The organism is Kurthia huakuii LAM0618 (assembly GCF_000505545.1).
Taxonomy (GTDB): domain Bacteria; phylum Bacillota; class Bacilli; order Bacillales_A; family Planococcaceae; genus Kurthia; species Kurthia huakuii.
Map to the genome: position 1 here is coordinate 343,990 of NZ_AYTB01000008.1, position 57,671 is coordinate 401,660.

The 57,671-nt window shown below is 42.4% G+C and carries 55 protein-coding genes, 1 pseudogene and 2 riboswitches (2 of these 58 only partly in view); of the genes and pseudogenes, 10 read left to right on the forward strand and 46 right to left on the reverse strand.

The genetic code is table 11. The features are described from left to right. Positions 1-372 carry the 3' end of an enoyl-CoA hydratase/isomerase family protein gene (locus V514_RS0106090; protein WP_029498992.1) on the forward strand. 426 nt of this gene lie to the left of the window's left edge, so only the last 372 of its 798 coding nucleotides appear in the window; its start codon lies off the left edge, out of view; the stop codon is at positions 370-372. 163 nt (positions 373-535) lie between these two features. Here the strand turns inward: V514_RS0106090 and V514_RS0106095 are convergent, their stop codons facing one another. The 10 genes from V514_RS0106095 to V514_RS0106140 all read right to left on the reverse strand — a co-directional run bounded on the left by V514_RS0106095 (position 536) and on the right by V514_RS0106140 (position 9,528). Next, on the reverse strand, positions 536-775 hold the full coding sequence (locus V514_RS0106095) for a DUF896 domain-containing protein (protein WP_029498993.1): 240 nt from the start codon (positions 773-775) through the stop codon (positions 536-538). Positions 776-919: 144 nt separating this feature from the next. Then, positions 920-1,399, reverse strand: a complete 480-nt coding sequence (locus V514_RS0106100; protein ID WP_035944333.1) for a GNAT family N-acetyltransferase — start codon at positions 1,397-1,399, stop codon at positions 920-922. A gap of 5 nt (positions 1,400-1,404) precedes the next feature. Further along, the gene (locus V514_RS0106105) at positions 1,405-2,217 is read right to left on the reverse strand and encodes a hypothetical protein (RefSeq protein WP_029498996.1); all 813 of its coding nucleotides are present in this window, start codon (positions 2,215-2,217) and stop codon (positions 1,405-1,407) included. Further along, a complete protein-coding gene (locus V514_RS0106110; protein WP_029498997.1) occupies positions 2,214-3,044 on the reverse strand; it encodes a Cof-type HAD-IIB family hydrolase in 831 nt (276 codons plus the stop codon). Before V514_RS0106110 ends, V514_RS0106105 begins: the two co-directional genes overlap by 4 nt. Positions 3,045-3,131: 87 nt before the next feature. Next, positions 3,132-4,142 (reverse strand): YdcF family protein, encoded by a 1,011-nt coding sequence (locus V514_RS0106115; RefSeq protein WP_051392435.1) that lies wholly within the window; start codon positions 4,140-4,142, stop codon positions 3,132-3,134. Between the two features lie 14 nt (positions 4,143-4,156). Next, positions 4,157-4,387, reverse strand: a complete 231-nt coding sequence (locus tag V514_RS0106120) for a hypothetical protein (RefSeq protein WP_029498999.1) — start codon at positions 4,385-4,387, stop codon at positions 4,157-4,159. Positions 4,388-4,428: 41 nt separating this feature from the next. Continuing rightward, complete coding sequence (locus V514_RS0106125) at positions 4,429-4,830, reverse strand: hypothetical protein (protein ID WP_029499000.1); 402 nt, start codon at positions 4,828-4,830, stop codon at positions 4,429-4,431. Between the two features lie 98 nt (positions 4,831-4,928). Further along, the gene (locus tag V514_RS0106130) at positions 4,929-5,960 is read right to left on the reverse strand and encodes an LCP family protein (RefSeq protein WP_029499001.1); all 1,032 of its coding nucleotides are present in this window, start codon (positions 5,958-5,960) and stop codon (positions 4,929-4,931) included. Positions 5,961-6,146: 186 nt separating this feature from the next. Continuing rightward, positions 6,147-8,045 carry an LTA synthase family protein gene (locus V514_RS0106135; RefSeq protein WP_029499002.1) on the reverse strand — a complete coding sequence of 633 codons (1,899 nt, stop codon included), beginning with the start codon at positions 8,043-8,045 and terminating at the stop codon, positions 6,147-6,149. A gap of 115 nt (positions 8,046-8,160) precedes the next feature. Further along, entirely contained in the window at positions 8,161-9,528 is a 1,368-nt protein-coding gene (locus tag V514_RS0106140; RefSeq protein ID WP_029499003.1) for a dihydrolipoyl dehydrogenase family protein, read from the reverse strand. 813 nt (positions 9,529-10,341) lie between these two features. On the opposite strand from V514_RS0106140, the gene V514_RS0106145 reads away from it, so the two are divergent. After that, positions 10,342-10,743, forward strand: coding sequence for a hypothetical protein (locus V514_RS0106145; protein WP_029499004.1), 402 nt, complete (start codon positions 10,342-10,344; stop codon positions 10,741-10,743). Between the two features lie 51 nt (positions 10,744-10,794). On the opposite strand, the gene V514_RS0106150 is transcribed toward V514_RS0106145, so the two are convergent. From V514_RS0106150 to V514_RS0106185, 8 genes are all read right to left on the reverse strand, one after another. Further along, on the reverse strand, positions 10,795-11,319 hold the full coding sequence (locus V514_RS0106150; RefSeq protein ID WP_029499005.1) for a tubby C-terminal domain-like protein: 525 nt from the start codon (positions 11,317-11,319) through the stop codon (positions 10,795-10,797). A gap of 71 nt (positions 11,320-11,390) precedes the next feature. Beyond that, complete coding sequence (locus V514_RS0106155) at positions 11,391-11,831, reverse strand: CoxG family protein (protein ID WP_029499006.1); 441 nt, start codon at positions 11,829-11,831, stop codon at positions 11,391-11,393. A 65-nt stretch (positions 11,832-11,896) separates the two neighbouring features. Beyond that, positions 11,897-13,147: a glutamate-5-semialdehyde dehydrogenase gene (locus V514_RS0106160; protein WP_029499007.1), complete on the reverse strand. Its 1,251-nt coding sequence runs from the start codon at positions 13,145-13,147 to the stop codon at positions 11,897-11,899. Between the two features lies 1 nt (position 13,148). Beyond that, positions 13,149-14,249 carry a glutamate 5-kinase gene (proB, locus tag V514_RS0106165; protein ID WP_029499008.1) on the reverse strand — a complete coding sequence of 367 codons (1,101 nt, stop codon included), beginning with the start codon at positions 14,247-14,249 and terminating at the stop codon, positions 13,149-13,151. Between the two features lie 363 nt (positions 14,250-14,612). Next, positions 14,613-14,873: a hypothetical protein gene (locus tag V514_RS0106170; RefSeq protein ID WP_029499009.1), complete on the reverse strand. Its 261-nt coding sequence runs from the start codon at positions 14,871-14,873 to the stop codon at positions 14,613-14,615. 113 nt (positions 14,874-14,986) lie between these two features. Continuing rightward, positions 14,987-15,805, reverse strand: coding sequence for a hypothetical protein (locus tag V514_RS0106175; protein WP_029499010.1), 819 nt, complete (start codon positions 15,803-15,805; stop codon positions 14,987-14,989). 83 nt (positions 15,806-15,888) lie between these two features. Continuing rightward, on the reverse strand, positions 15,889-16,131 hold the full coding sequence (locus tag V514_RS20610) for a YitT family protein (RefSeq protein WP_235073201.1): 243 nt from the start codon (positions 16,129-16,131) through the stop codon (positions 15,889-15,891). A 228-nt stretch (positions 16,132-16,359) separates the two neighbouring features. After that, on the reverse strand, positions 16,360-17,520 hold the full coding sequence (locus V514_RS0106185) for an MFS transporter (protein ID WP_029499012.1): 1,161 nt from the start codon (positions 17,518-17,520) through the stop codon (positions 16,360-16,362). Positions 17,521-17,600: 80 nt separating this feature from the next. On the opposite strand from V514_RS0106185, the gene yeiL reads away from it, so the two are divergent. Next, positions 17,601-18,284: a transcriptional regulator YeiL gene (gene yeiL / locus V514_RS0106190; protein ID WP_029499014.1), complete on the forward strand. Its 684-nt coding sequence runs from the start codon at positions 17,601-17,603 to the stop codon at positions 18,282-18,284. A gap of 192 nt (positions 18,285-18,476) precedes the next feature. Then, positions 18,477-19,652 carry an aminotransferase-like domain-containing protein gene (locus V514_RS0106195; protein WP_029499015.1) on the forward strand — a complete coding sequence of 392 codons (1,176 nt, stop codon included), beginning with the start codon at positions 18,477-18,479 and terminating at the stop codon, positions 19,650-19,652. A gap of 215 nt (positions 19,653-19,867) precedes the next feature. On the opposite strand, the gene V514_RS18875 is transcribed toward V514_RS0106195, so the two are convergent. The 3 genes from V514_RS18875 to V514_RS20890 are packed head-to-tail and all read right to left on the reverse strand — an operon-like array spanning position 19,868 to position 23,662. After that, entirely contained in the window at positions 19,868-20,464 is a 597-nt protein-coding gene (locus tag V514_RS18875) for an NUDIX hydrolase (RefSeq protein ID WP_035944339.1), read from the reverse strand. 4 nt (positions 20,465-20,468) lie between these two features. Further along, a complete protein-coding gene (gene topB, locus V514_RS0106205; RefSeq protein ID WP_029499016.1) occupies positions 20,469-22,604 on the reverse strand; it encodes a type IA DNA topoisomerase in 2,136 nt (711 codons plus the stop codon). Continuing rightward, entirely contained in the window at positions 22,601-23,662 is a 1,062-nt protein-coding gene (locus V514_RS20890) for a Maf family nucleotide pyrophosphatase (protein WP_029499017.1), read from the reverse strand. Before V514_RS20890 ends, topB begins: the two co-directional genes overlap by 4 nt. 114 nt (positions 23,663-23,776) lie before the next feature. On the opposite strand from V514_RS20890, the gene cdd reads away from it, so the two are divergent. After that, positions 23,777-24,175, forward strand: a complete 399-nt coding sequence (gene cdd, locus V514_RS0106215; RefSeq protein ID WP_029499018.1) for a cytidine deaminase — start codon at positions 23,777-23,779, stop codon at positions 24,173-24,175. Between the two features lie 42 nt (positions 24,176-24,217). Here the strand turns inward: cdd and V514_RS20530 are convergent, their stop codons facing one another. The 9 genes from V514_RS20530 to V514_RS0106260 form a co-directional block, all read right to left on the reverse strand. Continuing rightward, positions 24,218-24,394 carry a hypothetical protein gene (locus V514_RS20530; protein WP_200864014.1) on the reverse strand — a complete coding sequence of 59 codons (177 nt, stop codon included), beginning with the start codon at positions 24,392-24,394 and terminating at the stop codon, positions 24,218-24,220. A 1-nt stretch (position 24,395) separates the two neighbouring features. Next, positions 24,396-24,932 (reverse strand): GNAT family N-acetyltransferase, encoded by a 537-nt coding sequence (locus V514_RS0106225; protein WP_029499019.1) that lies wholly within the window; start codon positions 24,930-24,932, stop codon positions 24,396-24,398. Positions 24,933-24,962: 30 nt separating this feature from the next. Continuing rightward, positions 24,963-26,396 (reverse strand): MFS transporter, encoded by a 1,434-nt coding sequence (locus V514_RS0106230; RefSeq protein ID WP_161630175.1) that lies wholly within the window; start codon positions 26,394-26,396, stop codon positions 24,963-24,965. 138 nt (positions 26,397-26,534) lie between these two features. Then, positions 26,535-27,014: an energy coupling factor transporter S component ThiW gene (gene thiW / locus V514_RS0106235; RefSeq protein ID WP_029499022.1), complete on the reverse strand. Its 480-nt coding sequence runs from the start codon at positions 27,012-27,014 to the stop codon at positions 26,535-26,537. Between the two features lie 65 nt (positions 27,015-27,079). After that, a riboswitch (TPP riboswitch) is annotated at positions 27,080-27,188 on the reverse strand. A 20-nt stretch (positions 27,189-27,208) separates the two neighbouring features. Continuing rightward, positions 27,209-28,918, reverse strand: a complete 1,710-nt coding sequence (gene cydC, locus V514_RS0106240; protein WP_029499023.1) for a thiol reductant ABC exporter subunit CydC — start codon at positions 28,916-28,918, stop codon at positions 27,209-27,211. Further along, on the reverse strand, positions 28,902-30,611 hold the full coding sequence (gene cydD / locus V514_RS0106245; RefSeq protein WP_152528955.1) for a thiol reductant ABC exporter subunit CydD: 1,710 nt from the start codon (positions 30,609-30,611) through the stop codon (positions 28,902-28,904). The genes cydC and cydD overlap by 17 nt, the downstream gene beginning before the upstream one ends. A gap of 15 nt (positions 30,612-30,626) precedes the next feature. Continuing rightward, positions 30,627-31,631, reverse strand: coding sequence for a cytochrome d ubiquinol oxidase subunit II (gene cydB / locus V514_RS0106250; RefSeq protein ID WP_029499025.1), 1,005 nt, complete (start codon positions 31,629-31,631; stop codon positions 30,627-30,629). Then, the gene (locus V514_RS0106255) at positions 31,631-33,034 is read right to left on the reverse strand and encodes a cytochrome ubiquinol oxidase subunit I (protein WP_029499026.1); all 1,404 of its coding nucleotides are present in this window, start codon (positions 33,032-33,034) and stop codon (positions 31,631-31,633) included. The genes cydB and V514_RS0106255 overlap by 1 nt, the downstream gene beginning before the upstream one ends. A gap of 272 nt (positions 33,035-33,306) precedes the next feature. Continuing rightward, the gene (locus V514_RS0106260) at positions 33,307-34,842 is read right to left on the reverse strand and encodes a bifunctional ADP-dependent NAD(P)H-hydrate dehydratase/NAD(P)H-hydrate epimerase (protein ID WP_029499027.1); all 1,536 of its coding nucleotides are present in this window, start codon (positions 34,840-34,842) and stop codon (positions 33,307-33,309) included. A gap of 85 nt (positions 34,843-34,927) precedes the next feature. Between V514_RS0106260 and V514_RS0106265 the strand changes: the two genes are divergently transcribed. Next, on the forward strand, positions 34,928-35,164 hold the full coding sequence (locus V514_RS0106265; protein WP_029499028.1) for a hypothetical protein: 237 nt from the start codon (positions 34,928-34,930) through the stop codon (positions 35,162-35,164). Positions 35,165-35,276: 112 nt separating this feature from the next. Further along, positions 35,277-36,707, forward strand: coding sequence for an alanine/glycine:cation symporter family protein (locus V514_RS0106270; protein ID WP_029499029.1), 1,431 nt, complete (start codon positions 35,277-35,279; stop codon positions 36,705-36,707). Between the two features lie 45 nt (positions 36,708-36,752). Here the strand turns inward: V514_RS0106270 and V514_RS0106275 are convergent, their stop codons facing one another. Then, positions 36,753-37,628: a C39 family peptidase gene (locus V514_RS0106275; RefSeq protein WP_029499030.1), complete on the reverse strand. Its 876-nt coding sequence runs from the start codon at positions 37,626-37,628 to the stop codon at positions 36,753-36,755. Between the two features lie 73 nt (positions 37,629-37,701). Next, positions 37,702-39,648, reverse strand: coding sequence for a GTP-binding protein (locus tag V514_RS0106280; protein ID WP_029499031.1), 1,947 nt, complete (start codon positions 39,646-39,648; stop codon positions 37,702-37,704). Between the two features lie 154 nt (positions 39,649-39,802). On the opposite strand from V514_RS0106280, the gene V514_RS0106285 reads away from it, so the two are divergent. Further along, the gene (locus V514_RS0106285; RefSeq protein ID WP_029499032.1) at positions 39,803-40,183 is read left to right on the forward strand and encodes a hotdog family protein; all 381 of its coding nucleotides are present in this window, start codon (positions 39,803-39,805) and stop codon (positions 40,181-40,183) included. 35 nt (positions 40,184-40,218) lie between these two features. Here the strand turns inward: V514_RS0106285 and V514_RS0106290 are convergent, their stop codons facing one another. From V514_RS0106290 to V514_RS0106310, 6 genes and pseudogenes are all read right to left on the reverse strand, one after another. After that, positions 40,219-41,067, reverse strand: coding sequence for a patatin-like phospholipase family protein (locus tag V514_RS0106290; protein WP_029499033.1), 849 nt, complete (start codon positions 41,065-41,067; stop codon positions 40,219-40,221). A gap of 106 nt (positions 41,068-41,173) precedes the next feature. Continuing rightward, positions 41,174-41,236: pseudogene (locus V514_RS20895) on the reverse strand (helix-turn-helix domain-containing protein); the annotation flags it as partial. 72 nt (positions 41,237-41,308) lie between these two features. Continuing rightward, entirely contained in the window at positions 41,309-42,256 is a 948-nt protein-coding gene (gene metA / locus V514_RS0106295; RefSeq protein WP_029499034.1) for a homoserine O-acetyltransferase MetA, read from the reverse strand. 68 nt (positions 42,257-42,324) lie between these two features. Then, positions 42,325-42,430: riboswitch (SAM riboswitch) on the reverse strand. A 65-nt stretch (positions 42,431-42,495) separates the two neighbouring features. Further along, entirely contained in the window at positions 42,496-44,115 is a 1,620-nt protein-coding gene (locus V514_RS0106300; RefSeq protein ID WP_029499035.1) for a sigma-54 interaction domain-containing protein, read from the reverse strand. Positions 44,116-44,222: 107 nt separating this feature from the next. Then, positions 44,223-45,620: an amino acid permease gene (locus V514_RS18885; RefSeq protein ID WP_035944343.1), complete on the reverse strand. Its 1,398-nt coding sequence runs from the start codon at positions 45,618-45,620 to the stop codon at positions 44,223-44,225. A gap of 308 nt (positions 45,621-45,928) precedes the next feature. Beyond that, positions 45,929-47,902, reverse strand: a complete 1,974-nt coding sequence (locus V514_RS0106310) for a methyl-accepting chemotaxis protein (RefSeq protein WP_029499036.1) — start codon at positions 47,900-47,902, stop codon at positions 45,929-45,931. A gap of 212 nt (positions 47,903-48,114) precedes the next feature. Between V514_RS0106310 and V514_RS0106315 the strand changes: the two genes are divergently transcribed. Continuing rightward, positions 48,115-49,284 carry an aminotransferase class I/II-fold pyridoxal phosphate-dependent enzyme gene (locus V514_RS0106315; protein ID WP_029499038.1) on the forward strand — a complete coding sequence of 390 codons (1,170 nt, stop codon included), beginning with the start codon at positions 48,115-48,117 and terminating at the stop codon, positions 49,282-49,284. A gap of 59 nt (positions 49,285-49,343) precedes the next feature. Here the strand turns inward: V514_RS0106315 and V514_RS0106320 are convergent, their stop codons facing one another. From V514_RS0106320 to V514_RS0106355, 8 genes are all read right to left on the reverse strand, one after another. Then, positions 49,344-49,733: a hypothetical protein gene (locus V514_RS0106320; protein ID WP_029499040.1), complete on the reverse strand. Its 390-nt coding sequence runs from the start codon at positions 49,731-49,733 to the stop codon at positions 49,344-49,346. Positions 49,734-49,940: 207 nt separating this feature from the next. Then, positions 49,941-51,068, reverse strand: coding sequence for an acetylornithine transaminase (locus tag V514_RS0106325; RefSeq protein WP_029499042.1), 1,128 nt, complete (start codon positions 51,066-51,068; stop codon positions 49,941-49,943). Further along, on the reverse strand, positions 51,065-51,844 hold the full coding sequence (gene argB / locus V514_RS0106330) for an acetylglutamate kinase (protein WP_029499044.1): 780 nt from the start codon (positions 51,842-51,844) through the stop codon (positions 51,065-51,067). The genes V514_RS0106325 and argB overlap by 4 nt, the downstream gene beginning before the upstream one ends. Beyond that, positions 51,807-53,027, reverse strand: coding sequence for a bifunctional glutamate N-acetyltransferase/amino-acid acetyltransferase ArgJ (gene argJ, locus V514_RS0106335; protein WP_029499045.1), 1,221 nt, complete (start codon positions 53,025-53,027; stop codon positions 51,807-51,809). The genes argB and argJ overlap by 38 nt, the downstream gene beginning before the upstream one ends. Positions 53,028-53,042: 15 nt before the next feature. After that, a complete protein-coding gene (gene argC, locus V514_RS0106340; protein ID WP_029499046.1) occupies positions 53,043-54,071 on the reverse strand; it encodes an N-acetyl-gamma-glutamyl-phosphate reductase in 1,029 nt (342 codons plus the stop codon). A gap of 245 nt (positions 54,072-54,316) precedes the next feature. Beyond that, on the reverse strand, positions 54,317-54,694 hold the full coding sequence (locus tag V514_RS0106345) for a sporulation protein (RefSeq protein WP_029499047.1): 378 nt from the start codon (positions 54,692-54,694) through the stop codon (positions 54,317-54,319). 109 nt (positions 54,695-54,803) lie between these two features. Further along, entirely contained in the window at positions 54,804-56,039 is a 1,236-nt protein-coding gene (locus V514_RS0106350; protein ID WP_029499048.1) for an AI-2E family transporter, read from the reverse strand. Positions 56,040-56,061: 22 nt separating this feature from the next. After that, positions 56,062-57,063, reverse strand: a complete 1,002-nt coding sequence (locus V514_RS0106355) for an LCP family protein (RefSeq protein WP_029499050.1) — start codon at positions 57,061-57,063, stop codon at positions 56,062-56,064. A gap of 163 nt (positions 57,064-57,226) precedes the next feature. Here V514_RS0106355 and msrA point away from each other — a divergent pair, with 163 nt between their 5' ends. Further along, positions 57,227-57,671 carry the 5' portion of a peptide-methionine (S)-S-oxide reductase MsrA gene (gene msrA / locus V514_RS0106360; protein WP_029499051.1) on the forward strand. The gene runs 86 nt beyond the window's last position, so 445 of the gene's 531 nt are visible here — the first part of the coding sequence; its start codon is at positions 57,227-57,229; its stop codon lies off the right edge, out of view.

A 57,671-nucleotide genomic window follows, 5' to 3' on the forward strand; every position in this document is an offset into this window, starting at 1 on the left:
GGAAAGTTAGGCATTACGTTAAACAATCAATTTGCACAGCGCTTAGTAAGTCTTGTTGGCCCAAGCATGACAAAAGATTTAGTATATACTGGGCGCATGTTAAAATCAGACGATGCTTACCGCGTTGGTATGCTAAACTATGTGACGACGAGCGATCAACTAGACCGCTATGCGATTCGCATGGGAAAATTAGTGGCGTCGATGTCACCTGCATCACTACTCGCAGTCAAAACATCGGTACAAGAGTGCATCGATTCTGTACCAAATTTATGGAATGGCTCAACGCCGTTTGTTGGCGACGATTTTGCAGAAGGCGTCAACGCATTTGCTGAAAAACGCCCAGCGCAATTTAAACGCATCGTTAATAAATAAATACTTACTTTTAACGTAAAAGAGGCTTTTACAAAACAGGTCATGTTCCTTTTTTAGCGTTCGCCACAAAAAACCGGAACCGCGCCACAGCGCGATTCCGGTTTTTCTTATGCTCATCTGAGAGAGTGTTGTTACACGTATGTCCCAGCCTCTTTATATTTAGTTAGTCATTAGTTTGATTGTCTAAACGTGCTTTTTTTGCATCGATTACTTTTTGTGGTGTTACATCATCACCATTTGGGTCAATTACTTTTACATTTGTAATGATGCCATGTGCTTGTGCACGGAACTGCTCTAAATATTGTTTACGAAGGACGATTTGCTCTGCTACTTCTGCAGCTGTTAATGTACCTTCTTTTTGTTTTTTTGCTAATTCATTAATGCGTGGTAAAATTTGAATCATATTGGCACCTCTTTCGATTAAATTGCCACCTTAATATCTCGAATAAAATTAGTTATAATTTAAGATATTTGATGTTAGTACAAATATACCCGATAATGTCGAAAAACACAACTGTTTTGTTTTTATGAAACAAACGACCACCGCTTATACGTTTTTCACTAAATTAAACCACTGTTCGCCGCCATGAGTAGATGTTGACAGCCCTTCATTGGCATAACCATTTTTTTCATAATACGCAATCAGACGTTCTAAACACGTCAGCGATACCGTTTCACGCGACGCCGCACGCGCTACTTGTTCAATATGACGCAGTAGCTCACCACCATAGCCGCGGCTGCGATAACGTGGGTCTACAGCAATACTTAAAATGCTTTGGTGACCGCCCGTTGCGGGGTTCGCCTCTAATGTTTCAAATTGGTCGTCGGTTATGTAACGCTTGTCCATGACATTGCCAACGACAAATGCGCGCACTTCACGTTGTTGTTCTACGACAAAAAAAGTGTCGCAAATTTTGTCAATGCGCTCGGCCATCGCCGCTTCCGTTGCCGCTTCTGCTGCCGAAAAGCCCGCGCGTTCGATTTCCATAATACGTGGTAAATCTGCGCTAGTTGCTTGTCTAATCATTATCTTCACTCCTCAAATTCTACCGCAACTACTTTTACGGTAATGATGTCAAACTGTAAATCATATACCGTACTAAACGTTTCAATAACACATTGCTGCGCTTGTTCAATCGCATTTGGGCTAGCTGTGTGCCCTAATTGAGCTTTCATCCTTAAGACGAGCTGCAACTCTAACGTTGGTAGTGGTACTAGCTTAAAGTTCATCTTTTTCACCGTAACGCGCCCCGATTCTTCAATCGCCACTTTAAACGTTTCCATCATATCTTTCGTTGAAATTTGTGTAAAGTCATCATGGAAGTCTGGATGGACAATCGTCGTTTCGCCAATTTTTTCACGTTTTGGTGAAAAGATTTCAACGCCGCGGCGCATTAAGCGTTTAAAAAAGTTTTGTTCAATTTGTTGCATCGGTAGCGGCATCGTATGCTGACCTTCGTTTTTACGCATAAAACGCGCGAGCTTAATTTCCGCCTCCGAATTAATATCTTCTATATAAATGCGCTGTGTAATCGGCAAGCCAAGACGCTCGGCAATTTTAGTTGTCATATTGTCCGATGTCCCAATAATCATCAATGAATCAAGTTGTGCCGCATCGATTGCCTCACGCACTTCATCGCGATGCGCATCATCTGAAAAAATCGCCCGGCGCACTGCCTTTAATGCACTCTTTTCAAATTTAGCCGATGTCCCAGCACGTTTTTTGCCATCGATAATGAGTAAACCATCATCAATCAATGCATCAATATGATGCGTATAAGCATACGATAGCGCGGCCGTACTTTTCCCGGTACCACTCGCACCACTTAACGAAATAATATTCATCGAGCACCGCCTAAAACGTAACGCTCAATCGCATGTGCCACACCATGCTCGGCATTCGATTTCGTAATATACACCGCAAGCTCTTTCACTTCTGATACGGCATTGCCCATCGCAACCGGCACACCTGCATACGTCAACATCGACACATCATTTAATTGGTCGCCTACTGCCATCACCGCACGATCCGTTATGTGTAATGCTTTCGCTAAATATTTTAATGCATGGCCTTTATTCGCCGTTTTCGAATTCACTTCCATGTTTTGTAAAAATGAACTCGTCACATTAAAACCTGCTTTAATACACGCATCCCACGCTTGCTGACGTTCATGTGCAGATTTGAAAAATAAATTAAATTTATCAACAGGTTGCTGTAAATGTTCCATAAATGCATAAATATCAGCTACAGCCGTACGCGTTTCTAAAATAAACTCTGGAAACTCAGTCGCACCGTACGCCACAATATCATCTAACACATGTTGGTCGACGAACACTTTCCCGTCATAATACACTTCAATGCGCATATCATATGGACGTAAAATTTCCATGACGTGCATGGCATCGTCATAACTGACCGTATCATCATACATTTTTATCCCGTCGTGCACAGACCACACTGCCGCACCATTACCTGTAATCACATAGGACAAAGCCGGCAATTCGCTGAGCTCCCATTTTAATTCATCTACTGTGCGCCCGGTACAAATCGCTACAGCTACTCCTTGATCGAGACACGCAGCAATGGCCTCTTTTGTTTCTTGTGCAATTGTTAAGTCTGGTAATAACGTTGTACCATCCATATCAAGCGCTACTAATTGAACGTTCTCCATGTAAATCCCTCTTTTCTCGTCTTCTATTCTATCAAATATCGACATCAAAAAACGACAATCGCACCTAGCAACGATTGTCGGTTCATATTAAACATAGGCGCGGAATAATATAGCCATTATGAAAGTCCACATGATTAAAAAAGCGATATGCACTTTTTTCGTCATCACAAGCAAACCGATAAATTCGCGCGTAAAGGCATTGGCTAAATAATACGTCGCCGTTTTTGAACCGACACCTTGGCCGTTTAACTTCATTTTTTTTGCATACAAGCTAGCGCGGAAGACGTGGAAATTATTCGTCACAAAAATAATACGATAGCGCGACTTCAATTTGTCCATTAAACGTTTTGAATATAAAAAATTTTCATACGTCGTCGTTGACTGATTTTCGCTCAAAATCATTTCCGGTGTTAAATCCGCATGATGCTCAAGCGCATAATCGCGCATCGCTTCAGCTTCAGATGTTAATTCATCCGCTCCTTGCCCACCAGACATAATAATGGTCGCCGCCGGGTATTTTCGCCATTCTGCAACTGCTTGATTAATACGACTCGCAAGAAGTGGCGGTACTTTTTTGCCAATTAATCCTGAGCCTAACACAATAATAAAATCCGGCGTATACCGTATCGGGCGGTAATGATACAAGATGGCATACAACGTCGTACTCGTAAATAAATACAAGCCATAACTGACAAGCCCTGCGACATATAAAAATAAAATTTCATCGGCATTAGATAAATCTTGAATAATCGAATTGTATAAAAACCAAATGACCATTACTAAAATAATGACTCCAATGGCGCTAAACAATAAATTGCGCGGGCGACGGCCTTCTTTTTCTAATAACACTTTGCCGTTAAAAAATGTCACTAAACTAATCGATAATAAAATAAACGGTAAAATAGCGAATAACAACACATAATAAAATTGAAAAATGATTGGTGACTCACTCATAATATCCGGCAATACCCACACAAGTAAAAGGAGTGAACACCAACCAAAGACGGCACCAAATATATAAACATTTAAAAAACGTCGTGGTTCAAGCCAATAAACGAGCACAAATAATGCTACTAATACAACGGTAATTGACAGCACTGGGATTCCTCCTCTTAATCAAACTCTTGACGTGCGATTTTTTCACGTAATGTTGTCGCGACATACGTCCGGCATGCTACCGATAGCGGGCTGCGTTTTTCATGAATGATATCGCCATATGGTGTGTCGTCAACAACGCGTACCATCCCTTGAAAAGACTCCTGTCGTTCGGCATCAAACGCTGTAAATTCAATAAATAGCGTTGTACCATGCCATGCAAAATCAATAATCGTTATAGAATGCATCGAATCCTCCTTTTAAAATAGGCAAAGTCATCTGACTCTGCCTATTTTGCTTGCTGCTTTTTTAATTGTTCTTCAATTTCTTTTTCACGTGCTACTTGTTGTTTCGCACGCTTATGTTGCATTGATAATTGGACGAAACTTAACACGACAATCATAAAGAAAATCGGTTGACGTACATCAAGGCCAATCTCTGAATGACCACCGGCAAGTGGCATCACAACGATAGCGACTAAAATTAATACAATAACGCGTAGTTGCATCCAAAAATTTTGCATAAGCGATACTTTTTTCGTTGGGTAAAAGAGCACGAGCAATAACACGATGACGACGATATAAAACGGCTTTATCGGCAAGCTTTCCCAAATGGCCCACTCGCTAAAACTATCGCGTAATAAAATCGCCAGTACGAGTATGTAAATGAAAAATTCTTTTATGTACGACATAGTACACCTCCACTATAAAGCATATCAAAGACGGCTTTTGATTGCCACTTCTCGATTAAAAAAAGAGGACTTACAGCGACTGTAAATCCTCTCGGCAGTTATGGTGTTTTATCGTTGCTGACGTGGTCAAGTAAATAACTATTGTCAGCATTAATTTCGGTATCTTCAGGCAATTCCAACTGCTGTTGTAGCTTTTGGCGCACCGCTAATACGCTGTCTTGGCGCAATTTATAATAATAAATGCCGGTCGACATATCATCGTACCCTTCTAATGATAAACTGTTGATTTCCGGTTGACCTGCTTGCATATAAGCAAACAATGACTTCATCGTGTCAAAGGACATATTCGTCGTCATATTATCGCCAAGCGCCGTCATTAAACTGCTATATTTCGTTACCGATGAGGTCGACATCGCCTTCGTAGCAATCGCCTCTAAAATCATTTGTTGACGTTTGCCTCGCTCGATATCGCTATCTTGGTGACGCGTACGCGCAAGCGCTAACGCTTCGCGGCCATCGACTTCTTGCACACCTGCCTTTAAATTGACGGTGCGTTTATCATGTTCGTCAAGCTCATGTAAATCATACGGCACATCAACGGTAATGCCATCAAGCGCATTCACGACATCGATAAACGCATTAAAATTGACTTCGACATAATAATCAACCGGCACATTCAATAAGTTCTGCACCGTTTCAATTGTACTATCAATGCCACCAAAAGCATGTGCATGATTGATTTTCGTTGCATAATTGACGCTTGGAATAAACGTGTACGAATCGCGCGGGATACTAATTAAATCAATTGTTTTATGTTTATTGTTTAACGTTGCAAGCATCAATGCATCTGAACGGGCATGATTCGACCCTTGCGCACGCTCGGTACTATCATCGATACCGACAATTAAAATCGATAAATTATCCTCTAGCGGTTCGACCTTTTCTTCGCGTAGTGACGACTTCACATCGCGGCTTGCATCGTATGATTTCGCAGCTGTTTTTTCGCCCTTTTCATATAAATAATACGCATAGCCACCAACTGTAAAAGCGGCAAACGTCAGTACAAACACAAGCGTATAAACAACTAAGCGCCCTATTCGTCGTTTTTTCTGTGGTTTCTTCTCATCCATGCAGTTAACTCCTTTATGCTGTTATCCGTCCTGTTGTCTAGCGTTATGACGCCACGCCGATATTAAAAGTTGCCTTCTTGTTTCCTTATTTTAATGAAAAAGTGCTGTAGCATGCTAATACCGTGTTGCTAAGCACAACCAAAAACGCAACAAAACCGCGTCATAGCGCGGTTTTGTCAGCCTTTATTATTCCTTAACGATACCTGTTTTTTCATCATAGAAGCGGAATAAGTCGCCATTAATGATTTTATCAGACAACGCTGTTTTGGCGTTTGCTCGTTCAATCAACGCCTTCAGTTCAGCGCTTTCTGGCAATACTTCCCCGGTTTTACGATCATAAAACGTTTCATTCGCATAAACGACATCATTCGTAATAAAACGTCCATCACGGAATGCGATGATATCCTCATGTTTTTTCGCTAATAAATCTGTACCAACTTGAATATCATTTGATGTATCCAAGCCTAGTAAATGCAATACGGTTGGGCGAATATCAACTTGGCCACCTACTTCATGCGCTTGGTTCCCTGCTTTTTCTTTAATGCCGGTATTTGGTGCATGAATAATAAATGGTACTTCTTGTAGCATCGCCGTATCATATGGCGTGATTTCTTCTTTATTTAAGAATTTGGCCATCGCCTTATTATGATTTTCTGAAATCCCGTAGTGGTCCCCATACATCACAACGATCGTATTATCATAAAGACCTTCTTTTTTCAGCTTTTTAAATAATACTTTCACTGCTTCATCCGTGTAACGCGTCGTTTGGAAGTAACGGTCCACTGTTTTATCGCCTGAATCATACGCGTCAATATACTGATCCTTTTTATCCGATGTGAACGGGAAGTGGTTTGTTAACGTCAGCATGCGCGTTGCAAATGGTTGTTCCATGTCTTTCATAATATCCACAGATTGTTTCATAAATGGAATATCTTTTAAACCCCAGTTAACAGAGTTTTGTTCGTTGACATCAAATGATTCAAGGTCATAGAATGTTTGAATATTCATTGCTTGATACATTAAGTCACGGTTCCAGAACGATTTATTATTAGCATGTAGCACGCTCGTTGCATACCCATTATCGCCTAGTTTTTCAGACATCGAGTTCAGTGAGTTGCCAGCATTCGTAAAGAATACCGCACCGCCACCAATACCGTATAATGAGTTTTCCATAATAAATTCACTATCCGATGTTTTCCCTAGACCTGTTTGATGATAGAAGTTATCAAAATACAGCGTATCCTTGCTTTTAATTAATTTGTTTAAAAATGGCGTAATTGTTTGCCCATTCATTTTTTCATTAATAACAAAGTTTTGTGTTGATTCTAATGAAATAAAGATGACGTTTTTTCCTTCGGCAATGCCATAGAAATCTTTATTTGGTTTGACTTCATTTGATTTAGCATCGTTGACAATCGTCGTTAATTCGCCGCCATCAGCAAATGCCTTTTGTGCATGTGTTTTTGATTGCACATAAATATCATATAAATGATAGTTGTATGTGCCGATATTTTTCACTAATAATTCGCGGTCAAAACTACGTGTTAACAGCTGCGGACGCTCTTTTTCAGCTAATCCTAAATTTAAAAATAATAGCGCAAATGTCAGCGCAAAATACGTGTTGCGTCGGTTGTTTGCCATGCGATTAAAGTCTTTTGCGGCTGGTAAAAACAGCACTGCTGCGATGACGATTAGTAAATCGGCAAAGTACAACATATCTGCCAAGCTAACAAGACCTGCAACAGAGCTACCTAAATCCCCAAAGTTATTCGTTTGGAATAATACCGGTAGCGTAATAAAGTCATTGTAAAAGCGATAAAACACGACATTGCCGTATAGCACAATTGTCAATATCACTTTTACAGTAATAATATACGCATTGCGACCTTTTGCACTTTTAAAGAATAGTGAAATACCGTACACACCAAGAAGGAAGGCAAGTGGGTTTATGAGTAAAATAAACTCCTGCATGCCATTTTCAATGTCTAAATCAAAGGCCGTACGATACGTGTAGTACGTTTGTAACCAAGTAGCAATCACTGCAATCAACAGCAATGTATGCCGCGGCCATTTATTATTTTTCATGTGTTTGAATTCCTGCTTTCTTCAATTTCAAAAGTTTTCCCTTTCTATCTTATCAGAAAAAAGCACGAATCGCTCTGTTAAACATCACATTTTTTTAACAATTTCTTTACAACAGCTATACATTTGACACCGAAACGTCATCATTAAAATATAGACCTTTGCCTTGCATCATGCGCGCGAGCTCTCCAAGTGCTTCTGATTTTGTTGGATGCGGGAAAATCAACGACGTCATGTCACTGACCGTCGTACCTTTTGCCATTAAGACGCTCATAATCGAAATAAGTTCGGTCGCTCCGTCACAAACAATGCACGCACCTAAAATTGTTTCGCGGTCCATGGCACAGATGAGTTTCATAAACCCTCGTTGATTGCTTTCCATATGAAATTTAGCATTCGCCAATAACGGAATCATAACGATCGTTGTTTGTTCCATTGCTTCGTGTTCTAAAATCCCAACACTCGCAATTTCCGGTGCTGTATACACGCAACGTGGAATCACGTGCGGCTTAATTGGCGCTGGACGATTGCCGACGATGGCTTCAATCGCCTGAATACCTTCCGCTGTCGCAACGTGTGCAAGTTGCATTCCACCGGCAACATCCCCTGCAGCGTAAACATGTGGCTGACTTGTCGCCATCGTTGACGTCACAGCTAGCGTTTTAGCCGTCGTCAATTGCAACTCTAACGCTTCCACGCATTGAATATTCGCCTTGCGCCCTGTCGCAAATAACACCTCGCTATATGGGAATGGCCCTTTTGTTGTATGCGCAATGCCGTCTTCAAAGCGTTCCACATCTACATTCATTACGATGTTAACACCCGCTTGCCGTAAACGTTGTTCAATTAATGGGCGTGCACTTGGCTCTTCGGTTTGTAAAATGTCGCGACCACGATTTAATAACGTCACATCAGTGCCAATGAGTGCGAGTGCATGCGCAAGTTCCGTTGCAATAATGCCAGCACCGATAATCACTAATTTTTCCGGTCGTGTTGACAGTTCAAAAAATGTATCGGTCGTATGTATTCCCGGACCATCTGCACCAGCGACTGGCGGCACAAACGGCGTGCTCCCTGTTGCAACAACGATATCCGTTGCGTTATACAACTCGGCTCCTGCTGCTACCGTTAAATTCGTATTCGCAAACGCTTCATGCGGCACGTATTCGATGTCGTTACGCATAATCGCCTCATGCAGCTCATCGATTAATGCAGCGCGCTCTTGGCGTACCGTATTCATGGCCGCCTCAAATGACAATGACGCCGGTCCAATATCATAACCCCACTGACGCAAACGCTCAAGCTGCAACATTCCTTTCGTCTTTTCAATCAAGATTTTTGATGGAACGGCACCTGAATCATAGCAAGCACCACCAAGTTGCTGCCGTTCAAATAACGCGACCGACAAACCATAATGCACCGCGCGCATCGCCGCTGCATAACCTGCGGGTCCACCGCCGATAATTGCTACATCTATTTTTTTCATTAAAATCTACTCCTCTTGTTCACGCAACGTTGTCAGCTACTCAATCTGTTGCTGTTTAACTGGCTGTCAGAAATCGCTCATGAGCTCAGATAGCGTGTTTCTGGTACGACATAGTTGAAAATAAGTGCCAATAAAGGGCTATCTGCGCACAGAAATAGCCCGCATTACTAAACATCATGCAAAAAGCTGTCAATGAAAATTTTTATTTATCATTTAAAAATAAATCATTATTATTTTTGCGAACTCCATCGGGCTTGTTTTTGCCCTAAATGGGTTAAAAACAATCGATTTTGCGTTTCTGACGGGTCATTTCCACACATAAAATTCGGCATTTGAACGAATGATGTCATTTATTCAAAAAACACAAAATGCGACACGTTACGCTAGCTCATTCAGCCATCGTGTGTTGAAATGTCCGTTAAACGCCAGAAAAATGCTTAAAATCGGTTCGTAACGGGCATTTTTTGTCCGTTTTCGAACCGCGTATGTTACTAAAAAATCATAATTATCGCCAATCCTATCATAAAAATTTGTTATTTATAACGTTTTAAATAAATAATTATCATCTAACTAGGCTCATTCGCTTAACGCTGTCGCATAGTTAAATATATGTTGTATCAAAAACACGCTTTTCGAGCTCATAGCCAGATAGCCATACGCGATTTCTGAGCGCTCCTATGCTGACAACCTGTTTATTTTCTTTATGCTACTGCACATACGCTTCATCTTATCACATAATATATTGATTAAATATGTAAAACTTCCATGTCTTTTGACCGATACAATATGTAGAACGACTAAAGGAGGATGTTTATGCATTTATTTAAAATGAAACACGCAGATGGTATACATATTATTGATGATGTGAAAAAACACAAAAACAATTTACAGCTTCAAACGATTACAGGTGAAGAATTATTTATTATTGCCGTAACAGATGACAGCTATACGGTGTATGATGACCGCTTTGCTGGTGCATCCAAGCAATTAAATTCTATCGAAGCTTTTGACATTAATGGGAGCTTCCGCAGCCTAGACTTTGATAATATGCGTGCACTCTTTACAAAAGCATTTGATCATTTACTTGAACATATCGCGACCTTAATTACAACGGAAGCACTTGTCGATTTAGATGAGTTAAAGGAACAAATTTCAGTAGAAGTTCCTGGTATTCATTTTAAAATTATTTCAAATGATAAACCGGTCTTATTTTAATGAAAAAAGCAGAAATCGCCTAATAAGCGATTTCTGCTTTTTTTCATTTGATTAGCCACCAATAAATAGTGTCGTTTGGGCAATCGCTAAATAAAAGGCTGGATTTTGAATCGGTGCAATGGCTTCAATTTGAAGTTCCACCGTAAAATCATCGCTGTCTTCGTTGAAAACGGCCTGCCAACGCGCGTATTCGGTCTCTTGCCATTCAAAGACTGACCATCCTTCATGCTCTTTATGCAAAATCATCGTCGTCTCACCATTTGTAATTTGCAAGTCTGGAATTAAATCACGCCAGCCAATATAACCGATTTCAAATGGATGCTCACCTGCGATTTCAGCACGATAAAACACGCGGCCCTTCCGCGAAATTTTTCGACACATCGCCCGGTCATAATCTTGAATATGCGCTTCATATTTAACGAAATATTTATAATCCATCGCGCGATCTAAAAAACGTGTCAGGCCATTGCCATAAATTCGCTGTACGGTGCCGACATTTTGCGCGTCAGTATTTTTCACAAAAATTTCAGGTGTTTCAATCATCGTATTTGGATGTGTATAAAGGTATTGTTTCATGTCTTGCCTCCCATCGTTTACTATACAAAAAAAGAACCCTTTCCGACAACGGAAAAGGCTCTTGTAATTTATTAAGCTTGTTTAATTTTATTAACAACGCGACCCGCTAATTTTTCAGCAGCCATTGGCAATGCTAATTTGAAAATCGGGTTCAATGCTACGCCCGCTACACCGCCTGCTTTCATCGCAAGGTGCATAACCATTTCCGTTTCATTGGCACTTACTGCATTTGCTTCGAAGTAGCCTGCGCCGGTAAATTTATCGCTTAAACCTTCTAATTCAAAGCCGATTTTTGAAGGTTCTTGCCATTCTGTAATCGTAATTTTTGCATCAACGGTTTTTGTAATACCTGCCACCGTACCGCCGAATGTCCATGTTGATTCTTTATCGTTTTGCATTTCATGTTTACGGTATCCTGGTACTAATTTCGCCCATTTTTCGATATCCGATACGAAAGACCATACTTTCGCTTGCTCTACTGCGATATTGGTTTTGTACGTTGTTTCTGCCACGTCACATCACTACTTTCTGTCTGAAGTTCTTTTATTATATCAAGAAAACGTTTAGTTGGCGATGATTAGCCTCGTACTTGGCCTGTACCTTCGATATACACTTTTGTTGATGTCAATGCTGGTAGCCCCATTGGACCGCGTGCATGTAATTTCTGTGTACTAATACCGATTTCGGCACCATAGCCAAACTCAAAGCCATCGGTAAAGCGCGTAGAAGCGTTATGATACACCGCTGCGGCATCGACATTTTGTTGGAAGCGTCGCGCACGCTCTTCATGTGGTGTAATAATCGCTTCAGAGTGCTTTGTGCCATACGTGTTAATATGACGAATTGCCTCATCAAGAGTTCCCACTACTTTAATCGATAGTTCCTCATTTAAATATTCTGCATGCCAGTCTTCTTCAGTCGCTAAACGAATATTCTCTTCATCTAATGCATATACTGCTTCATCACCATGAATGATAATATTTTCATTTGCTAACATCGTCACAAGTTCGTTGCCGTGTGCTTCAAACCAATGGCGTTCGACTAATAGGCTCTCAGCAGCATTGCATACCGATGGGCGTTGCAGCTTCGCATTTTTAACGATGGCAAACGTCATGTCTACGTCCGCATCTTCATCGATGAAAATATGACAATTACCGGCACCTGTTTCGAGCACTGGTACGCTCGCCTCGCGAATGACCATATCGATAAAGGCTTTGCCACCGCGTGGAATTAACACATCTAAGTACTCCGTTAAATTAAATAAATCACTTGCCGTCTCGCGACTCGTATCTTCAATTAATTGTACCGCATCAATTGGTAACGTCGTTTGTGCTAGCGCTTTATGAATCGATTCCATAATGGCGATATTTGAATATTTTGCTGATGAAGAACCACGTAAAATGACGGCATTGCCCGTTTTAATCGCTAATGTGGCGGCATCGACCGTCACGTTTGGACGCGCCTCATAAATCATCGCAATAACACCAAGCGGTACGCGGCGTTTTTCAATATGCAAGCCGTTTTCTTTATCGATTGTCTCTAACACTTCGCCAACAGGGTCTGCTAACTCGATTAATTGCATAATCGCATCGTGCATATCCGCTATGCGCTCTTCTGTTAATAAAATGCGGTCCATCACCGATTGAGATAAGCCGACTTCTTGGCCAACTTCTAAATCTTTGTTGTTTTCGTCAACGATATAAACCGCATCCGCGACAAGTTGCTGCGCAATACAACGTAATGCGTCGTTTTTTTCATCGGTTGTGCGCTCATTCATAATGTAGCTCGCTTGCTTTGCTAACAATCCTTTTTCGTGTACTTCTGACATGTTAATCCACCCTTTCTGTTTGTACGAAGCGGTCGCGATGAATGACGACATCGAATGTACCGTCTAGTTCATCGGTCCGCTTGCCCATCGCTTCTTTTAATGTGTCGGCATCGCATAATACTTCACCGCGTCCGATAAGTTGGCGCTCGCGGTACACTTCGACAACATCGCCTGCTTCAAAGGCACCTTGCACGATGTAAACACCTGCTGGTAATAAACTTTTTCCTTTGTGCAATAGCGCATTTGCAGCCCCTTCATCGATATAAATGCGACCACTGGCATCGGAAAAGAGCGAAATCCATTGTTTTTGACTTGGAACAACGACCGCATGCTCTTTTTCAATGTACGTGCCATCGCCATGTCCTGCTAATACATCCATTAATTTGTTTTTCCCCTCACCTCGGCCAATAAACACGTTAACGCCTAAGTCATAGGCTGTTTTAGCAGCTAAGAGCTTCGATTGCATACCGCCCGTACCAACTTTTGAGCCTTCTGACGTTGCAAAACTAAGCAATTCATCGGTAATTTTCGTTAAATGTTTAAAGTGAATGGCGTTTGGATTTTTCTTTGGATTATCGGAATACAAGCCGTTAATGTCCGTTAAAATAATCAATTGATCCGCATGAACGAGGCCACTAACAAGCGCCGACAGCATATCATTGTCCCCGAATGTCAGCTCTTGTACCGACACCGTATCATTTTCATTAATAATCGGAATAATGCCGCGCGCGAGGAGTTCTTCAAACGTTTCATAGGCATTTTGATAACGATCTTTTTTCGAGAAATCGGTACGTGTTAATAGCACTTGTGCTGGTGTGATGTCATAGCTTGCTAACACTTCGCTATATTTTTGCACGAGCAAACTTTGCCCAACAGCCGCTGCTGCTTGCTTGCCCTTTAATGTTACCGGGCGCGATGGGTAGCCTAATTTTTTAAAGCCACATGCGACAGCACCCGACGACACAAGAATGACTTCATGACCATTAAGCTTTAACTCAGCGATTGCGGCAAGATGGTCTTGCACTTTCGCATCATCAATTTCTCCTTTTGCATTTGTTAAACTACTACTCCCAATTTTTACGACAATTCGTTTTTGTTCCATCTAGTTCACTCCATTAAAATAGCCCATTTCATCCTATAGTTTAAGGACGAAATGGGCTTGTTCGCGGTACCACCTTAATTGAATATAGTACGTGACTATATTCCGCTCTTCTCATAACGCTTGAGGCTGCGCCTATGTTTGCATAGGAGCTAGAAAGTAGGTTCGATGTAGTGCTGCGTCGCTCCCTTTCAGCCGATGGAGAGCGTTCTCTAACCGCGCGTGCTGCATGTACTAATCTTTCATACGCTTATATTTGTTGTCTATCATGCACTACAACGCCTGTTTTGTCAATATATTCTGTGAATTTGACGTGAATTCGAAAAAACTAAAGCAATCACATAACATGTAATGGCGCTAGTTTTTTTAAACGTGGCGTAATGTGCGTGACGTTGCAAAAGCCATCAGCGCAAAAACAACGAAGGCGACACCTAAAAATAACAGCGATTTGCCGACATATGTGTAGTTGAATGCACCATACAATGCGCATGCGACACCAAGGATAGCGAGCACGACGCCCGGTATCGTTACGACCACAAAAGATTTTCGTTGTGCTCGAAAGCGCATCGTCAGTTCTAACGCCACAAAGCCAACAAGCATGCCGATAAAAATGGGCCATAAAATCATGTACGAACACCTCCACATAGAGCGTTGTTACTTATTCTATTCCCGCTGCTCGGTCATGTTGAACGCGACTTCCGACGGATTTTACAACGCAACAAATTGACAGGACTGCTTACCTAGTCCTCGTACATTTCACCAAAATACATACTTTCAAAGTCGTTTAAATCGTCGTCTTGTGCCTCATTTGCTGTGTCATCTGCACGCGCGCGCTCCTGTGCAGCAATAAAAGCTTGCGGGTCCGCATACGGTGATGGTTGCTGCGCTGGCGGTGTCATCGCCGGTTGAATAGTTGGCTGAATCACTTGCTCAACAGGGGCAGTAGGAATGTCCTCGATAACCGGGGCCGCTTCAGCAATCGGTGCTGCTACAACGATTGTCGGTTTTACTGCGCTCCGCTTCGGCTCTTCAATACGCGGTGCGTCGTGTGCTGTATAAATGGCGAGTTCCTCATCATTTAAACGTACGACCGATTGCAGCCAGCCATCAAAACTTGTTGGATGTTCGAGCATTTGATGCGCCTGTTCTAACACTGTCGCATCTTGCGCTTGTAATGCTGCAAGTGCACCGTAGGCATTGATTTTTTGTGCCATCATGTCATAATACGCGGCATCTTCTCGTTGACCCGCTTGTTCAAACATCGCCGCTAGTTGCGTATACGACGCTGCCGTTGGTGACAGTTGAAAGGCTTCTAAATAACGCTGCGTCGCCCTATCAATCGCCCCTTGTGCTGCGAATGCTTGCGCTTCAATATGGCGTGCTTGTGGCTTGCGAATTGGCGCCGTTAGTTGTTGCGCCTGCTGTGGTTGGCCGAGCAATGTGTAAATTTCCGCGAGTTTCATTGTCAGCTGTTGTTGCGCCTCGTTTGAACAGCTATCAAACGCTTGCGCATAATCATCGCGTACGCTATCGATTAAAAATTGTTTCAAGTCATTCATGTAAAAAACTCCTTACGTTTAGTTGTGTTTAGTATAGCAGATATGAAAAAAAGGAACCGCGCTTTTGCTCGGTTCCTACTGCATTAACTACAGTCAAAATTGCCCGCTACTTCAACTGTTTGTGTAATATTAACAAATGCTTGCGGATCGACTTGCTTAACGATATCCTTCACTTCCGTTAATTGATAGCGCGTAATAACGGGCATTAAAATGTCGCGTTTATCACCCGTATAGCCGCCCTTGCCCTCGGTCATCGTAATGCTGCGGTACAAGCTCGCAAGCAAGGCATCCTTCGTGTCATCGCCTTTTGCAGTAATAATTGTCACGGTCAATTTAATATGATTCGTATGAATTAAATCGATAACTTTACCAGTTGCATAAATGCTGACAAGCGTATTTAATGCGGCATCCTAGCCAAAAACAAAGCCTGATGCGATAACAACAACGGCATTTAAGCCCGAAATAATCGTTCCAAGCGGGAAATTACTGCGCTTACTATAGTAGAAATTTTTGCGAATAGCCTTTAAAAGTTTTTTCTGACAATAGCTGTTTTATTATTGTTTTTTTGTAGTAGACAACTGTTTTCTACCAATGTAAAATGCGATGAAAAATGCCGGAATCGTAAAGACAATCATGCCTAAAAATGCCGTCTGCATCGACATCGTATACAAGTAAGTCGCAAAAAATGTCATCAGTGCCGTCGCAAAGCTTTGTGCAAATGTCGCGTACAGTCCTTGTGCAGTTGGTAAATAATGCGTTGGCACATGGAGCGTAATAAAGCGCATAAATGCATAATGGGCAAGCGCAAACGACAAACTATGGAACAGTTGACTGACGATAAACATTTCAACATTTGGGAACAAATAAATGATGCACCAGCGGATTGTCGAACCAGCCGCCGCGAGCGCAAACATCATGCCCGGCGTCCATTTTTTAAATAACCGGTCCGCATACGTGAATAACGCGATTTCAAATAGCACCGACACGTTAATAATCATACCGATGTAATATTTTGAGACGCCAAGCTCCTGTAAATATAAGTAGCCGTAATTGTAATACGCTGCATGGGCGCCTTGTAATAAAATGGCGAGCAGTAGCACAAGCGGGAAATAGCGCACTTGAAATAATTTTTTAAATGACGCTCGCTCCGCTGTTGGCTCTGGCGCGAGGCGCACGCTCTCAGGCGCCTTCGTCCACGTTAGCGCCGTAAATACCGACAGCACGACAATCATGCCAATTAAAAATAGTTGGTCGCCAAAGGCACCCGACAACATACTAATAATGAGCACCATACAAATAAAGCCCATCGAGCCGTATGAACGCGCCTTGGCATAGCGTAAATTGCTATGCTGCGTTAACGAGCCGGCTGTCGCATCAAGCGCTGGCATCAGCATCGGGAAAAAGAAATTAAATAACGCCGTAATAAGCAATAACGCCACGTACCCTTGTGCCGGGATATAACTACATGCTAACACGAGCGCCGCCGCACTAACCCATTGCAGTACGCGCAAATCACTCGCCGTTTTTTTCATCATTGGATACAGTGTCACGGTCGATATGCCGCGCATAATGAGCCCAATACTCATCATAATACTCGCCTGTTCGATCGATAAGCCTTTGCCATCGACTAAATAGCCGGTCCAATAAGGTAAAAAGATGCCCCAGCCCATGAAAAATAAGAAAAAGCGGACTGACATCCATTGTTGTACATTCATGTTACGTTCACTCCTTTTCGGCATCGTATCATGAAAACTTTTGCGTATAATAGGAGATATCTCATACTTTGGAGGGTTTTATGAAAAAAAATCAGCAAACAACTGTCGAGCAGTTACTTGCACAGCCACCATTAAAGACAATTTTCCCCGAAGCCATTGCAAAATTTGCCGAAGTGCATGACTTTGAAGCCGGCGAATTTTTAAATGTCGAAGGCGACGAACCGGCTTATTTGTATTACATCCTGTCCGGCAAGGTGAAGGTTTATTTCACGCAATCAAATGGCAAGGTCGCACTGCTTCATTTTTTAAGTGCACATTCATTTATTGGCGACATGGAGCTACTCGAAGCGCGTTATTACTCAAAAGGGGTCCAAGCATCAACAGCCACGCGCTGCCTCGCACTCCCAACAACCTACGTGCGCGAGTTGCTCTTAAACGACGTGGCGTTTCTACGGCATCTGGCGCTTTATTTAAGTAAAAAAATTATGCATAATTCAGCGAAAATGTCGCAAAGTTTAGCGTACCCACTCGAAAATCGCCTCGCAGAATTCATTTTAATGTCTGAAAACGACAACATTTATCAAGAAAAACATACCGAAGCCGCAGAATTTTTAGGTGTATCGTATCGTCATTTATTACATGTTTTAGCACAATTTGTCGCGCGTGGATGGCTTGAAAAAGACGGCAGAAGTTATATATTACGGCATAAATCGGCACTACAAGACATGGCGACATCGATATTCGCGACGGCGATTACCGACTAATTGAGCCGCAGAATATTTCCTATGCATTTTTTTGCTATTTTATGATAGCTTTTTCGGCACTAACTTAACGAATTCATTTAATTTTAAAAATTGTCTGAAAATACAAGTCGGTAATATATTGTATTCGTTATTTGTTTAATGATACAATTTAGAAAATTACAAAAAATTATTTAAGTAAAGGAAGTCACGCATATGGAATTTTCTCAACGAATCTTACACACACCATCATCATTTATCCGTAACATTTTAAAAGTAACGGACTCACCAAATGTTATTTCTTTTGCAGGTGGGCTACCGAACCCGATTTCATTCCCTGTTGAAAAGTTACGCGAGTCTGTTAACCGCACAATCGATGAAGATGGCGCGAAGCTATTCCAATACTCAACAACAAATGGTTATGCTCCGCTTCGCCAATACATTGCCGATAAATACAATCGCAATTTTGACTTAGGCATTACAGCCGATGACATCATCATTACAACGGGCTCACAACAAGCATTAACATTACTTGGACAAGTATTAGTAAATGAAGGCGATGGCATTATTATCGAAGAACCGGGCTATCTTGGTGCGATTCAAGCGTTTATGTTAGCACAACCAACCTTCTACCCTGTAACACTTGAGCAAGATGGCTTAAATCTTCATGAATTAAAAGAAGCAGTTGAAAAGCCGAATGCGAAATTCATTTACACAGTACCAAACTTCCAAAATCCAACGGGCCTAACGTACACGCAACAAAAACGCGATGCCATTTATGACATCTTAAAAAATTACCCAGACATCGTATTAATCGAAGACGATCCATACGGCGAGTTGCGCTTTGAAGGTGAAGCACTGCCATACATTGGTGGTAGTCGCCTGCCAAACAGCGTTATTTTAGGGTCATTCTCTAAGACAGTCGCACCGGGTATGCGTATTGGCTTTATCATTTCAAAAAATAAAGAATTAATGACGCATATTGAAACAGCGAAGCAAGCAGCCGACCTGCACACGAATATTTTCGCGCAATACGTTTTGCATGATTACTTAACAAACAATGAATATATAGAACATGTCGAAAAAATTATCGACCTATACGGTAAACAAGCGACGGCCATGCTTGAAGCACTTGAAAAATATATGCCAGAAGGTGTGACATGGACAAAACCTGAGGGCGGTATGTTCATTTGGGCGACGCTACCTGATAATAAGTCAGCGCTTGAGATGTTTTATAAGGCGATGGATGCCGATGTGGCGTTCGTACCAGGGGACCCATTCTACACCGGTTCACAGCACGTGCCAACATTGCGCTTAAACTACACATCGTCAACGCCTGAAGTGATTGACGAGGGCATCAAACGTTTAGCAGAAATTGTCAAACAACATTAATGCTATGACGCTCCTACTAGCTACTTCTTTTAGCTGAATTAAACTACCTTTTTTCGATGAATCATCGGAGAAAGGTAGTTTTTTACTTTGCCAAGATTCACGCATTGTAGTTGATGTATTCATAGTGTCGTGCCTTTACCGTAACAATGTTGTTTGCCCATCAAAAAACACCTCCAAAGTTTTTCCACCTTAGAAGTGTTTGTCTCCGTTACTTTTTACATTCTTTCTAGTGCCGCAATAATCGCCTCATAATAGCTTTGTGGATGAGGTACAAGTTGTGGACGTAGAAGCGTGTGCCGCTCGCCTGTATGCACGTCGCACAGCGGGACTTCTTCGCGCTCGCCGGCGATTAATGCCGCAAAATCTTGTAGTTTACACGTCATTAATGCGGCAACTTCCTCTTGCTGTAACGTAAATGTTAATGGTTCGCGGACGCGATATGCATAACAACGCGCCCATTCACGATCTAAAATAGCCGGCGTTAGCACAATATTTGAGAGTGTCCCAAGTGGCTCTAAGTCGTCAAATGACACATGAACCCCTAATTCTTCGGCGATTTCTCGCACGCCATCCGCTGGCGTTTCAGTCGCTAATAAATGCCCTGCCGCTGTAATATCATAGCGTAGCGCATAGTCTTTTTTATCGGCGCTTCGCAGTTGAATATAGACGAGACGTTCGCCGTGCTCATCTTGAATAAACCAACAATGAAACGTTTCATGAAACAGTCCGGCCGCGTGAATATGATCACGCGACGCCACACCTACGCGTTCGTCTTGGTCATTAAATACGGCTAATTGTTCGATGTTACTCACGCTCCTAATTGTCCGCAAACGCGAACGTTACTTTATTGTTTTCTAACACGAGTTTTGCGTTAAATGGATTGCCTTTTTTTGATTTAAAACCTTTTAATACAGCTGTTTCACCATTTGTGACTAAATCGCGCAGCTGCTTCGGTGAAATTTTCTTTTGCGCAATGATTTTCGACACCGTCCATTTACAACCCCCTTTATAATTCGTACAGCCATAAAATGACTTATGTTCAATCAACTGACCAGCGTGGCAAGCAGGACATGCGACAATCGGCGTCGTTGATGCGACCGGTGTTGCCGCTTCCTTCGCTTCGGTTAAATCGGTGCGTTCAATCATTTGTGGTGTCGTATCGATTAAATGGCGTAAAAATTTTTCAACGCTCGCAAAAAAGGCTTCCTGCGTCCCGGTACCATTCCCAATCTTTCGCAAATACGTTTCCCATTTTGCGGTCATCGTTGGACTCGCTAAAAGTGAACCAGCAATCACTTGACATAATACGCGGCCTTTTGGCGTCAACGACACGATGTTTTTCGTCACATGAATATAGTCATGACGTTTAATCGTTTCGATAATCCCGGCGCGCGTCGCTTCGGTGCCGATGCCCTCTACTTCTTTTAAAATATCGCTCTCAGCCTCATCATCGACAAGCTTACCACATGTTTTCATCATTTGAATCAGCTGTCCTTCCGTAAACGGTTTTGGCGGCTTTGTTTCGCCTTCATGAACATGAATGCGTGCGCGCACAGCATCGCCTTGTTCAACAAACGGCAATATTGTTGGCGCCTTATCCTCTTTTTTCTGAGGCCATAATTGTTCAAAGCCACGCTCTTTTTCCACTTTACCGACCGAATAAAACGCCAGCTCGTTTACGATCGTTTCAATCGTCGTTTCCTCATAAACGTAGTCGCGGTGAAACATCGCAAGTGTCGTGCGCATAATTTCAACATACAGCCGTTTTTCGACATCGCTAAGCTTTGAGAGCTTCGCGCGTGTTGGCACGGTTTTCGTCGGAATAATCGCATAGTGCTCCTCGACTTTCGAGGCATCGACATAACGCTTTGATGGCGCGAGTGATGCCGGTTCAAACTCCACATTCATCAAGCCTTGAAATGCCGGAAGCGATGCGCGTAAATAATCAAATTCCGCCGGCGTAATAAATTGACAATCGGAGCGCGGATACGACACAAGTTTTTTCTCATACAATTTTTGTACCGTTTCAAGCACCATCTTCGGACTAAACTTCCACAAGCGGTTGGCCTTTTGTTGAAGCGTTGATAACGAATGAAGTTTCGGCGGTAGACGGCGCTTCATTTTTTTCGTGACGTTTTGAATCGCGCCTGGTAACGTCGTATTTTCGGCGATGCCTGCTTGCGTTAACAATGCTAGTGCCTCGTCATACGTGTCTTTCTTTACCTTCGCTTTGCCACTATAATCACCAGCTGCTGCAGTGAAATTCCCAACAAGCTCATAAAACTTTTTCGGTTGAAAGGTTTCAATCGCGCGCTGTCGTTCATAAATCATATAGACGGTCGGTGATTGCACGCGGCCAATCGACATCACTTCATTGAGCCCTTGTTGTTTTAATAATACCGTATATAAACGGCTCGCATTCATGCCGACAAGCCAATCGCTAATTTGACGCGTTTCTGCCTCGCGAAACATTCGTAAATCTTTGGCATTGTCTTGGAGCGCACGGAAACCCGCACGAATTTCATCAGCTTCGAGCGAGTTGATCCACAAGCGTTGAATCGGCTTGTTGCGCACGCCGGCTTGTCGCAAAATGGAATAAAAAATATTCGAACCTTCGCGGTCAACGTCACATGCATTAATAATCATGTCGGCCGATTTTAATAGCTTTTTCACTTCTTGGAATTGTTCCCATTTGCCTTTTGCCACTTTGAATTCGTATTTTTCCGGAATCATCGGTAAGACGTCCAGCTTCCAGCGCTTCCATGCATGATCGTACTCAGCGGGTGCTTTTAATTCCACTAAATGGCCGATGCCCCACGTAATCGTCGCTCCTTTAGGAAACACTTCATTCGGCGCCAATTCAATAAAATGTTTCGTTTTTTTAGCAATAGGAAACGCCTCAGCATACGCTTTTGCTTGCGATGGTTTTTCGGCTAAAATCACAATCGTCATACGCGTCCCTCCCGCACATAAAAGACATTATCAACGTCCATCGCCGGGAATGCTTTTGGCAACGCGTCTTTCGCGATTTGTGTAAAACCATGGTTGGCATAAAATCGCTGTGCCGCTTTAAACACATCAATCGTCCCTAAATATAGTGGCCCGTCAATTTGTGCAGCAACAGCCGCTAACAAACGCTCGGCAATGCGATAAGGTTTGCCGCGATAGTTTTTTTGGACAAACATTTTTTTCAGCGCCATGCCACCGTCAAATGGTACCGCCGCAATCGTTCCAACAATGCGACCACCAATACGCGCAATATAAAAACACCCACCTGCCGCGATATAATGCGTATCAATGTGGCGTAAATCAGGCTGGTCGTCAGCGGTGATGTTTACGCCAAACTCCTCCTGCTGAATGCCAACAATATGGTCGATTACTTGCGCTGTAAATGGCATCGTAAACGGCTCAATCTGAATGCTCGGTGCTACCGCAAGCACGCCAAGCGCCATTAATTCAGCTGTTAGACGGCTCAGCGGCAAGCCAACAACGGTTAAATAATCGCCATCAATTTTTTCAACGAAAAAGGCACCCGCATTTTGAATGCCATAACCACCCGCTTTATCAAAGGGGTCGCCTGTCGCTACATACGCATCGATAAAGTCTTGACGTACTTCGCGAAATGTCACATGTGTTGTTTCAACAAACGTCACTACGTTATTTTTTGTGACGATTGCGACAGCTGTCATGACGTCATGTGTGCGCCCACTTAAGCGCTGTAAATGGGCCGTTGCCTCGGCAATCGTTTGCGGCTTATGTAAGAGCTCGCCGTCTAGCACAACAATTGTATCGGAGCCGATGACAACCGCTTCTTGCGCCGTTTGAAAAACCGCTTGTGCTTTTAATAATGCCACATCACGCACATATTGCTCAGCGCTCTGAAATGGTACGCTCGTCTCTTCAACATCGGCTTGTTGCACGTTAAATGGTATGCCAAGCTCCGCAAACAATTCGCGGCGGCGTGGTGACTTCGACGCTAACATAAATGATGCTGTTGTGTGAAAATTCATAAAATCCCTCGCATTCTATCTAGTACATTTAGTGTAACATTCACTACTACTTTACAAAAGGCAGAGCAATCAAGTATGTTTATGTATACACTACGTATAAAGGGGCTTTTAATCATGAACAAAGAACAATTAATGGCAGCAGCACGCGACGTGTTGAAAAATTCGTATAGCCCATATTCAAACTTCCCGGTTGGCGCGGCGCTATTGCTCACAGACGGTACGGTCATTACCGGCGTCAACGTTGAAAATGTATCGTTTGGTGCGACAAACTGTGCGGAGCGGACGGCCATTTTTACGGCGCTCACGCAAGGCTATAAAAAGGGTGATTTCGTGGCAATTGCTGTAGCTGGTGACACCGAAGATTTCCTACCACCTTGCAGCATTTGCCGCCAAGTGATGGCCGAATTTTTCATGCCGAATATGCCGGTTTATTTAACAAATCGTGCCGGTACTATTAAAGAACTCGCGCTAAAAGAATTAGTACCATTTGCTTTTACCGAACTTGATATGTAAAAAAAAAGCAGGAGTCGCACGCGATTCCTGCTTTTTTAGATGCTATTTTTTTCGTGTGGCATACCATTTTAGCATGACATACCAGCCACCAACAAAGATGACCAGACCAACAATCGTTGGACCAAAGACGACACGGCCAACGATTAAATAACTCGCAATCAGCATAACGACAAGCCATGCTAACGCAAAAAACAGCACAAATTGCCATGGGATTTTCATGTTACGACCGTTCCCCTTCCAATAATGCATACACCGCGTGATCGACGAAATGGTCATATAACCACTCCGCGTCACGCGCGATTCCTTCATTTGTGAATCCTAGGCGTTCAGGAATGGCGCGACTCCCTTTATTAGAAACGGCAGCGCGGATTTCAATGCGATGGAGCTTCACTGTATCAAATAAATAATCGACTAATCGTGCAACGCTACGCGTCATAATCCCTTGATGCTGAAAATCTTCAGCGAGCCAATAACCAATCGATGTCGAACGGTTTTCACGATTAATATCATGTATCCCAACCGTACCGACAACATGACCATCATATACAATCGCCATGTTGACGATGCCTGAAACCGCAAATTGCTTTTCAGTAAACGCGATATACTGTTGCGTATCTAAAATCGTTACAGTGCCATCTACCCACGGCAACCATTGGCGTAAATACGCGCGATGTTGTGTAATCGCCGCAAACATTTCTTCGGCATGCACGTCGCTTAATTGTTGTAATGTAAGTCGTTCATCTAACTGCCACTCCATCTAAACCTCCACCTTTCACCTACTCGCTTATTATAACATGTCCGGTTCTCGAGTAGCGGCAATGACAAGGCTCGCACCAATGAGCACGATGGCAATGACATAAAATTGTGCCGATAGTGTGAGTGGTAGCAATGCTAAACCAGAAGACCCGACAACCGTTCCGAGTGAGAAGAACGCATAAAAATAACCATAAGCGCGTCCCCTTGTCTGCGTTGTTGTTGCTTCAACAAGCATACGATTCATCGCTGGGAACAACAGCGCAAACCCAACGCCATATAGCGCAAGCACCGCGTAAAGGAACATTTGTGAATCGGTAATGCTAATAAGCGCCTGACTAACGCCGATACACGCAAGCCCGGCAACCATTAGCCATTTTGCTTGCAAGCGGTCAAATAAATAACGGGTTGGTAAAACAAATAATAACACCACAACGATGCCAAACATGCTCATCAATGTGCCACTTAAGCGCGATTCATAGCCTAATAATTCAATGCGAATCGGCAACAAATACGCGAGCGCTCCTTGTGACATCATCAATAAAAAGGCGGCCATAAAGGCGCGTAATACCCCGCCATTCCATTTAAACACTTCTTGCTCTTTTGCTTGTTGTTTTTTCGATGTGACACGTAAAAATAGCAGCGATATCGCGACAATGGCCCCGATTAAGGCGACCGTCCCAAGCACAAAAGGTACCGAGGTGCGCGTCGCGACAATACCGCTATACGCCGGCCCTAAAATGGCGGCAATCCCGACAAAGGCTCCGGTTAACGCCGATTGGCTACCTTGCGTTTGACGCGCCGTTTGATTGGCAACTAACGTAAAGGCGGCAGGCGTAATCAGACCAGCGACAAAACCATGAACCGCGCGCAATACTAGCAACGTCGCCTCGGAATCAATCCATTGATAAGCGACAAGTGATATGGCGGTCAAACTGAGGCCGACAATCGTAATTCGCTTAGCTCCTAGTCGGTCGGTAAAAATTCCCGACGTCATATTGCCGAACATATTTGTAAATGAATACATGCCGACAACAAGCCCAGCGACCATTGTAGAGGCTCCGAGCGAGAGCGCAAACGTACTCATAACCGGCAATTGCGCAAATAAATCTAAAAACGTAAAGAAGATGGCACCATATAACAACCAAATTTGTTTAAATGGCTGCGGTTTATAACGCTGTGCTGCTCGTTTTATGTAGCGATCAAATACAAAATTCCCTAGTGGAATAAAGGCGACGAGTACGGCAACAATCGAATAAACAATCGGCCATTGTAACCTTAGCTGTGCCCATGCAATCGACGCGATATAGACGATAAAAATGACACCATGCAAACTTCCCATAATCGTTACAGCAAGTGGCAAGCCTGCAAAATATTTTAGCGGCATCGCGATTCCTAATAAAATTAATAACGACAGGCCATCTAAAATGCCCATCGTCCGTAAAAATGTCACAGCTTTTGAGTGCAAAACATTCCCTTCTTCCATTAAACATTATTTCCATTGCTTCAAATTATACCGTATTCACATCCTTTTTTTCCTCCATTGTGCTCACCGTTTGTGACGGAATTTAAAAAACGACTCAGAATAATCCGAGTCGTCATCGCTTTAACGTAAGGCAATGTAGCGTGTTGGCAATGCTTTTAACATCGCTACAGCGAGTACAGCACCTGTCACAGTCGACAATAAAAAAGATGGCATGAAGAACAATGCCGAGGCAGCCGGTGCGTTCATCACAACGATACTATACGGTACTGCTACGAGCGAGGCAATCACACCCGTCCCGATGACTTCACCGGCAATCGCAAACCCGCGTTTTTTCGTCCATTGGAATAATAGCGCGGCGACGACCGCACCAATCACACTGCCTGGAATCGCCAACAATGTCCCAGTGCCGATGAATAGTCGGATGACCGACGTAATAACAGCCTGGATAATCGCTGGTATTGGTCCAAGTGTTACGGTACAAATAATCGTCATCATATGTTGAATGGGAGCGATTTTTGCGACACCAACCGGGATGCTGACGACGCTTGCCCCAATGACACAAATCGCAATATACATCGCTAGTAACGTCATTTTTCTCATAATAGAAAAGACCCTTCTCTCTATCGCTGGTTCGATTGCCAAAAGATAGAGAGCAAGGCCCTAATCATCGGTGTTTATCGCTTCCCTCCGCTAGTGCAAACTAGATCAGGTTTCAAGGATTAAGCCGCTTTAGCGCTCTCTCAGTCAGTCACACTGACACTCCTAGCAATCGTTACCGTTACTGTATCATAATTTTAGTCAAATGGGTAATCCAAATCGTACAATGTGCGATATCTTGCGTCGTCTGCTAACAACTGTTCATGCGAACCTTGCACGCGCACTTGGCCGTTTTCTAGCATATAAATCGTATCCATATGTGCCATTGCCGCCAAGTGATGCGTAATCCATACGACCGTTTTATCACCGAGCACATCAAACATTGTCTCAATCAATGCCTGCTCGGTCACGGGGTCTAGGCCAACAGTCGGTTCATCTAATAACACAATCGGCGTGTGCTGTAATAAAATACGCGCAAGTGCGATACGCTGACGTTCACCGCCAGAAAAACGTGTACCAAGCTCCTCAACACGCGTTTCATAACCATGTGGTAACGCTTCAATCATGTCATGCAATTGTACTTTTTTCGCCGCTTCAATGACCTCATCATCACTCGCCGCAACATTTCCAAGACGAATATTGTTCATGACCGTCGTATCAAATAAATACGGCTTCTGTTCTAAAACGGCGATGAGTTGTGGCATGTCGTCGCGTAGCGTATGCGTAGGAACACCATTAATCGTCACCGTACCAGCAGTCGGCTCGTACGCCCCAAGTAGCAACTTGCCAAGCGTACTTTTACCGGTACCGGTTTTTCCTAAAATCGCCACCTTTTGACCCGGTGCCCACGTCATCGACACATCGCGTAGCACGGTCGTTTTATCATAGTGAAAAGCGACATGTGATAGATCAACCGTATAAGGTCCAACAGGCAATGTAACGGCGGCTTGTGCAGCTTCACTTTGTTCCTCAACTTCGATAAGACGTGCAAATGACGTGTCATAGCTTGGCAAATGACTAATCGCATCACTAAGCGGCATAAATGCTTCAATCAACGGTAGCGCAACGAGCACAAAGGCGGCAATCCACATTGGATGAAAGACAGCTGTTTGTGCCATATCGCTCGCAAACGCCACGAGCATAATAACCGACGCAGCGGCGACGACTTGAAAAACAATCGAACGGCGGCGGCTTGCGGCATCAATTTTCGCTTCCAATGCGTCATAACGCGTGGCAATTTGTTGTTTTGCGGCAATCATGTCGTCAGCGCGACCACTTAATTTCCAATCCGTTGCCCCCATCACCGCATCCGTTAAGTCATTATAAAGTTCAGCACGCACCGTTTTCATATCGAGCATATGTTGTCGATTGCGTTTTAATGACACATACGGCAACACAAACACGAGTATGCCAAACAACAAGGCTAACACCAAGGCATACGGAATGCTAAAGACGCCAAGTGCGATAATCGCGATGCCATATAATAAGAGCGCAAACAATGCTGGGAAAATCGTTTTTAAATAAAAGTTTTGCAAATGCTCTAAATCATCGGCTAATAACCCTAATAAATCGCCGATTGCATAACGTTCTTTTAAGACGAGCGCCTGCGTTTCCAAACGTTGAAATAACCGCACACGCATTTTTGATAACACTGCTAACACAAATGAATGACTAGCGAGCTGCTGTAAATAATTAAGCACTGGACGCGAAATCCCAAATGCACGTACTAAAACGATTGGTACATAGACGAGTAAAATATTTTCAGGTCGCAATGATGATTTTGAAATTAAGTAACCCGATGTAAACATGAGTGCACATGCGGCAATCAATGCACCCACACCGAAAAGAATCGTCAACGTAAGCAGACCTTTATGCGCTTTTACATAGGGCTTAATCCAATTGTTCATGACGTTTTCCTCCTTGTGCGGCAATGAGTGCAGCATAATGCCCTTGTTGTTCCATCAGCTGTTCATGTGTACCAACTTCAACAATTTCGCCATCATCAATGACGATAATACGATCCATATTGTGCATCCAATGCAAGCGATGCGTTGCGAAAAAGACAAGACGCTCGTCAAATAACGGCAACATGCGCTCCTTCAATTCCGCTTCGGTTTCGACATCTAAATGCGCGGTCGGTTCATCGAATAATAATACGCGGCGGTCATCTAAAAAAGCACGTGCTAGCGCAATTCGTTGCTCTTGACCACCACTTAACATCCGGCCCGATTCCCCGATCATTTCATCTAAACCTCGTGGTAATGTCGCAATGACTTCCCGCAAACCGGCACGGTCACAAGCTGCCATAATCGCCTCATCACTCGCATGCGGTGCATAAAAGGCAATATTGTTGCGCAATGTATCGTGAAAAATATACGGATGTTGCGGAATATAATATAGTTGGCGCTGCCAGTCTGCATTGTATAACGATGGTAGTACTTGGTCGTTAATAGTAATACGGCCACCTGTCGTGTTTAAAAAGCCTCCAAGTAACGACAACAACGTCGATTTCCCGGCACCAGACGCACCGATAATACCAATTTTTTCATAGCCTTGCGCCGTTAAATGCCAGTCTTTTGCTGCATCGCGGTCTGCCACGCGGACACCATCAAGCGTTAATTGGCTCGCTTCATCCCACTGCGCTAGCGGTGTATAATCAAGCGCTTGTCCATGCTCATCTACTGCTTGTTGGATTGCTTTAAATGCATTTTTCCCGTCAAGCGTTGCATGATAGTCACTCCCAAATTCACGAATCGGCGCAAAATACTCCGGCGCTACAATTAGTACAGTTAATGCCGGTAGTAACACGATAGCGCCATTAATTAAACCAAGCCCTAAAAATAAGGCGACGATTGCGACCGATAAACTCGTGAAAAACTCAAGTGCAAATGTGGATAAAAAGGCTAAACGTAATGTGCTCACCGTTGCGCTGCGGTATTTTTCACTAACGAGTGCGATATTACGATCATAGCGTTTACTAAGTCCTAATACGCGCAGCGTCACAATGCCGCGCAATGAATCGACGAAGTGATTTGACAACTGTTCGTACGTTTCGTATTGGCGGTCGGCCTTTGCCTTTGCTGCAAGACCTACAAGCGCCAAGAAGAAAATGAGGATCGGTACGACGACAACCAATATAATCGCAGAGCGCACATTTTCTGTCCAAACGAACACGACAATCATGGTCGGGATTATCAGCATATTCATCAGCTTCGGTAAAAAGAGCTTAATATACGTTTCAACATTGCGAATCCCTTCAACGGCTAATGTCACCGTTTGTCCGGTTGCAGTACGCTGCGATCCTACATCAAAAATATGATGCAATAAATCGTCGCGTAAATGGTGACCGATTTTTTTCGCATAGGCCGTAATAAAGCGTTCACGTAAGGCAACAATGACTTGTTTGCCAATAAAACACGCCGCAAATAACAATAAAAGAAGCCACTGTTCAGACAGCGGCTCGTTGTGGAAAACATGCGTAATCGCTGTCGCTAAATAAATGGCTTGTAGGATTGTCATCGTGCCCTGCAACAGGGCTAGTACCCCTAAGCATACAAATACCCCTTTAATGCGTGGTAATGTAAATAGCGCTCGATCGATCATGTTCTCCATCTCCTATTTCTTTGTTGGGTGAATCCGTTTACGGAAAATATAGTAACTCCAAATTTGATACCCTAAAACGAATGGTAATAAGACGACTGAAATTTTTGTCATAACAGATAAGGTGTAATCGCCTGATGACGCATTATCAATCGTTAAATTAAATGCGGGGTCAATCGAGCTAATCATGACGCGTGGGAACAACCCAACGAATAACATGATGACAACCGAGGCAAAAGCAAGACCCGTCATCGTAAAAGCAATGCTTTCCTTTTTCTTTGTCGCAAATGCCCAGGCAAGTAATGTACATGCTACTGTAATCGCTAAAAATACTGGTGTAGCAACCGGTCGTACTGTAAAGAAGTCCGTGCTCGTGTACGTTAAGACAGCGAAGACAACCTCGCCTGCTAATAACACGATAAAGAGCTTGCTTAACATTTGGCGTGCGCGCTCACGTACAACGCCTTCTGTACGAATCCCGATAAACGTTAATCCGTGAACGAGCGATAAGAGCATAACCGCTACACCACCAACGACAGAATAAACGTTCACGTAATCTGTAAATGTGCCGAATAAATGCATATCTTTATCGATTGGCATTCCTTGCACAAGACTCGTAAATAACATCCCTAGTAAAAACGGTGCGAGTGCACTACTACCAAAAATAAGCCAGTGCCAATAGTTAATATATTTATCGGTATGTGTGTGGTGACTATATTCAATCGCCACACCACGTGCGATTAAGACAAGTAAGAAAATAACGAACAATGTGTAGTAACCTGAAAACATCGTTGCATACCAGCTAGGGAACGCCGCAAATAACGCCCCACCTGCTGTAATTAGCCAAACTTCATTGGCATCCCAGAACGGTCCAATTGTTGACATTAATTGATTGCGTTCATTTTTATTTTTGGCAATTAGGCGCGTTGACATGCCGACGCCAAAGTCAAAACCTTCTAAGAAGAAAAATCCAGTAAATAATACGGCGATTAAGATAAACCAAAATACAGTTAAATCCATTATTTAAACGCCTCCTTATCCATTAAATCAACATTTTCTTGCTTTGGTGCTGTATCGATAATTGACGGTCCTTGTTTTGCGACGCGTGCAACCATGTAAATCATAATAATCGCTAAAATAACATAGGCGGTACTAAATGAAATCGTTGAGAATAATAATTGTCCCATTGAAACGTTTGGTGACACCGATTGCGCCGTTGTATAGTAGCCAAACACCGTCCAAGGTTGGCGACCAATTTCCGTCATAATCCAACCTGCTGTATTCGCAATAAATGGTGCTGCCATCGCAAACATCATTGTTCGCAGGAACCATGTTGGTGTTGCCAAAATACCTTTTCGACGATTACCGAACCATAAACCAAGTATTGATAATACGAGCATGACACCACCGAAGCCTGCCATAATACGGAAACTCCAAAATACAGGCCATACAGGTGGAATGTAGTCTACACCTTCACCATATTTTTCTTCGTATTTCGCTTGCAGTGTTTTCATCCCTTCAACAGAGCCACTGAATTCACCATATGCTAAATAACTTAATGCGAATGGTAAGTCGATATTCCACGTATTTTTTTCCTCTTGTTGGTCACCGATGGCTAAAATTGTCCATGCTGCCGGGTCCTCTGAGTCATCCCAAAGCGCTTCAGAAGCGGCCATTTTCATTGGTTGTGAGTCCATTAAATGTTTTGCTTGTGCGTGTCCAGAAAATGCAATCGCAAGTGACGCGATCGCCGCAACAATCATTGAGATGTTAAATGATGTTTTGAAAAACTCGACGTCTTTTTTCTTTAACAAGTTATAGGCACTAATCCCACCGATAACGAATGCGCCAGTTGCTAATGCGCCAAATACAGTATGCGGGAATTCCACTTGAAGCTGTGGATTTGTTAACAGCGCCATAAAGTCTGTTAATACCGCTTTGCCATCTTGAATTTCAAAGCCTACAGGTTCTTGCATAAATGAATTGGCTGCTAAAATCCATAGCGCCGATAGTAATGTCCCAATACTAACGAGCCATGCAGAAACGGTAATGACCCAATCAGGTAATTTGCCGCGTCCAAACATCCAAACACCGATAAATGTAGATTCCATAAAGAATGCTAAAAGTGCTTCTACTGCTAGTGGTGCGCCAAATACATCGCCCATAAAGCGAGAATATTCAGACCAGTTCATGCCGAATTGGAATTCTTGTAAAATCCCTGTTACGACGCCTATCGCAAATGATAGTAAGAAGATCTTACCCCAGAATTTTGCCATGCGTAAGTATTCTTCTTTTTTCTTAAATAAATACATCGTTTCGAAGATTGCGACGATAAAAATAGTCCCAATCGAAAGCGGAACGAAGAAGAAGTGGAAAATCGTTGTCAGTGCATATTGCACACGAGCCAACTCTAAAACATCCATTGTGCATCCTCCTTTTTGAAGCTTGCCATTTATTTTTTACAGTTACAGTATACTGCGCACGCTTAAGAAAAATAGCCTATAATCAAAAGAAAATTCTACAATTCTGTGTTCAAATTGTGAAACTTTTTAAAGGTTTTACATTTCTTTTCTTACCTTTTTCATAGGTATTTATTATTAAAAAATTAGTTATCACTGGTTTTATTAACTTTAAAGGTAAAAAATAATGCCTGACATCAAAAGTTTGTCACACTGCTGTTTCAACTTAGACAAATTCACTTCACAAAACACGCAATTAGCTGTCCTAAATGTGTCACAACCATCTCAGGTGTTACGCTGTAATGACTATGCTGTGCGGCAAGTTTTTCCGCGGTCTCTGCCTGTAAATATGCCGCGGTATACAACGCTTGCTCCGCTGGCACGCGCTGTGTCACAAATGATAAAATCAAGCCGGTTAAAACGTCGCCACTCCCTCCTTTTCCAAGAGCACTGCTGCCAATTGGAATGAGCCACTGTACTCCGTCTGGCGTCGCTACAATCGAACGATGCCCCTTTAATAACACATATACCCCGAATTTCTGTGCTAAATCGCGCGCATATGAAAATCGATGTTGTTCAATCTCTGCAATGGTCGTATCGCATAACATAGCCATTTCTCCTGGGTGCGGCGTCAAAATGACACATTTGCCTGTCGCACGAACATGTTGTAACAACGGTTTCATCATATAGAGACCGTCTGCATCAACGATAATCGTCTCCGGTCCTTCAAGCGCCAACAGCCATGCTGCAACTTCTTGAAGCTGCGCTGCACGCCCTAACCCTGGTCCAAACGCTACCGCGCGTATTTTTGTAAAATCATGTAGCGCAACGCCTTCTTTTGTCATATACCCGCCTTCTGACGCCGCGCTCTTTAATAATACTTCCGGCGCTTGTAACATCATGCTTGGCATTAATTCTTCCGGTACAATAAGCGAAATAAGCCCAATGCCACTATGAAACGCCGCCTTGGCACTATAGAGCGGTGCGCCGACATAATGCTGCGAGCCACCAATGACTGCACCATGACCAAATGTCCCCTTATGACCATCTAACGGGCGTGCCGGTAACGCCGCTTTGACGAGCGCTGGTGTAACAATTGTTGGTGCCGCCATCTGAAGTGTGTCCACAAGCGTTTCGGGCACTGAAATATCGACGATAACAAGCTCGCCTATATAATGCGAAGCTTGTTGTAAATAGCAACCAATTTTCGGTTGTGCTAGCGTCAGCGTATAATCCGCTTCAATCGCCGCCTCGACAACTTCCCCACTATTGGCATGTAAACCTGACGGCAAATCAATCGCCACAACCATTTTTTCGAGCGCATTTATTAGTGGAATTAACCACGTCATATGACCACGCAATGCCCCACTCGCACCCGTACCTAGCAAACAATCGATTAGCACGGCACATGAGGCCAACCAAGCTGTTGTTTGCACTTCTTCTATTAGTAATGTCACCGGAATACCGCGGCGCTTTAAAATATGATACTGTGTTTTGGCATCGCCACGTAATTGCTGTTCCTCGACAGCTAGTCCAACCCGGACATCATAGCCTAAATCAGTGAGGCGCCTAGCGATGACAAAACCGTCACCTCCGTTATTACCGGTACCGCACACGATCGCAATGCGCTCATGCGTAAGTAGCTCATGCTCGCGCAAGGCCATGACGACGGCATTTCCGGCAATTTCCATTAATGTGAAGCCATCGATGCCAATCGTCTCAATCGTATAGCGCTCAAGCGCCTGCATTTGTGCTGTTGTTAATGCATACATGAAAAATCCTCCTTTAAAATTGACAATCATCTTCGTTCTAGTATATAACAAGTACCAATAGCTATAACAAAAGGAGGGAAATTCAGTGAAAAATAGTATGAAAGACTTTGCGCCAGCCCATACAAAAAAATCAGTGGCCAATGAACTAATAAAAGTACAACAACAATTGCATGAGCAAAAAAAGGCGACGGCGGCGAGTTATACGGCTGCGCTACAACATGACCCTGAATTATTACGAGAGCTTGAACAACAGCGCGCAATGGGCTTACAAGCAACGGATACAACCGCTGTTACACAAGCATTACAGCACTTAAAAAAATAATGATACGCGCGGCATAGTTTATATTGGAAAATTATTGCACTATTATAAATAAACAATCAACGTTTGTTTATAACGATTAGGGGTATACTGTCCTATTGAAAGGACTGATTACATGGATATGTTAGACAAGTTTATTCTCACGCTGAACGACTATCTTTATTCCTATGTCATTATCGCTATCATTTTAGTCGTCGGCATTTTCTTCACCATTCGTGGACGTGGTATGCAGTTTACGTTATTCCCAGAAATGTTCCGCGTCTTAACCGACAAAGCGACGATTGAGGGCAAAGGAAAAAAAGGGGTATCATCATTCCAAGCTTTCACGATTTCTGCTGCATCACGTATCGGTACCGGTAATATCGTCGGTGTTGCGACAGCTATTGCACTAGGTGGTCCTGGTGCCGTTTTTTGGATGTGGGTCATGGCGTTAATTGCCGCTGCCTCATCTTTTGTCGAAAGTACGCTTGCACAGCTGTATAAAGTACGTGATGGCAACGACTTCCGCGGAGGTCCTGCTTATTATATGGAGCGTGGCCTCAATAAGCGTTGGATGGGGATTGCCTTTGCAATTGCGATTACGCTTTGTTATGGTTTCGTCTTTAATGCTGTACAAACAAATACGATTGCGGATTCAATGGGCAATAGCTTTGGCTTTGACGAAGTATGGATTGGCATTATCATCGTCCTGTTAACAGCCATGGTTATTTTCGGTGGTGTACAACGCATTGTTAAAGTAACACAATGGCTTGTACCTGTTATGGCGATTGCGTATATTCTGATTGCCTTCGTCATTATCGTGTTAAATTTCACTGAATTACCTAGCGTGTTTGCCCTTATTTTTAAGGAAGCTTTCACATTTGAAGCTGGTACTGGTGGTGTTGTCGGTGCTGCTATTATGCAAGGTTTTAAACGCGGTTTATTCTCAAATGAAGCCGGTCTTGGTTCTGCGCCAAACGCTGCCGCTACAGCCAACGTGTCACACCCTGTAAAACAAGGTCTGATTCAAACATTAGGCGTTTTTGTTGATACGATGGTTGTGTGTACGGCAACAGCTGCTATCGTGTTATTAAGTGGTGTTTACGGTACGGTTGATGCACAAAATGAGCGCGTTGATATTACGCAACAATCATTAGTCGTTCAATTAGGCGACTGGGCTGGTATTTTCTTAACGGTCGCGCTCTTTATGTTCGCGTTTAGCTCGGTTATCGGCAACTACTATTACGGCGAAACAAACTTAGAATTCATTAAAAAATCGAAAACGATGATGTTATGCTATCGCCTGCTCGTACTTGCATTCGTCATGTTCGGTGCGCTGGCGAAAGTATCGCTTGTATGGAATTTAGCCGATTTATTTATGGCATTTATGGCGCTTATTAACTTAGTCGCTATTTTCATGCTCAACAAAACGGCATTCCGTTTATTAAAGGATTATCGTGCACAGCGCAAACAAGGAAAAGATCCTGTGTTTTATGCGGATACGATGCCCGACCTTAAAAATGTCGAGTGTTGGGATCGCGAAGATCATCCAGAAAAAGCACGTTAATCAAAAAAGCGAATTTCTCATGTGAGAAATTCGCTTTTTTGATTGTTATCTTACAACAACGGCATGTTGCTGTGCATTGTATGCTTTTTCAAGTGCATAGCCATTAATCCAGTACGCGCCCTCATCTGCTGATGGGTCCGCTACTTTGTATTCACCAATTGTTGAATCATAGCCTGTCACTAATACGATGTGTAAGTTATCAACGGCTTGTTCTGTACCTGCTGTACCAAAGTCCCAATCGCCGATAATTGGTGCTGCAAACGCTTCGGTCACATAAAGAACAACCGGATTACCAAGATTTAACTCATGACGAATCGCTTGAATGTCGCTACCCGAAATATCTTCTACCGTTTGAGCATAGCGCTCTTTTGCGTACGCTGCTAATGGTGCTGGATAAATCGTTTGATAATAGCCCGCCGGTGCCTCTTCATACGGTGAACCAACAAAACCTTCATGCGGATTGCGCTCTGCTGTTGGCATATTGTTTAACAGCTCTTCTAAGCTATCTTCTGTGTATTTTTTATAGTGTAACGCCATTAATAATGCTGCACCTTCACAACCGAACGGTGCATCGACTGGCGCATATTGATTAATAATTGGTACGTCTAATTCGATATGTTGCGCACCCGCTACTTGTGGTAATACCGTTTCATCTAAAATAAAGCCATGTCCAAATGGTGTTTCAACTTCAAACCATAAGTTTTTATCAACATGTTTTTTCGCAACAACGGTTACGACAGTTGAGATTGGCAAAACGTGTGTTACCGATGAATTCGTATCCATCAACGCATATAATTTCGTGTCATCTGTAAACGTCACAAATGGCTCTGGTGAAGCATTTTTCTTTGATTGATTAACCGCAAGTGCTGTTGCCCCTGCCGCAATTCCTAATACTAATCCTACTTTGACTGATTTTTTCATTATTTTCTTCCTTTCGCAATTCAGACGTTACTTTATTATACAAATAGCCTGATTCAATTGTCACGCGCAAGCCTTACAATGCGGTATTGGCATGCATAGCTGCTTCCGCTTCTTGCCATGGTACGACATAGCCCTTGCCATGACGACAAAAAATTGAGTTTGAGGTGTATGCGGGGTCTGCTTGTTTGTCATAACCAATGCGTTCGATCACCTCATCTGCATTGTGGCACTTATCATAGCCATCAAACACGAGACGCAAGCTGCCTTTACCATTCGTGTACGCCGCAAATTGCGTCGGATACGTCAAAAAACTAGCGACCGGTACACGCGCTTGAATCGTAACATATTCACCGTCCGTCAGCGGCGCTTCAAACGTGCCACTTGCCATTTGTAAATCACTCATCATGCGCCCCATATGGTCGATATGTGCACGCATCACAACCGCATAATACGGCTCTAACAATATATTTTCGACTTGTTCAAGCCCTTGGCGAAGCGCACGATGTGTCGCCTCTCGGAAGTCGCCACCTTCCGTATGTTTAATATGCGCCTTGCCGGTTACGAGCGTGACCGTTAAATCGGTAACAGTCGAGCCCGTTAGTAGACCGTGATGCGCGCGCTCTAACACATGTTGCTCAATTAAATTTTGCTGACCAACGAGTAAATCATCGGCATGACATGCATTGATAAACGCTATCCCTTGCCCACGCGGTGCTGGCTCTAATCGTAAATGAACTTCCGCATAATGCTTTAGTGGTTCAAAATGCCCGTACCCTTTTGTTGCCGTAGCAATCGTTTCTTTATAAATAATCGTCGGTGCCCCAAATTGTACCGTTAAGTGAAAACGCTCGCGCAACACTTCTTCAAGCACTTCTAATTGAATGACGCCCATAATGTGCAAATGAATTTCTTGCAAACTTTCTTGCCACACAACTTGTAGCGATGGGTCCTCTGCTTCTAACAAGCGGAAATAACGTAGCATTTCCTTCGGCGACACCCCGTCCTCAAAAACAACACGCGATTGCAGCGTCGGGACGAGACTCGGCGCTTTGTACGTGTTCGCCTCGCCAAATGTCGTACCGATAACAGCATTTTTCAAACCATAAATGCCCACACTTTGACCCGCGAACGCTTCGGGAATTTGCTCAAACTTATCACCGTTATATAACCGAATTTGCCCAACCTTATGAAGAGCACCAGCAACGACCAATGCCTCGCGCGCCTTTAGCGTTCCGGCATCCATTTTCAAATAGGCAATGCGGTGGCCGTTGTCATCGTGACGTACTTTATAAACACGCGCAGCAAACGGCGCAGTCGCATCGTAATGCGTCGTCGTTAAACGAGCAAAATGGGCTAAAAAGGTGTCGACACCGTCATCTTGAAGCGCCGAACCGTAATGTACCGGAAAAACGCGTTCCTCGTCGATTAATCGCTGTAGCGCTGTTTCAAACACATCGCGCTCATAACCCGTTTCAAAATAGCGTTCAAGCAAAGCATCATCAAGTGTCGCTACTGCCTCGGCCAACGACTCATCCATCTCAGCAGTCAAATGGTTCGTTAAAACAACAGTGTTTGGGGTCAATAATTTATGAATGGTCGCGAGTGCACCGGCTAAATTTGCGCCTTCACGGTCCATTTTATTAATAAAGAAAAATGTTGGCACATGATGCTTGCGTAGCAATTGCCACACCGTTTCTGTATGCCCTTCGACACCATCAACGGCATCAACTAATAACACCGCATAATCTAGCACTTGAATCGCGCGCTCCATCTCCGGTGAAAAATCGACGTGCCCCGGTGTATCAATCATCGTATATGTATCATCGTTATACGTAAAAACCCCTTGTTCGGCAAATACCGTAATCCCTCGCTCGCGCTCAATTGGATGCAAATCTAAAAAAGCATTTTGATGATCGACGCGTCCGCGCGCAGCAATGCTATGACCATAATATAAAATTTGCTCCGAGAAAGTCGTTTTCCCGGTATCTACATGCGCAAATATTCCGAACGTTTTATACATGCTATCGTCCTCATTTCCTTCAAACTGCTCTTATTATAGCACTTCTAACCTTATTTTATTCCCGCATTCTACTACGCTAAAACAGCCAAAACAAAAGAGTTGTAAACGACTTGATTCCTTCCTACACTAGTAGTAAAAGGAGGCGGTTGGCTAAATGATGGTAGGTGATACTTTTTCAGCGAAGCGAACATTTACGCGCGGTGATGTGTTAGCATTTAGTAATATTACAGGGGATTTTGGCTCGCTGCATACGATGCCCGACCAGAGCGGACGTGTCCGCGTGCATAGCTTATTAATCGCCAGCATCGCAACGAAAGTCGGCGGTGATTTAAATTTCTTTTCTGAAACGCTTGACCACACGTTTTTAAAACCTGTTTATACCGGCGATGACGTGACATGCAAAATTACGATTACGAGCGTCACATCACTTGATGATTCCTTTCATATCGATATGACACTCGTCTTTAAAAATGCCGAGCGTGAAACCGTCGCAACTGGTAAAGGCAGTGGCTTTATCCCGAAAAACATTTCGTAATAAAAAAACTTCTGGCACCAATGCCAGAAGTTTTTTTAAGATAGCTGTAAAAATTCTTTTAAATCATGCATGCGCATCGTCGCCTCATGTAATCCTAAACGATAGTTGGCACGCATTTTACTAACATCTTTTTCCATACCTTCAATGCTATATGGCGGGCGGAAAATAAATGCTTTACCATCGCGCTCTAACTGCTCACACAGCGCCACCGCTTCATTGTAATGCTCAAAACGCTTTAGCATAACATCGACTAACTTTGGATGCTTTTTGCGTAAAAGCTGCATTGCGGCCTTCGTTTGGCGGTCCATTGTCTTATAATACCCTGCAGGGCGCGTCAACACGATAACATGCTTGTCATACCCTCGATCAATCGCGTGTTGCACTGGAATCGGGGCAGCTAAACCGCCATCGTAATACGGCACGCCATTTAATTTAATTTCTGGAAATAGCACCGGAATGGCACATGTTGCGCGCAATAGTTGGCTATCGGTATCCATTTGCTGCACGTCCATAAATTCCACTTCACCTGTATTGGCATTCGTTACACCAGCAAGCGCTGTTCCTTCGTAGCTGCGGAATGTATCCCAGTCGAATAACTCAAGTTGATTCGGCAACACATTCCAACCGAAGTCCAAGCCAAATAACGAACGCTCCGTTAAAAAATTGCGCATCCCTACGTAACGTTTATCATGACGATATTCGGTAAAAACGCGCATCGTACGCTCTGGTTGCTTTGAAATATAGGAACATAAATTAATCGCCCCAGCTGAAATTCCGATAATGTACGGCATCATAATGTCTTCACGTAAAAAGGCATCGAGCACACCACTCGTATAAATCGTACGGAATGTGCCCCCCTCTAAAATCAAACTTGTTTTTTCCATCGTTGCCACTTCCCTTACTTTTCTGCCTTTCTATCGTACACTAAATGCAAAAAACTGTCATACTGGAATGATTCAAGCCTTTACGTTGTTCTTTGTACGCTGTATGCTACAATTCGAGAAAATGGTTATAGACAAAACGGCAATGACCATATGTTTGATGAATCAACGCTTGGAGGAGGGTGTCTTCTGCGAAAAAATGACAAAAAAGAAGCTCGAACGTATGCGAGCTTCTCGTTAAACATTATAAACACGATGACGTCAATGAATGATTTGCACCTTTATCAACCCAATCATATGGCGTTTCTTGGTACACGTAATAATTGAGCCAATTTGAGAATAATAAGTGCGTATGCGAACGCCACGTATTCCGCGGTTTTTTCGTTGGATCATCTTGCGGGAAGTAATGCTTTGGTAGTTCTGGATTTAAGCCACGTGCCACGTCGCGCTCATATTCTAACGCTAGCGTATCGGCATCATATTCTAAATGACCCGTCACCATAATATGGCGCTCATCTTTTGAAATCATTAAAAAGGCGCCCGCTTCATCAGATGCCGACAATAGTTCAAGCTCAGGATGCTGTTTAATCGCATCGAGTGACACCGACGTATTACGCGAGTGTGGTGCCGGGTACACATCATCAAATCCACGAATTAAATTAACGGTACTATCATACACTTCATGGTCAAAAATACCCGAACATTTTGTTGGCAGCGGATATTTACCGATGCCGTAATAATGATAAAGTGCCGCCTGTGCTCCCCAACAAATATGCATCGTTGACGTCACATTGTCCTGTGCCCAATCTAAGATTTCTTTATGTTCCTCCCAGAAATCGACTTCATCAAATTCAAAAAGTTCGATTGGCGCACCCGTAATAATCATGCCATCATAGCGTTCATGCTTAATATCGTGAAATGTTGAGTAAAATGTTTCTAAATGTGATTTTGAAACATTTTTTGACTCATGTGTCGCCGTATTTAAGAAGGTCACATTCACTTGTAATGGTGTATTTCCTAATAATCGTAAAAGCTGTAATTCTGTTTTTTCTTTTTCCGGCATTAAATTAAAAATTAAAATATTCAAAGGACGAATATTTTGGCTCTTTGAGCGCTCTTCTTCCATGACGAAAATTTTCTCTTCTTTTAGTCGTGCTGTTGCCGGTAAGTGCTGTGGAATGTTAATTGGCATATTAATGAACCCCCTCAAATTCGTAAAAAAAGCCCTTCTTAAAAAAATAAGAAGGGCGATTTATCCGTTTCTTATCTTCCAAGTGTCATACTTGTAGGAGTTAGCACCTTTCTACAATTGTAGAGGTTGCTGAAGCGTCGTCAGGCCTTGTCCCTCGGCTTCTCTTGATAAGACTATGCAGTTTTAGCTATCATAGCAAACTCCACTATATTTTGCAAACTTTTCTGAAAAAATAGAATTTAATCATATGAAACTTGGCGCTCTAACTGATATTTTTGGATTTTACGCACGAGTGTCGATTGATTACAGCCTAATGCTTTTGCTGTTTGGCGAATGCTTGGGTATTGGCTCAGCGCTTCCTTAATTAACTTGCGCTCAAACGCATCAACTTGATCTTTTAACGAATGATTGCTATCATACGTCGCTGTATGCACGAATGTCTCATGAACAATTGGCGCAAGACTAGGCTGTTGATACTCAGACTTTTGAAATTCACGTTGAATGTATGCTAACGTAATCGTCGACTCCTGCGTTAAAAGGCTAGCTCGTTCGATAAAGTTTTTTAATTGGCGAATATTTCCCGGCCAATAATATTCCGCTAAACGCGCAACAGCGGCTTCTTCAATCGTACGCTCAATGCTATATTTTTTCATCACGAGATGTAAAAAACGATAAGCGAGCGGTGCAATATCTTCCTTGCGCTCACGTAGCGGCGGAATACGTAGCGGAATAATGTTCAAGCGATAAAATAAATCTTCACGAAACTCGCCGCGCTGCACCATATCGTATAAATTACGATTTGTCGCCGTAATAATGCGTACATCAACAGGGATTGGTTTAATGCCACCAACACGCGTAATTTCCGATTCTTGTAAGACGCGTAGTAGCTTCACTTGCAGCGATGAAGGCATCTCACCAATTTCATCTAAAAATAACGTCCCACCCGATGCGAGCTCAAATAAACCTGGCTTGCCGGTCTTACTTGCACCGGTAAACGCGCCGCCCATATAACCAAATAACTCGGACTCTAATAAATTTTCAGGAATCGCTCCGCAGTTAACCGTAATCATCGGTTGCTTTGCCCGGTGACTTTGCTGATGAATAAGCTTCGTCAATTCTTCCTTCCCAACGCCCGACTCCCCGGTAATTAAAATTGTTGAATCAACATTCGCAACTAAGTTTGCTTTTTCAACGACTTGGCGCATCGATTTTGAAACAGCAATTAAACTTGACGATGATTGTTGCTTTAATGCCTCAAGCTGCTCTTTATATTGCGCACTTTGCGATTCTAAGCGCTCAATCGTACGCTCCATATCACGCAGTTCGGTCATTTCGCGTGAATTGGCTACAACATATTCAACATTGCCAGCCTCATCAAAAATCGGTAGCGCCGTCACAAGCACGACATGACCATTCGCAAACGTTTGCACGATATCTTCACGTTTTTTTGACTTCAATACTTTCATTGTCACCGATTCATTCATAATACCACGTTCAACAAATTCAATGACCGGCAAATAACGCGCATCGACTTCAAACATTTTACGATCAGCTTCATTTTGAAAGACGATAATACCATCCGAATTACAAATCGTTAAACCATCGCTGACCGAATTTAACACATTTTCGATAAACTGCCATGATGTCGTCATCTCTTTATCATGAATAATAAATAAATACGAGGCGTCTAGTTCAATAATATGCACAAAACAATATTCTAAATCCAAATAATCTTGACGTTCTAATCGAAACTTTTCAATGATTTCGGCATATTGCTGCGGTGGTTGCTCACTATTACTCGAAATCCAATTAAATTGTTTATCCGTTAAAATATATGTAATCATTTGCTTTAATTCCATCGACAACACCCTCCGAAACTTAGCTTAACATGAACTTTCTGGAAAAAGAAGCATTTAACGGCATTAAAAAGCGAGAACAGTACCTATGCCATTCTCGCCTCCATTTTTTATTCTACATCGACATTTTGTTGTGTCGTCACGTTTGCTAACGATGCTTTACGCATACGCTCACGAACGAAGAAGCTTGCTACAACAAGTACGACAAGTATCGTACTCATGAAAAATTGTGCTTGAAGCGACTCAATCAATATTTGACAGAAATAAACGCCTGCTAACATCGCAATTGTCACATATGTCAAATACGGGAATAACCACATTTTAATTGCTAGTGGCTCCGTTGTTGTTTGTTCATATTGTTTACGGAAACGAATATGCGCTACGGCAATAAAGATATATACAATAATCATTAACGCACCTACCGCATTTCCTAAGAAGTAGAAAATGACATCTGGTGAGACGAAGTATAATATTGCACAAACGTAAGCAATAAGCGTACTGCCAAGAATCGCCCATGTTGGTGCGCTACTTCTCTTTGATAATTTCATAAAGATTGCTGGGGCATCGCCATTTTCAGCCATCCCTAGTAACATACGTGAGCTTGTAAAAATCGCTGAGTTCATTACTGAAATAAGCGATGTGAAAATCACAATTTGCATTAATTGTGCCGCCATTGGAAGGCCAGCCATTTCTAAAATATTCGCATAAGGTGCTGCAAGTAATTCTGCATTATTCCATGGAATAATGCAGATCATAATTAATACTGAACCGATGAAGAACAATGCTAGACGATAAATAACATTGTTGATAGCGCGTACGATATTGCGTTTTGGATCTTCTGATTCACCAGCCGCAATCGCCGCAACTTCAGCGCCACAAATAGAGAATATAACAAAGACAATACCTGTAAAGATTGGTAACACACCATTTGGCGCAAAGCCACCAGCTTCTTGAATAAATGCAAAGCCATTATGTTCAAATGTTGGTAGTACACCAAAAATCATTAACGCACCTACAACTAAGAACACAACAATAGCCCCAACTTTAATGAATGCTAACCAATATTCAAATTCACCAAACATTTTTACTGAGTACAAATTAATCGCTGTTAATAATAACGTAATCCCAACACTACCGACCCATACCGGAATCGATGGTACCCAAGAATGCAGCATACCGCCAATTACGGCTGCTTCTAATCCAACGATGAATACCCAACTTGCCCAATATAACCAGCCAACTGTATAACCTGCCCAACGACCGATATAACGTGTTGAATACGCTGCAAACGAACCATTTTCTGGTCGCGTTGATGCCATTTCACCAAGCATTCGCATAATAAAGACGATAATCATACAAGCTAATATGTACGATACGATGGTTGCAGGACCCGTCGACATAATATTTTTCCCTGTTCCGACGAACAAACCCGTTCCGATAATCCCACCAATTGAAATCATCGTGATGTGGCGTGTTTTTAACGTTTTGCCTAATTCTACTTGCGCCATACTACAGCACCTCCAAATTTTTCGCTCACCTTTTAATATGCAATTATCGTGCCAATTTAAAAAACGGTTCAAATTCCTTGTATTTCCTACTTTTACCGTTTTTTAAGAATTTTTTACAGTTTCCATTACCGCATACATCGTTGCATTTTTGCATCGTTTTTTGCATTAATTATTCATATAATTATGCGATAATACATAGCGATTCTCGAGATGATTAAAATTTTCTCTAAAAATCAATATTTCTATTTTGATACAATCCATTAAAAAAAGCAGAAATCATCCGGACGATTTCTGCTTTTTTCCAGTTATTATTCTATTGTCTTAAAGCGATTCATTTCATGCTGTAACGTTTGGCTTAACGCCATAAGCTGCTCTGATGCTTGTGTAACAGCATCCATCGCATATAATTGTTCGGTGCTTGAAGCACTTACTTCCTCACAAGCTGCCGCCGTTTCCTCAGCATGCATCGCTAGCGCTTTCATCGTTTGTTGCAATGTTTCTTTATGTTGTCCCATCTCATCAAGTGCTGCTGATACACCATGAATAGTCGCACTTAATTGTTGTGTCGCCTCATCTACTTGCTCAAACATACTAGACGTTTCTTCAATGCGCACAGCTTGCGTCGCAAATTGCGTTGTAAATTGCTGCATCGTTTGTGTGACTGTTTGCGCATCATGTTGAAGCCCTTCTATAGTATGGCGCACTTCATCAGTCGCTTGTGTAGACTGCGCTGCTAAAAGCTGTACTTCTTGCGCCACAACGGCAAAGCCTTTGCCATGTTCACCTGCGCGCGCCGCTTCAATTGATGCATTTAACGCGAGCAATGTCGTTTGATTCGCAATCGTTTCGATGACGTCCATAACATGATGAATCGACGTCACCTTCGTATCGAGCAATTCAAGCGCCGTTAACATTTGTTGCATGCGCTCCTCCGAGGTCATAAACGATTGCTTTAACCCAACAATTTGCTGTTTCCCATTCGTCGTTTGAGTTGTCGTATTTTCCGTATGACCTAGCATTTGCATCATTTGTTGATCGATCATTTGAAGTTGTGTCGCCCATGCTAACGTACCACGTTCCGCTTCTTCTGTTTGATGCGTTGACGTTGTTGCTGTTGCCGCAATTTGTTGTACCGCAGCCGTAATTTCTTCACTTGAAGCATTCGTTTCTTCCATTAAAGCATTTAACTGCTGCGACTGTGCATCAACAGTAACCGTTGATTGTTTCACCGTTTCCATCAATGTCCGCATCGCTGTAGTCATCGTTGCAAAATCGGTAGCTAAACGACCAATCTCATCATCTGCTTTATAAACAAAGCGCACCGTCAAATCCCCTTCAGCTACATCATGCATAACATGTTGCATCTGTTCAAGTGGCTTTAATTTACGCGTCAATGTCCAGAATAAATACGTGCCCATTATGGCGAACATGAGCGCCGAGAAGCCAATAATTAACCACTTCACACCATTGGCCGATGCAGCAATGGCTTCAGCTTTATAAACCGTCGCTATCTTCCAGCCAACCGATGGTAACGTATGATAAATAACAACATAATCTTGCCCCTTATATGTATCATGAATCACACCATCATTTTTTTGTTGTTGCACCAGTTTGTTAATATACGATACGTCCGTCCCATCTTGCCCAGCAATTGTTGGGTGTACGATTGCTTTTCCGGCTGCATCAATAAGCATTGGAAAACCATCAAAATCAAGTTTCGTTTGTTGCAACTCGCCAGTCAATGCACTTAATGAAATATCCGCGCCAACTACACCTTGTACTTGACCTTGCTTTACGACTGCTTTCGCCGCTGAAACGCTGTCATTCCCCGTTGCCGCATCGACATATGGCGCTGTCCAAATGACTTGTTGTGGTGCGGCGATTGCACGTTTATACCAATCGCGCGTCGTTGCATTGAAATCTTTCCCTAAGTCAACAGTCGGTAAAATCGTCAGCGACTTATCTTCCATACCATAATAAGCTGAGGACGCTGCCCCGTACACTGTGCGATAGTCAGCCAAGCGCCCCGTAACATCGCCATCGTCTGTTGCATGTCGAATTTCGTAGCTTGTCGCGAGCTGTTCAAGACTCTGTTCATATGACATTAAAAATTTCGTCATACTCGATGCCATTGTCGCGGTCATAACACGGCTTTGCTCAATAATCGTCGTTTCCGTTTGCTTAGCAATACGCGCAGTCGTTAACATCGTAATTAACGCTAATCCAATGAGCAACACGGCTAAAATTGACGCCGTCAGTTGCCATTTTAGTGATTTCCTCATCTATATTCATTCCTTTTCTAGTCTAAATATCACATTTTTCAGTATAACAAATAATATTCAGAAAATTAACTTAAAATTTCAAATTGCGGCAAAAAATTAAGGTTTTTAACTGAATAGCGAAAAAATTCAAATGATTTGGTCGTAATGCGCCTTGCATACGAGCAAAAAATGCTAAAATTGAGGTATATCACAATTAAAGGATGTGCTCATACGTGAATATTGAACGTTCTTCACTGATGCAAAAATTTCCGAAAGCTATATTCGGCAATTTAAAAAGCGCTGCTAAACAGGCAGCTGACAATGGCCAGACAATTATTGATTTAAGTCTTGGTAGCCCCGATTTACCGCCGGACGAAAAAATACGCCAAACGCTGGCCGAAGAAGCGGCCAAAGCCTCATCTTATGGCTACACACTTGGCGGCATTGACGATTTCCATGAGGCAGTCGCGCGCTATTATAAACGCCGCGTCAACGTTGAACTCGACGCAACTACAGAAATACTGCAAACAATGGGCTCACAAGAGGGCCTTGTCCATTTACCTCTCGCATTTTGCGATGCTGGTGACATCGTTTTAACGACCGACCCAGGGTATGTTGCTTATGAGGCTGGCATCAATTTAGCAGGTGCCGAAGCGTATTATATGCCGTTGAACGCTGAACATGATTTTTTACCGGATTTACAACTGATTCCAGAAGCGATTGCCGAGCGCGCCAAATTACTTATTTTAAATTTACCAGGCAACCCTGTTCCAGCGATGCCCTCACTTCAATTTTTTAATGACGTCATTGCCTTTGCAAAAAAATACAATATTATCGTCGTACACGATGCGGCCTATTCGGAGTTTTATTTTGATGGCACAGCGCCAATGTCTTTTTTACAAGCAGATGGTGCGCGCGACGTCGGCATTGAAATTAACTCGCTATCCAAAAGCTTTAGTTTAGCTGGTGCACGTATCGCGTATATCGTCGGTAACGCCGATGTCATTGCCATCTTACAAGAATTAAAATCCCATCTAGATTATGGTACATTTGAGCCGATTCAACGCGCGGCTATCGTCGCATTAGATCATGCTGAAGACATTACGGCACGCCTACGCGAAACATTTTCGGTGCGTCATCAATTATTATCAGCAGGACTTACTACACTTGGCTGGGAAGTTGTACCGTCAAAAGGTGGTATGTTTGTCTATGCAAAATACCCACAACACACGTTAAGTGATGTAGATTTTGCTTATGAACTGATTGAGAAAACCGGCGTTGTTGTTGTCCCCGGCTCTGTTTTTGGGACTTCTGGTGCCAACTATGTACGCCTCGCACTCGTACAACCTGAAGCTACGATTCGTGAAGCATTAACGCGTCTCGCTACATTACAAATCGATTAAAAAGAGGGCGACAACGCTGTCCCCCTAGTTACACATTCGATTGAATTAACACCCTCTCGTTACCGCAATGTTTCATAATGCTCAACAAGCTCAATTTCATGTGGCTGCACGTATTTACGATAATGATCCAACGCAATTTCTTCAAAATCATATAAATGAGCGGCCAAGCTATCGTCTGTCTCGAGGCGATAGCATTTTTTTAATTCATCGTAATAGACAGCATACAACTCCCTGTTATAACGCGCATACGTATCAATTGTATACAAGCGATTAATATCATCTAATGCGACTTCTTTTATAAAAAAGTCCGTTGAAATAAATTGTTTCACACGATAAAATCCGTCCAATAAACTTTCGGCCTCATGTGATTTCAACACGACCATGCCACCCTGCTGTGTCGTCACTTCGTATTCTGCCCCATTATAGGTTGCAAACTTTCCTTTTTTCACATTCACCACTTCCTTTTACGGATTTTTCCCCGATTTTTGTTAAAACGAAACAAAAAAAGATGCTTATCTCATAGATAAGCATCTTTTTTCGTGTAAATGTTTCAATAAAATAGGTCCCTGTTCCTACTAAATCGATCATCAACACTATTATTATAAGAGGTTAATGCAATTGAATTGTGATTCTCTGAACACATTAATTCATAAAAATTACGCTAAAATTTCTTTTAAAATAACGATTGCCGCATCAATTTCTTCATTTGATACCGTTAATGGTGGTAATAAACGTACCGTTGTCTCGCCAGCACCAACTAATAATAAACCTTTTTCTTCGGCTGCATCGATCACATCCGCCACACTAATCGGCGATTCGATACCAAGTAATAGCCCCATACCACGCACTTCAAGCGTCGGTAACGCGATTGCTAATTGTTGTTTAAAGTAACGTGATTTTTCTTCAACAGCTGCTAAAAATGCCGCGTCAAATACTGTATTGATAACCGTTTGCGCGATATGTGTCGCCATTGGGTTCCCGCCGAATGTTGTGCCATGCGTCCCAGGACCAAAGCTTTCAAATAATGCATCTGTTGCTAACATCGCACCGATTGGGAAACCGCCACCAAGTCCTTTTGCTAATGAAACGATATCGGGTTTTAACGCTGTTTGTTCCCATGCATAACGCGTACCTGTACGAGCAATCCCCGTTTGTACTTCATCGACGATTAACAAGATGCCTTTTTCCGTACAAATGGTTTGAATCGCTTCAGCAAATTCAGCGGTCACTGGATTGACGCCACCTTCACCTTGTACGACTTCTAACATAATCGCTGCCGTTTCATCATCAGCAGCTGCTGTTAAAGCTTCGACATCATTGAATGGTAAATACTCGAATTTTTCAACAATCGGCCCAAATCCTGAATGCACTTTTTCTTGGCCAGTTGCACTCATTGCCGCAAACGTACGGCCGTGGAATGAGTGTAAAAATGTAATAATTTTATGCTTGCCTGTATGCTTACGCGCTAGTTTAATCGCCGCTTCATTTGCTTCTGCACCTGAGTTACAGAAAAATCCATGCGCTAAATGCGTATTAGCAACAAGGCTTGCCGCTAATTTTTCTTGCTCTGGGCTGTCAAATAAATTCGATACATGCCACAGCTTGTTGCTTTGCTCATTCATCGCTTCAACTAAAATGGGATTTGCGTGTCCTAATGACAATACTGCAATCCCTGCGACAAAATCTAAATATTCCTTACCGTTTTCATCCCAAACTTTTGTACCTTGTCCTTTTACTAAATGAACGGGACGACGTTTGTAGTTGTTAAAAAGTGCTTGTGTCATACGAGTACCTTCTTTCGTAAAATAGATGTACCTTCTAATGAATCGTTGACGATATTCACTTGTGGAATGCCTGATTCAAGACATTCGACAGCAGCGCGTACTTTAGGAATCATACCGCCATAAATATCGCCTGATAAAATCCATAAATCAATTTGCTCCGGTGTTAATTCTTCGACCGTTTCTTCATGGAATTTAACGCCTGGTGTATCGGTTACAAGTAAGAGCTCATCCGCTCCCCATTCAAGCGCAATCTCACTTGCTACCGTATCGCCATTAATGTTTAATGCCGTACCATCAACTGTCGCACCGATACATGCTACAACTGGGATATAATCGATTTTTTGCAGTTGCTCTAATAAATCGATATTAATCGATTCGATATGACCGACATAGCCATACGTTTCTTTATCTAAATACGTACACTCAATTAACGTACCATCTTCACCGTTTAATCCTACGGCTGGAATGCCTGCACGATTTAGACGACCTGTTAAATACGGATTTACGGTACCAATTAACGTACCGGTAACGATTGAAATCGCTTCTTCCCCTGTCACACGGATACCGTTATGCGTGTACGTGTTAATTTTACGTTCCTTTAACGCTTGGTTAATCGCTGGACCGCCACCATGCACGATAACGATTTCTGCACCTTCAGCCTTTAACTTTTTAAGTTCTTCAAAAAATGTGTCTGTTAAGCTTGCGAGCATACTGCCACCTAGCTTAATAACTAACTTCTTACGATCTGTATGTTGCGTTGATTTGTACATAGTCATACGTTAAGTCACATCCCCATGCTTTGCCCTGGCCTTCGCCAACATGAAGGTCCACTACAATTTTGATTTCTGGCTGTTTTAAATAATCTAATAAATACGCTTCTGAAAAATCTAAAGGTTCCCCGCCATCGACAACCGCTTCGTCACCAATTTTAATAAAGACATTTGTCGGGTCAATCGTGCAGCCAGAGTATCCTACTGCCGCTAAAATACGTCCCCAGTTGGCATCGTTGCCAAATACCGCTGTTTTTACAAGTGGTGAACCAACGACTGTTTTCGCAATTTTAAGTGCTTCGTCATTCGTTGCAGCGCCAACAACCGTCGTTTCGATTAATTTCGTTGCGCCTTCGCCGTCCTTTGCAATCATTTTTGCAAGGTCTTGGCTTACAAGACGAAATGCTTCTTTAAATGCAGTCCAATCTGCATGTTCCGGTGTTAATGATTCATTACCCGCTAAGCCGTTTGCTAAAGCAAGTACCGTATCATTTGTTGATGTATCACCATCTACCGTAATCGCGTTAAATGTTACCGTTGTTGCAGAAGCTAATAGCGCTTGTAACGTATCAGAATCAATGTTGGCATCGGTCGTAATAACTCCTAACATCGTCGCCATATTTGGTTCAATCATACCCGAACCTTTTGCTGTACCAGCAACCGTTACTTGTTTCCCATCAACCGTTACGGTATACGCACTATTTTTCATCATTGTATCCGTTGTTAATAACGCTTCAGCAAATTGAACACCATGCTCAACAGAATCCCCTAATTCAATTGCTTGAATACCGTTCGTAATCGGCTCCATTGGTAAATGTTGTCCAATGACACCCGTTGAACAAACACCCACTGTATTTGCTGGAATTTGTAATTTATCTGCAACAAGCTGTTGCATCGCTTTCGCATCTGCTAAACCTTGCTTGCCGGTACATGCATTGGCATTTCCTGAATTTAATACGACAGCTTGTAATGTACGCGACGCATAAATCGTTTCTTTTGTTACAATAACTGGTGCCGCTTTAATGGCGTTCGTTGTAAAAACACCGGCAACGCTTGCTGGTACTTCACTAAATAATAATGCTAAATCTTTCTTTTTATGTTTCACGCCACAATGCATCCCTGCAGCTGTAAAGCCTTTTGGTGATACGATATGTTTTGCAACGACTTGTTTTACATCAACTGTTGTCATCTAGAACACTCCCCTTTAAATAAATACTGGTACTTGCGTTAAACCCTCTGTTTCATCGTAGCCGAATCGCGCATTCATATTTTGAATCGCTTGTCCTGCCGCCCCTTTTACTAAGTTATCAATAACCGATACGATTGTGACACGATTTGTACGTGCATCGACATTGACGTGAATATCACAGAAATTCGTACCGCGCACTTGGTTTGTGCTAACGCGCGTCGCATCTGCTAAAATACGCACAAATGGTTTATGTGCATAGTGCTTGTCATACGCTGCATATAAATCCGCTTCCGTTACACCGTCTTTTAGCGGCGCATAGCTCGTTGCGATAATACCGCGAATCATCGGTACTAAATGCGTTGAAAATGTAATCGGTTGACTTTCACCTGTATACATCGCAATCGCTTGTTCAATTTCTGGAATATGTTGATGTTTATTTACTTTATAAATAGATGTTGCTTCGGTATTTTCTGTGAAATGTGTGCCTTGCGATGGCTTATTACCTGAACCCGAAATACCGCTTTTCGCATCGATAATAAGCTGCGAACCGTCAATTAAGTTTTCTTTTAATAACGGTAATAACGATAATAATACCGCTGTTGGGTAGCAACCTGGATTGGCGATAATTTTTGCATCGTTCGTTTGTTGCCATTCTGCTAAACCATAAACGGCTTGATCCACAAATGATTGTGGTGCTGGCTTTTTGTTATACCACGTTTCATAATCTGCAATATTTTTCAAACGTAGGTCACCTGATAAATCAATGAATACGGTATGTTCGTTCGCTAAATCCGGCAGTAGTTGACCAGAGACGCCGGATGGAGTGCTTGTAAACACGACATCAAGTTCCGCAATGGCTTGTTTTGTAATGGCTTTTAGCGGAAAATCGTATAAGCCTTTTAAATGAGGATATTTATCTGAGAATAGCACTCCCTCATCTGATGATGTAAAGAGTGTAATTGATGTCACTTTTGAATGATTATGCAGTAAGCGAATCAACTCTAAACCACCATATCCTGTTGCTCCTATAATTCCGACTTTCATCCAATCACCTCTCGTTTTTGATATAAAAAGTATATAAATGAATAAATATAATGTCAAATGTATTATTATTTATTTTTAGAAAATTCAATACATGTTAACTTAGAAAACCGCGCCAGAATAGCGTTTTTATACCGCAAAAAAATTTTTTACGTGCAAAAAAATTTTTCGTATAATAAAAAAACAGCTTATTTTCCGTATAAAAATAAGCTGTTTTTGTATATTCAATGTATTATATGCATTTTTTATTAATTATTATACAAGAAGACATCTTCGGCGCGCATGATTTCTTCGCCAAACAATTGCAATGATGTACGCAACACAAGTTCACTCGTTGCAGCTTCTTCCATCCAGCGGTCATCTGGAACGATTTCAAACACGATCATTTCAGCATGTTTTGATTTCACATTGCCGACCATTTGAATATCATGTTTTAATAACGTCTTTTCATCTCCTGTTGTACGATGTTTACGCACGACCTCTAATTGAATAAAATCAACGATTGATTCGTCGTCACATCCTTCGATATATACCGTACCACTTAGATTTTCGCCAAACGCAATCTCTGGCTGGTCAACGATGGTCGTAATCTCCATATCATCTTTCACAATTTTCGTCTTATACATTGCTATTTCACTCCTGTGTTTTGTCTGTAGCTAGACGTTCTGTTCCCTTATTCTACCGCAAACAAACAAAAAGTGTTAGAGCTATTATTTGCCCTAACACTTTTTTTCATTAATTGTCGCGTAATTTCTCCATTTCTGCATCTAACTCATAATGTTTAGAAGCATCTGGTTGGTATTTATTGTAGCGGCGTTTGTATAAGTAAATAATATGCGAGACAAATACTTTAATAACTGCATATCCCGGAATCCCTAATACGACCCCTGCTACACCAAATAATTTCCCGCTGACAAGCAGCACGAAAATAATCGTAATCGGGTGAATGTGCAGCGATTTCCCCATGACTTGCGGTGAAATGAATTTCCCTTCAAGCAATTGTACAACCGTCCAAACAACACCTAGTTTAATAAGCATAAATGGCGATGTCACAATCGCAATAATAAGTGCTGGCGTAATCGCAATCATCGGCCCTAAATAAGGCACGACGCTTGTTACCATGGCTAAAATACCGAGCACGACCGCGTAATCCATACCGATGATCAGGAATCCAATCGTCATTAAGAGCCCAATACACATTGCTACGATAATTTGCCCTTGAATATAACCTGAAATTTGCGTATCCGCGCGTTTTAATAATAACGTTGTTTCTGGGCGCACTGTTTTCGGTAAAACTTTCACGAAAAATTCTGGCAGTTTTTCGCCATCTTTTAATAAATAGAATAAAATGAATGGCGTTGTAATAATGGCAACGACAAGACTTGTTAATGTCGAGACGAAACCGCCTACGCCTGACGCCAATGTCGAGCCAATATCACTCGACCATTCGGTAATTTTTTGTGTAAATTCATTCGTCGTTTTATCAACAACACTCGTTACATCCAAGCCGAAGCGGTCCATTGTTGATGTGACAAATGAACTTTTCATAAAGTCTTGAATATTTTGTACAAGCTGCATAATATACGCTGGGAATTCTCGTACTAAATCTAAAAATTGCTCTTTCACAAATGGGAATACTAACGTAATCGCAATCGTGATTAGCCCGATAACTGCTAAATAAATAATGATAATACCAACTACTTTAGGTGTTCCCCATTTAATCATTAAGCGCAAAATCGGCCGTAATAAATAAAATAAAATACCCGATAATACAATCGGTACAACGACCGTTTGGAACAGAATCGTTAATGGTTTAAAAATAAAATGAATTTGATCGTATACAGCAATAATAATCCCTGACATTAAGACGATAAGCAAACCGTACAATAAGTTACGACCACCTAAAAATTGAATAAACCGCGTTGCAAAGAAGCCTTTCCGTTGCGGTTCATGTGGATCTTTTTGTTCCATCAAATTCCCCCTATTGCAACATTTATTGGCCTATTGGTGTCGCTGGTACGCCACCTTCAGCTTCTTTCCTTAATGTTTCTGCACTTTCGCCATTTAAGAAACGTGAAATATAGTTTTTATTGGCATCTACATTAATGTCGAGTACTGAACCGGCTTGTGGGTAGCGGCCATATTGATATGTTCCTTTTAATGGAATCGTCATGCGGTCCATCGTAATACCGCCACCTTTTACGGCATTAAACATCAATCCGACTTGCTGGCTTGTCGTTAAGTCCGTTTGAACATATCCTTCTATCGCACCAATTAACTTTGGATAATTTTTAACGCTTGACGCCGACAACACTTCATCCTTTAATGCTTCAATAACTTGCTGTTGGCGTTCTACACGCCCAAAGTCGCCTTCTTCATCATAACGGAAACGTGCGAATCCTAGCAATTCTTTCCCGTTTAAGCGTTGCGTCCCTTTTTTCAAACTAACACCAATATTTTTCGACATATCATGCGGTACCGTTACCTCTACCCCGTTTGGCGCTGCAACATCCACTAATTGCTCAAAGTTTTTAAAGTCAATAATCGCATAATGGTTAACGGTAACACCAAACATACTATTAAGCGTTTGTTGTAATAGCGATACACCACCTAAATAATACGCGGTATTTAATTTATAGCCTACATCATACCCTGGGAAATGACCGTAAATATCACGCATAAACGACACGATGCGCACATCATTTGTTTCTTGATTAAGCGACATCAACATCATCGTATCCGAGCGCGATTGTTCTTCACCGCGCGTATCAATACCGATTAATAAAATATTTTCGATGTTATTAATCGATGGGTCTCCTTTAAATTCAATTTGTTGTTTCTTTTCATTTGATGCGAGATTATGCCCCGCTTTGTATTGGAAATAAAAATATCCACCTAACGCAAGCACGGTGACTAAAAGAAGCACGCCAAAAACGCGTCCTTTACGCAATTTGCGTTTTTTTCTTTTTGCTTGCTTTCTGCGTTGTTCTGCCATCAAGAAGCCTCCTTTATTTCTTATATGAACACTCAGAATTATCTTTACTAACGAAAGCAAGTATGTTTACAATGAAAACGTGCAAACGTCTTTCTACATATTAGTAGTGATTTATAGTAGAATCAAGCGTTATTAACAATTCCACTGAGAAGGAGGTTAAAAAATGAATGATTCAAATCGACATCTTGCCACATTTGCTGGTGGCTGCTTTTGGTGCATGGTCAAACCATTTGTTGAATGGGACGGCATTGAAGCTGTCATTTCTGGTTATATGGGTGGTACAGCCTCAACAGCTACCTATGAGCAAGTGAAAAAAGGTACGACAGGACATAAAGAGGTCGTCCAAATAACTTACGACGCCACGCTGTTTTCATACGAACAATTACTTGAATTATATTGGCAACAAGTCGACCCTACAGATGATGCAGGGCAATTCCAAGATCGTGGTGATAATTATCGCGCCATGATTTTTTATCATAATGAAGCGCAACGTCAAGCTGCTGAACAATCGAAACAAGCACTCGTTAACTCAAAACGCTTTACGCAAGTTGTCACACCAATTGTACCGGCACAAGCCTTTTATGCGGCCGAGGACTACCATCAAGATT

Excerpts from the sequence above, each read along its gene's own strand:
- metA (WP_029499034.1), bottom strand. The coding sequence starts at position 42,256 with ATGCCAATTAACATTCCACAGCACTTACCGGCAACAGCACGACTAAAA.
- V514_RS0106355 (WP_029499050.1), bottom strand. The coding sequence starts at position 57,063 with ATGGCAGAACAACGCAGAAAGCAAGCAAAAAGAAAAAAACGCAAATTG.
- V514_RS0106310 (WP_029499036.1), bottom strand. The coding sequence starts at position 47,902 with ATGAGGAAATCACTAAAATGGCAACTGACGGCGTCAATTTTAGCCGTG.
- V514_RS0106095 (WP_029498993.1), bottom strand. The coding sequence starts at position 775 with ATGATTCAAATTTTACCACGCATTAATGAATTAGCAAAAAAACAAAAA.
- V514_RS0106195 (WP_029499015.1), top strand. The coding sequence starts at position 18,477 with ATGGAATTTTCTCAACGAATCTTACACACACCATCATCATTTATCCGT.
- V514_RS0106135 (WP_029499002.1), bottom strand. The coding sequence starts at position 8,045 with ATGAAAAATAATAAATGGCCGCGGCATACATTGCTGTTGATTGCAGTG.
- V514_RS0106345 (WP_029499047.1), bottom strand. The coding sequence starts at position 54,694 with ATGTATAAGACGAAAATTGTGAAAGATGATATGGAGATTACGACCATC.
- argB (WP_029499044.1), bottom strand. The coding sequence starts at position 51,844 with ATGACTATGTACAAATCAACGCAACATACAGATCGTAAGAAGTTAGTT.
- V514_RS0106150 (WP_029499005.1), bottom strand. The coding sequence starts at position 11,319 with ATGAAACAATACCTTTATACACATCCAAATACGATGATTGAAACACCT.
- cydB (WP_029499025.1), bottom strand. The coding sequence starts at position 31,631 with ATGGATTTAACTGTATTTTGGTTTATCTTAATCGCCGTATTATTTACT.
- V514_RS0106175 (WP_029499010.1), bottom strand. The coding sequence starts at position 15,805 with ATGAATGACTTGAAACAATTTTTAATCGATAGCGTACGCGATGATTAT.
- thiW (WP_029499022.1), bottom strand. The coding sequence starts at position 27,014 with ATGAGAAAAATGACGTTACTAGCGATGTATATTGCGATTTGTGTCATT.
- V514_RS0106225 (WP_029499019.1), bottom strand. The coding sequence starts at position 24,932 with ATGGAGTGGCAGTTAGATGAACGACTTACATTACAACAATTAAGCGAC.
- cydC (WP_029499023.1), bottom strand. The coding sequence starts at position 28,918 with ATGAACAATTGGATTAAGCCCTATGTAAAAGCGCATAAAGGTCTGCTT.
- V514_RS0106145 (WP_029499004.1), top strand. The coding sequence starts at position 10,342 with ATGCATTTATTTAAAATGAAACACGCAGATGGTATACATATTATTGAT.
- V514_RS0106160 (WP_029499007.1), bottom strand. The coding sequence starts at position 13,147 with ATGTCAGAAGTACACGAAAAAGGATTGTTAGCAAAGCAAGCGAGCTAC.
- V514_RS0106290 (WP_029499033.1), bottom strand. The coding sequence starts at position 41,067 with ATGGAAAAAACAAGTTTGATTTTAGAGGGGGGCACATTCCGTACGATT.
- argC (WP_029499046.1), bottom strand. The coding sequence starts at position 54,071 with ATGAAAGTCGGAATTATAGGAGCAACAGGATATGGTGGTTTAGAGTTG.
- V514_RS0106125 (WP_029499000.1), bottom strand. The coding sequence starts at position 4,830 with ATGTCGTACATAAAAGAATTTTTCATTTACATACTCGTACTGGCGATT.
- V514_RS0106300 (WP_029499035.1), bottom strand. The coding sequence starts at position 44,115 with ATGGAATTAAAGCAAATGATTACATATATTTTAACGGATAAACAATTT.
- V514_RS0106100 (WP_035944333.1), bottom strand. The coding sequence starts at position 1,399 with ATGATTAGACAAGCAACTAGCGCAGATTTACCACGTATTATGGAAATC.
- V514_RS0106325 (WP_029499042.1), bottom strand. The coding sequence starts at position 51,068 with ATGACACAAGCACTTTTTAACAACTACAAACGTCGTCCCGTTCATTTA.
- proB (WP_029499008.1), bottom strand. The coding sequence starts at position 14,249 with ATGGAACAAAAACGAATTGTCGTAAAAATTGGGAGTAGTAGTTTAACA.
- topB (WP_029499016.1), bottom strand. The coding sequence starts at position 22,604 with ATGACGATTGTGATTTTAGCCGAAAAACCATCGCAAGCAAAAGCGTAT.
- V514_RS0106350 (WP_029499048.1), bottom strand. The coding sequence starts at position 56,039 with ATGGAACAAAAAGATCCACATGAACCGCAACGGAAAGGCTTCTTTGCA.
- V514_RS0106130 (WP_029499001.1), bottom strand. The coding sequence starts at position 5,960 with ATGGATGAGAAGAAACCACAGAAAAAACGACGAATAGGGCGCTTAGTT.
- V514_RS0106275 (WP_029499030.1), bottom strand. The coding sequence starts at position 37,628 with ATGAAAAAATCAGTCAAAGTAGGATTAGTATTAGGAATTGCGGCAGGG.
- V514_RS0106110 (WP_029498997.1), bottom strand. The coding sequence starts at position 3,044 with ATGGAGAACGTTCAATTAGTAGCGCTTGATATGGATGGTACAACGTTA.
- V514_RS0106285 (WP_029499032.1), top strand. The coding sequence starts at position 39,803 with ATGATGGTAGGTGATACTTTTTCAGCGAAGCGAACATTTACGCGCGGT.
- V514_RS20530 (WP_200864014.1), bottom strand. The coding sequence starts at position 24,394 with ATGAAAATCCCATGGCAATTTGTGCTGTTTTTTGCGTTAGCATGGCTT.
- V514_RS0106255 (WP_029499026.1), bottom strand. The coding sequence starts at position 33,034 with ATGGATGTTTTAGAGTTGGCTCGTGTGCAATATGCACTGACAACGATT.
- V514_RS0106280 (WP_029499031.1), bottom strand. The coding sequence starts at position 39,648 with ATGTATAAAACGTTCGGAATATTTGCGCATGTAGATACCGGGAAAACG.
- yeiL (WP_029499014.1), top strand. The coding sequence starts at position 17,601 with ATGAAAAAAAATCAGCAAACAACTGTCGAGCAGTTACTTGCACAGCCA.
- argJ (WP_029499045.1), bottom strand. The coding sequence starts at position 53,027 with ATGACAACAGTTGATGTAAAACAAGTCGTTGCAAAACATATCGTATCA.
- cdd (WP_029499018.1), top strand. The coding sequence starts at position 23,777 with ATGAACAAAGAACAATTAATGGCAGCAGCACGCGACGTGTTGAAAAAT.
- V514_RS0106270 (WP_029499029.1), top strand. The coding sequence starts at position 35,277 with ATGGATATGTTAGACAAGTTTATTCTCACGCTGAACGACTATCTTTAT.
- V514_RS0106185 (WP_029499012.1), bottom strand. The coding sequence starts at position 17,520 with ATGAATGTACAACAATGGATGTCAGTCCGCTTTTTCTTATTTTTCATG.
- V514_RS0106105 (WP_029498996.1), bottom strand. The coding sequence starts at position 2,217 with ATGAATATTATTTCGTTAAGTGGTGCGAGTGGTACCGGGAAAAGTACG.
- V514_RS20890 (WP_029499017.1), bottom strand. The coding sequence starts at position 23,662 with ATGAATTTTCACACAACAGCATCATTTATGTTAGCGTCGAAGTCACCA.
- V514_RS0106260 (WP_029499027.1), bottom strand. The coding sequence starts at position 34,842 with ATGTATGCATTAACAACAGCACAAATGCAGGCGCTTGAGCGCTATACG.
- V514_RS0106120 (WP_029498999.1), bottom strand. The coding sequence starts at position 4,387 with ATGCATTCTATAACGATTATTGATTTTGCATGGCATGGTACAACGCTA.
- V514_RS18885 (WP_035944343.1), bottom strand. The coding sequence starts at position 45,620 with ATGGCGCAAGTAGAATTAGGCAAAACGTTAAAAACACGCCACATCACG.
- V514_RS0106140 (WP_029499003.1), bottom strand. The coding sequence starts at position 9,528 with ATGAAAAAAATAGATGTAGCAATTATCGGCGGTGGACCCGCAGGTTAT.
- V514_RS0106170 (WP_029499009.1), bottom strand. The coding sequence starts at position 14,873 with ATGATTTTATGGCCCATTTTTATCGGCATGCTTGTTGGCTTTGTGGCG.